This window comes from Flavobacterium sedimenticola (genome assembly GCF_030053345.1).
Taxonomy (GTDB): Bacteria; Bacteroidota; Bacteroidia; order Flavobacteriales; family Flavobacteriaceae; genus Flavobacterium; species Flavobacterium sedimenticola.
On record NZ_JASGBP010000001.1, the window covers coordinates 173,015 to 230,685 of the forward strand.

A 57,671-nucleotide genomic window follows, 5' to 3' on the forward strand; every position below is an offset into this window, starting at 1 on the left:
GAACATCCATTATAGGTAACCGTAACTGTATACGTATCTGCTTCCGTTACCACTACACTTTGTGTAGTTCCGATGGTTGCCCCTGTACTATCCTCCCATAAGTAGGTAGCCTGAGCCGGATCAAACGATCCTTCAACCGGAGAAGCCGTAACAACAAAGCTAACACCCTCACAATTTCCGGAAGTACTTATTTGTATAGGACTCAACACCGTCACTGTCATAGTGGTGCTGTTGGCACATTGACCCGCATCAGGGTTGAACGTGTAAACTCCTGTAGCAGTAACATCAATTGTACTTGGCGACCAAGTTCCCGTAATTCCGTTTGTAGAAGTTGTTGGGAGTGAAGGAACTGTGGTAGCTCCGTTACACAATGGTGCTATTGCATTGAAAGTTGGCGTTATTTTCGGATTAACAGTTATGGTTAATGTGGCAGCTGAAGCACATTGACCGGCTGTTGGTGTAAAGGTATACGTAGTTGTTGCCGTATTATTTAAAGCAGGTGACCACGTTCCGTTGTACCCATTCAACGAAGTTGTTGGGAGTGCTGCTAGAACATCTCCTTCACATATCGCTGCTACCGGATCGAAGGTAGCTTGAATTGGTTGATTGACAGTTATTGTCAGAGTTCCCACATCGGCACATTGTCCGGCATTAGGGGTAAAGGTATAAACAGCAGTTTGCGTATTATCAACTGTCGACGGACTCCATGTTCCGGCATATCCTTCTAATGAAGTTGACGGTAAAGAAACTGCATCACCGTTACAAATAGTAATGGCATTAAATGTCGCCGGAATCTTTTGATTAACTGTTACAGTCAAAGAAGCTACAGCCGCACAGAAGCTAGGGTCCGGGATAAACACATACGTTGCCGTTTGTGTATTATCTACTGTTGATGGAACCCAAGTACCGGTAACTCCTTCAATAGAAGCAGCCGGTAAGGTAACTGCATCTCCGTTACAGATAGTAATCGGATTGAATGTTGTTGTTGTTTGACCGCCTATCGGATCAATTGTAACTGTAAATGGTAATGACAAACAACCGGTAACAACATCACGAACAATGATAGTGTGATCTCCTGATGTTAAACCACTGAAAATTGTACCTGATTGGAATGAACCGTTATCGATGCTGTACTCATAAATAGAACCTGATGGTAAAGCATACGTTCCGACATTGGTATAGTCTTCCGGATCAATAGCGGTCCAATCTGCCGCATTCCATGTTGTACTTGGTACAACCGCTGTATTATTTCTTCGGTACGTATATCCCGGCTGACTGCTTGGTGTAAATGCAACACCATCAATTCTACCCCAAATATCAATATCAACATTAGCAGTGGTAGACAACCTGATGTTATCATCTGTGTTCACACCCGTACAAGATGCGAAAACCAAGTTAGGCACTACACCTCCCAAATTAGTAGCACTACCAACAGCCACTACAAAAGTACTGTTGTTATTCAAGATACCGGACAATGCATTGTCACAAGAAGTGGTTACCGTTGACGAACCGTTATTGAACGTTCTTAACTTATAGTTACTCAAATCTACCGAAGCTCCTGTTCCGTTGAAAATTTCGATGTAAGTCAAGGCTCCTGAGTTAGCATCTGTTACTTCGGAAATGAATAAATTGGATGGTAAACCGGCTCCGGAAGATAATGGTGAGGTAACCTCCACGGTACCCGTAGGAGTAGCGCATGTTGGTTGAGTCACATTTACCGTTGGTGAAGGAGCAGTGTTTATAGTTACCGTGAAAGATTTTTCATTAGAACAACCTAAAGGACTCACGGCGTAAATATAAATTTGTTGGTTGGTTGTAATTAAATCCCCTGCATTCAATTGATTTCCTGTTCCGCCCGGAGCGTCATAATAATTTCCAACGGTTAATGCCGGTAAAGCATAACTGTTACAAACTTGAACTGATGCCGGTTGTGTAATGTTAGGTATCGCTTGAATCTCAACTTGTGCCGTAGGATTAGCTCCCATACAAACACTTGAGCCCGGCAATGAATACATAATAGTATAGTTTCCAGGAGAACTCAAACTCGGGCTAATAGCACCGGTATTGACATCAATGTATAAACCTGCACTCGGACTAACAGAATAAGTTCCTCCTGTTGTTCCTGATTGTGTCACATTATACACTGCTGTATCACTTTGACAGTAGGCCGGAGCACTGTATTGAATAGTTGCCGTAGACGGTGTTACTAAACTTATGGTAAAAGTATACTCTTTAGCCGGACAAGTTACAGTAGCTGCTACTGAATTAAGCACTACATAGTTACCTGGTGCACTCGCTTGTAAATCAATCTCACCGGTTGTGGTGTTAGCAAATACCAACCCTGTTGGTGTTCCCGGTAATAGAGAGAATACACCAGATACCGAACCTTGCGGGATTGTCGGAATAGGGTTTGCAACACTCGGATCAATACAATATGTCGGTGAAGAATACGCGAAGTCAGCATCCGGACAACATAACGTTTGACCTGATCCTGTGGTATTCGCGTTTGTTTGTGTTAATGTAATATAACCCGGTTGATTGGAGAAGTTTGTAATTAAAATGACATAAAACTGACCTGCAACCGCATTAGCAATATTAAAGTTTTCAGTTGGTGCAGCCGAATAACTACATCCTGTTGTCAAACCTGTTAAAGGAGCCTGACCACCCGCGATGGCGGCACAAACTTCAGCCTGAGAGTTAAATGGTCCCCAAGCCGCATAATCCACGTCAAGGTTTGGTGGGCCATTGGGAGTTGTCGACTGAGTCAACAAATAGTTAATTGGCCCTGAAGATACCACTTGAATGGTGAAGAAAGTAGGGTTTGGAGAGGTAAATAAACAACCTATCTGACCTAAACTAGTTACCCCGGTGGTATTTCCGTAATTTAATCCTTGCTGACTACAAATCGATGAACTGTTTGCACAAGTAGATGGCGTAGAAATACACAAGTTAAAATTAACAGTTTGCGGTGTTCCGGCATTAGAATAAACTCGAATGTAATACGTTGAGCCGACTGTTAAACCGTTTAACACTCCTGATAACGAACCTGCTGTACTACAGAATACTTGCGTTAGGGTACCACACTGTCCTGAATAAACAGCAAAATTTAAATTGGTTGTACTACCTACTACACTTTGTATAGAAGCATTCAAATAAGAATTTGTCGCAATGAATTGGAACCAAACATCATCGTCAGGAGTTCCCACACAAGGTGCTGCAATCGGTGGAGCAACAGAAGGAGTTGCACCCGTTAAAGTTCCCGATGCTATTTGTTGACAAACAGCGTCTGAATTAACCGGAACAAATATGGCTCCACTACACTCATCATTGATGATTAAAGTACTGAAGTTGAAACCGGTGGACCATGCACTTGTTCCCGAAGTAGGACAAATACCTCTAACATAGAATGTATATTGTGTACCTGGGGTTAAACCGGTAAACAACGTCGGATTTGTGGTAACAAGAGTACCCGTATCAGTTGGTAGAGGAACAGGAGACCCTTGAGGTACCACAATAATTTCCCATTGTGTTACAGATGTACTTGGCTCTGTCCATCCTAATAATGCTGATGTAGTCGTAACATTGGTTACAGTAAGATTAGTCGGTTTTTGACAGTTTGGCGCTGGACCACAAGTTACATTAGCAATCCATCCCGGATTATTTACCGAACCATCACTTCTGAATCTAAAGGTCAAACAACCATCATTACTGGTAGAGGTAAAAGGTCCCGGTAAGTTAGCACCCGTTAAATTACCCCAGAAAGAACCTGCTAAACCACCCGGAACAAACCCAGCACCGTTGGTACTGGCAATTTGAGGTGAAGCAATAGAGTTTCCGTCAAACACATACAATCCGTCAAAGTTTGATTCCGTGTTAAATGAAGTAAAGGTAACGGTTACCACTTGTCCTGGATTCGGACAAATCGTTACAGTTGAATCCGTTCCGTTGGCGTAGTTACCTGTAGGTCCTCCCGGATCTGTAAAGGTACCGCCACATACAGGAGGTGCTACTTGTGTAGTAGTCGAAGCAACCGGTGACCAGAAACTGATGTCAGTAGGTGTACACACACCTCTTACATAAAAATCATAACATGTATTTGGGGTTAATCCTGTTATCACAAAAGGATTGGTAGGCGCATCAATCCACCCGGTCGAGGCTGCCGTAGGAGCAGGCGATCCACATGGTTGAGCGATAATTTGCCAAGAAGTTGAAGGATTAACTGTATTCCAGTTTAATTGAACTGAGGTTGATAATACGTTAGAAGTGGTTACTGTTGTAGGTGGTGGACATGTTGGAACAGTAGAAAAAGCTACCGGTCCAGACCATAAACTTACACCGTCTACACCACAATTTCCTCTAACATAATATTCATAAGCCGTCCCCGGTGTTAAACCTCCTAACACAAATGGATTAGTAGGTGCCGGTGTCCATCCTGTTGTAGAAGCATTCGGAGCAGGTGATCCGGCAGGTAAAGCAATAACTTCCCAAGAAGTGGCAGTACCCGGACTCACCCAACCCAATTGAACTGTTGTGGTGGTCATATTGGTTGCAGTTAAAGTAACTGGTTGTTGACACGCCGGTGGCGGTGCACATGTAATGTTGGCCAACCAACCCGGATTGTTAACTGAACCGTCACTTCTAAATACAAAAGTCATACATCCATCTGCAGAAGTCGAGGTGAACGGCCCCGGTAAGTTGGCTCCGGTTAAATTCCCCCAATACGATCCGGCTAAACCTCCAGGAACGTTACCGGCACCATTGGCACTTGGTAACAATTGAGCCGGATTAACCGCATTTCCATTATACACATATAATCCATCCCAGTTGGCTTCCGTGTTGAAGAACGTAAAGGTAACGGTTACCTTTTCGCCCGGTATGGTCGGGCAAATGGTTGTTGTAATATTTTCTCCGTTGGCATAGTTTGCACCGGCACCCCCTGAATCCGCAAAATTTCCGCCACACTGTGGTGGTGCTACTTGCGTGGTAACTGTTCTTGGTCCGGTCCATAAACTTAAACCGTTGGATGTAGAGGTACAATTTCCTCTAACATATAAGTCATAACAGGTAGCAGGGTTTAATCCGGTAAACACATACGGATTCACAGTTGTAGGAATCCATCCTGTTGTAGTATCATTTGGCGCAGGTGAACCACATGGTAACGCTAAAACTTCCCAAGAGGTAGCGGCTCCGTTACTGGTCCAACCCAAAGTCACCGAGTTAGATGTCAAAGCCGTAGTTGTTAAACTACTCGGTTGCTGACAAGCTGGTGGTGGGGCACAGGTTACATTAGCAACCCATCCGGCACGTACTCCCGACCCATCACTTCGGAAAACAAACGTAAGACATCCGTCTGCTGTAGTAGAGGTAAAAGGTCCCGGCAAATTGGCTCCTGTTAAATTCCCCCAATACGAACCAGCTAAACCTCCCGGTACATTTCCGGCAGGGTTAGCACTTGGCAACAATGCCGAAGGAGTAACTGTGTTACCATTGTAAACATACAAACCGTCCCAGTTGGCCTCAGTATTAAACGATGTAAAAGTCACCGTTACTAATTCGCCCGGTACGGTTGGACATATAGTTGTGGTAATATTTTCGTTATTGGCATAATTTCCGGCAGTATTCCCCGAATCGACGAAATTACCTCCACAAACCGGAGGCGCTGCAGAAGTAGTAAATGTAGCAGAAGGCCCTACCCAGTCACTCGCGAACCCATTACTACACAAGGCACGCACATAGAAAGTATAAGCCGTGTTAGGATTCAAACCCGTCACAACGTACGGTAGCGGACCGCTGTAAACAGCGCCCACACCTGTAGGTGTTCCGGCTGCAGGTACCACTTCAATTTCCCATGAAGTAGCCCCACTTGGATTGGCCCAGTTAAGGGTGGCACCATTAGATAATACAGCCGAAAAAGTTAAATTGGTAGGCTCTAAACACTTTTGAATAATGTTTACATTATCAATCAACCAACGATCACCGTCTAATGTCGTTCCCGGCTGAGTATACACCTTAACAAAAGCGAGATATCCTTGTTGACCGGCAAGCGCACTGATGTCAACTACCTTTTCTTCATAAATATTAAATACAGCGGTCAAATCTGCCTCAGTCCATTGTTGCACTAAGTTGGTGTAAGCAGCAGGGCTTGTTTGAGAACCCGTTGAGGGCGCCCATTTGATTTGATAAATAGTTCCTTGATTCCCCGTGGTAAACATACGCGTAAAGAAACGCAACTGCCCGTTGGCAGGGATGGTAATCAAAGGTGTGGCCAAATAATCTTCCGAAGTGTTATTCTGCCCAATATTTTCACGATTGACATAAGCAGCATTTGTCCCTTGATAGACAATTGGCGGATTAGCTACGGTAGCGTTAATCCCCCATCTTTGATTGATGCCGACGCCGTTGTCAAAGACTGCCCAGTTTCCTGAACCTAAAGTCCAGTTTGTTGAAGGCAACCCATCCGGACCTGTTGTTGACTCGAACCCTTCCGAAAGCTGCGAATAGCCTGAAAAAGAGAAGAATAACAACAAAATTAGTAGTGTAATTTTTTTCATGAAATGAAAATTTTAGTTGTTTAATTGAGTTTTTTTGGATTTTGAGTTTCAAATTTAGTAAAATTTATGAAAAAAATAACATTTATATTTTTTTTGGCAAAATAATTGAACGTTTGGGTCAAATTATCATTAAATAATTATTACTGCTATTCGCTTTCAAATACGTATTTTTGTATTTCAAATCAAGACAATGTTAGAAAAAGAAACCATCAATTTTGAACGCACCGTCATTGTGGGTATTATCACCCAACATCAAAACGAAGACAAGCTTAACGAATACTTGGACGAACTGGAGTTTTTAACTTTTACAGCCGGTGGTGAAGTAATAAAAAGGTTTTCTCAAAAATTAGACAAGCCCAATCCGAAAACTTTTCTGGGGACCGGAAAAATAGATGAAATCAACCTTTACATTAAGGAGAACAATATTTCCACCGTAATATTTGATGACGAGTTATCGCCTTCTCAACAAAAAAACATTTCTAAAATATTGGATTGTAAAATATTAGACCGAACCAACCTCATTCTTGATATTTTCGCCCAAAGAGCCGAAACCTCTTATGCCAGAACTCAGGTAGAATTAGCCCAGTGCCAATATTTGTTGCCAAGATTATCGGGTATGTGGACCCACTTGGAACGTCAAAAAGGAGGAATCGGACTGCGCGGTCCGGGTGAGACTGAAATTGAAACTGACCGAAGAATTGTTCGGGACCGAATTGCATTACTCAAAGAAAAAATCCGAACCATCGACAGACAAATGTCGGTACAAAGAAGCAACAGAGGTGCCATGGTGAGAGTGGCTTTAGTGGGCTATACCAATGTCGGAAAATCAACCTTGATGAATGTCATCAGTAAAAGTGAAGTTTTCGTAGAAAACAAATTATTTGCAACACTTGATACTACTGTTCGAAAAGTGGTCATTAAAAACCTACCCTTCCTACTGTCGGACACTGTTGGTTTTATTCGAAAACTACCAACCCAGCTGATAGAGTCGTTTAAAAGCACCCTTGATGAAGTCCGCGAAGCCGATTTACTGTTGCATGTGGTTGACATTTCCCATCCCGATTTTGAAGACCACATTGAGTCGGTGAATCAAATTTTACAAGACATCAAGAGTAACAACAAACCAACTATAATGGTATTTAACAAGATTGACGCTTTCAAACACCAAATCATTGAAGCCGACGATTTAATTACCGAAAAAACTACAAAGCACTACACCTTGGAGGAATGGAAAACCACTTGGATGCACAATGTAGGAGAAAAAAATGCCTTATTTATCTCGGCAACTAACAAAGAAAACTTTGAAGAATTCAGGGAAAAAGTATACGAAGCTGTTAGGGAAATACATATTACGCGATTCCCATACAATAAATTCTTGTATCCTGATTATAAAGATGCGGTAGAAGAATAAATACTATTGTAAATAGTAAATGTAACCCACATTCAACCAAACATTCCAATCGTTTGCTCTGTTCTCTAAATATACTGCCGGGTCCGGATTCAATCCGTCTACCCAATTCGAGAAATAATATTGCCAACGAAGATCAATCATCAAGTCGGATAGTTCTGTAAGCTTGTAACGGGTTCCAACACTTCCCACTATTGACCAAACTGTCCCACCTTGATTGGTGGTAGCATTGTAGTATTTAATAGGAGTAGAAATTGGAGTGTTTAGCGGGCCTAAGGTAGAATACGCTTCCGGGTCATAAAAACTGAATTGTCCTCCCAAACTGATAAAGGGTGCCCAAGACCCCAGGGTAGCTGTAAAATCTCGAATACTCAACGGAAAATACTCCAACTGCATTCCGATGTTAGTCACCGCAGTACTCCCGCGCATGGCTCTTAATTGTTCTGCCATCAAAGAAGTTCTCTTTTTATCAACCCATCTCCCAAAGTGTTGCAACTCTGTTTTGTTGTATGACAACTCACTCCTCAACTTAAAGTGGTCATTAAAATAGGTTTCCGGAGTATAACAATTACATTCTGCTTTGTACGAAAAATTGAGGTAGTGAATCAGTCCGATACCATACCCGGTATTTCCGGCATTAGTTTCGAAATTGTGACGCTCACCGTAATCAGACTGAAATGCAACCGGCCCGATTATAGCACCGATTTCATGCGAAAAACCAAACTGAGCAAAAGTACTGCCGGCAAAAGCAAGAAACAGTACGGCAGTTAAGATAAATTTTTTGGGCATTTGCATACTAATAAGTTCAATTCTCGACAAATATATAAAAACATCATTCAGTTATAAAATAAAATAAAAATTTGTTCTAGGATATACGAAAAAAAGCAACAAAAGTTTTAAATCTCAGAATAAATTACAGCTTTCTTCAAATTTTCCTACCATTTTTATAAAAGTTCTGAGAATTTCAAAAAAAAGATACTCGCTTTTTTAATAAAATGTATATTTGTGCGTTTTCTACGAAAACGTTTTCTTAAATATTTAAACACTATAGTTTTATGTCACAGAGTATCAACGAATTTATTGAATTGGTTGCCCAAAGAAACGGTCATGAACCTGAATTTATGCAAGCAGTTAAGGAAGTTGCTGAAACTGTAATTCCCTTTATCGAACAAAATAAAAAATACCAAAACAAAATGCTTTTGGAGCGAATGGTGGAACCCGAAAGAGTCATCATGTTCCGTGTTTGCTGGATTGACGACAACGGTAACACTCAAGTGAACCGCGGGTACAGAATCCAAATGAATTCCGCCATCGGTCCTTACAAAGGCGGAATTCGTTTCCATCCTTCCGTAAACTTGAGCATCTTGAAATTCTTGGCCTTTGAACAAACTTTCAAAAATAGCTTAACCACATTGCCAATGGGTGGTGGTAAAGGTGGATCTGATTTTGATCCTAAAGGAAAATCAGACAACGAAATCATGAAATTCTGTCAAGCTTTCATGACCGAATTAGCCAAACACATCGGGGCAGATACCGATGTTCCTGCCGGAGACATTGGTGTAGGCGGAAGAGAAGTAGGTTATATGTTTGGTCAATACAAAAGACTACGTAACGAATTTACCGGAGTGTTAACCGGTAAAGGAATCACTTTTGGTGGTTCATTAATTCGTCCGGAAGCCACCGGCTATGGGGATGTGTATTTTGCCCAAAGCATGTTAGCTACCAAAGGCCAAAGCTTTGAAGGTAAAACCGTGGTAATCTCTGGATCCGGAAACGTAGCTCAATATGCTTGTGAAAAAGCCACTCAATTGGGCGGAAAAGTGGTTACCCTCTCTGATTCTTCTGGTTACATTTATGATGCTGATGGTATTGATGCCGAAAAATTAGCACATGTCATGGAGATTAAAAACGTAAACTACGGCAGAATTTCAGATTATGTAAAAAAATATCCTAACGCCACTTTTGTAGCCGGAAAACGTCCATGGGAAGTGAAATGTGATATCGCCTTGCCGTGTGCCACCCAAAATGAACTAAACGGTGAAGAGGCCAAAGCATTAGTAGCCAACGGCTGTATTTGTGTAGCCGAGGGTGCCAATATGCCTTCAACACCGGAAGCTATTGAAGTGTTCTTAAACGCTAAAATTTTATTTGCTCCGGGTAAAGCGTCTAATGCCGGTGGTGTAGCCACCTCCGGTTTGGAAATGTCACAAAACTCGTTGCGTTTAAGCTGGACGGCTGAAGAAGTTGACGAAAGATTAAAAGGCATTATGGCCAACATTCATGCTGCTTGTGTGAAATACGGAACCGACGCCAACGGATATACCGATTACGTAAAAGGAGCCAACATTGCCGGTTTTGTTAAAGTAGCCGACGCCATGTTAGCCCAAGGAATCGTATAATTTCATAAACAACCAACCAAAACAACCCTGAAAATGCCCTCATCCGTTGAGGGCATTTTTTATTTTGAAAATACCAAAAGCTTCTTTTTTGCGTTTATACTATATTTGTATCAAATTGCCCATGATGAAAAAGATTCTTTTCGGTGTATTGCTATTGTTTACTCAGCTGATTTTGTCGCAACAAAATCAAAACTGGAAAGGCTATTTTTCCTATAATCAAATCAAAGATTTATCCGAATCATCTACCAAAATTTACGCCGCTGCCGAAAACGCACTATTCACTAAGAACATTGCCTCCTCTAATATTCAAACCATCAATACCATTGACGGCCTCTCGGGAGAAACCATTACAGCACTATACCACAGCGATACTTTCAACAAAACTATGGTCGGCTACCAAAACGGACTGCTGATAATAATCAATGATGCTGATGGAAGTATGTTGAATGTAGTGGATATTATCAACAAAAACCTTCCGGCCAATATCAAAAGAGTGAACCACTTTATGGAACACGACGGCATTGTCTACATCTCCTGCGATTTTGGAATAGTGCAATACAAACTGAATACCTTAGAGTTTGGCGACACTTATTTTATAGGCCCTAACGGACTCGAAATAAAGGTGTATGAGACCACCGTATTGAACAACGAAATTTATGCGGTAACGCTAAATTACGGCATCCGAAAAGCCGACCTCAGCAATGCTAACCTGAACGATTTTGCCCAATGGCAGGTTTTTCATCCCGGTTTCTGGACCACTATGACTACTTTTAACAATCAAATCATGGCCACAAGCGCCGATAGTTATCTTTACAAATTCAACGGAACCAATCCGGTACAAGTCACCGGAATTGTTCAAAACGCCATCGACATCAGAGCGACCGCCAATCATTTAATTGTCACTACTCCAAACCATGTCTATGTCTTCGGAACGGGTTTAAACCAATTGGTTCATATTCAAACAACACAAATCACCGCTGTACCTGTGACTTTCACTTGTGGCGCGGTCATTAATGATCGTATTTATATAGGAACCAACGAAAACGGAATCGTAACCACTGGTATTTCCAATCCGGGCGCATTGGAATTCATCATGCCCGACGGTCCGATTCGGAACTATATGTTTGCCATCGATGCTTCCTCAAGCAATCTTTGGGCGTGCTATGGCGGCTATAGCATTACCTACAATCCGTTTACGTTTATCGGATTTTCCATCTCGCAATTCGGAGTGAGTAAATTCAATAGTACTTCGGGCTGGCTCAATATTCCATATGCCGACGTGTTAGGCGCACAGGCCATTTCTAAAATTACCGTCAATCCGAATAACGAGAACGAAGTCTATATGAGTTCGTATCAAAAAGGATTACTCAAAATCGAAAACGATGTCCCAACCCTATTATACGACCAGAACAACAGCGGGTTGGAATCGATTCCGAATGGTTCCGCCGTCAGAATCAACGGCACTGCTTATGACCGTTCGGGCAACTTGTGGGTCACCAACAGCATCATCAAAAACCAACTCAAGGTACTCCGAACCAGCGGACAATGGCAGTCATACAACATGGAAAATGTACTGGACAATTATAATTTGGCCAACATGAATAAAATACTGATTGATAAATCGGGAACCAAATGGATGGCGACCTACCTCGACGGTGTTATTGCCTTTAACGAATCGGCAAATGTGTTTAAAAAAATAACCGAAGGTGTAGATATGGGCAACCTACCGTCTAAAGACGTCCGAGCCATAGCCATCGACAACCGCAATCAGGTATGGATTGGCACCAACAAAGGACTTCGCGTGTTGCCCAGCACCAGCAGCTATAACGGCGATGATCAAATGGAAGCCAACCCGATTATCATACTCGAAGACGGCTTGGCGCAAGAGCTTTTATACGAACAATTCATCACCGATATCGCCGTAAACGGTTCCAATCAAAAATGGATTGGTACTGCCGACTCCGGCGTTTTTCTGTTTTCTGCTAACGGACAGGAAACCATTTACCATTTCACCAAAGACAATTCTCCGTTGCCCAGCAATGTAATCACCGACATCGATATTAATGCCACTACGGGCGAGGTTTTTTTTGCCACCGATAAAGGATTGGTTTCGTTTCAAGGCACCTCCACCAAACCGGCCGATGATTTGAAAGACGTATACGTATATCCTAACCCGGTGCGCCCCGATTTTGTGGGAACGGTTAAAATTGCCGGATTGGTTTCCAAAGCCAACATCAAAATCACCGATATCGAAGGCAACTTGGTCTATGAAACCACCTCCGAAGGCGGAACCATCGAATGGGATACCACAGCCTTTGGCAAATACAAGGTTTCCTCAGGGGTTTACATGATTTTTATTGCGGCCGAAGATGCCTCCGAAACCGCCGTTAAAAAAGTAATGATTGTTAGATAAAGGTTCTACGTTGTGTATTAAAAATAATGCACAACCTATAACGCACAACCTGTAACCTTATGCTGGTCAAAACCAAAGCCATCGTCATTTCGTCTCTTAAATATCAGGAAAAAAGCCTGATTGTGAAGTGTTTTACACTGAGCGACGGACTCAAAGGCTACTTCGTTCCCAGTGCGTTTTCCAGCAAAAAATCGAGCCAAAAAGCGGCCTATTTTCAACCGCTTACCCTACTCGAAATCGAAGCCCAACACAAAAACAAAGGCACTTTAGAGCATTTCAAAGAAATTAAATTGGCGGCGGCCTATCACACCCTCAATACCGATATTATCAAAAGCACCATCGCCCTTTTTTTGGCCGAAGTGCTCCACCACAGCATCCGCGAAGAGGAAAAAAACGAATCGCTTTTTTGGTTACTCGAAACGGCCCTCCTCTGGTTGGATACCCACGAAGAAACGGCTAATTTTCACCTGATTTTACTGCTGGAAATTACCAAATTCCTCGGGTTTTATCCCGATACGACCGAGAAGGAATACCCTTTTTTCGATACACAGGAAGGTCGTTTCACACCGCTTTCGGGTCGGCATTGCTTAACCGAACACGAAACCGTGTTGTTCCGAAAACTCATCGGACTCAAATTCGACAGTTCCCAAAAAGTATTCACCGGTGCCGAGCGTCAAATCCTGCTCAAAATCCTGCTCGACTACTATAGCCAACACCTCGACGGCTTCAAAAAACCCAAATCGCTCGAGGTTTTAAAGGAAGTTTTCGCCTGATTTTTATGGGCGTTCCCCTGTTTCGTTTAAAAAACGAAATCAGGGTCGCGTCTTTCGCTCCAATCTCCCGATTTCTCGGGAGGATTTTCGCTGCACCCGCTAACGTAAAAAAACACCCGACTTTTCTTGTAACTCGCAACAATTTAGTACTTTCGCAAACTGATTTAAGAAAACGACAAAAATGAGTACTAAGTTTACTGAATACAAAGGACTTGACCTACCCACTGTAGCCTCGGAAGTTCTTGATTTTTGGAAAAAAAATAACGTCTTTGAACAAAGCATCACTTCCCGTGAAGGTGCCACACCCTACGTGTTTTTCGAAGGACCACCTTCGGCAAACGGGTTACCGGGCATTCACCACGTTATGGCGCGGGCCATCAAAGATATTTTTTGTCGTTACAAAACCCAAAAAGGCTTTCAGGTAAAACGCAAAGCCGGCTGGGATACCCATGGCTTACCGGTCGAATTGGGTACCGAAAAAGAATTAGGCATTACCAAAGAAGATATCGGAAAAACCATTTCCATCGAAGAATACAACGAAGCGTGTAAACGCACCGTGATGCGTTACACTGACGTGTGGAACGACCTCACCGAAAAAATGGGCTACTGGGTCGACATGGAAGATCCGTACGTAACCTACAAATCCAAATACATGGAAAGTGTTTGGTGGTTGCTCAAACAAATCTACGACAAAGGACTGTTGTACAAAGGCTACACCATCCAACCCTATTCCCCCAAAGCCGGAACCGGTTTGTCTTCGCACGAAGTGAACCAACCGGGTAGTTACCGCGATGTCACCGATACCACCGTAGTGGCGCAATTCAAAACCAAACAAGACACCTTGCCAAGCTTCCTTCAGGGCTTCGGCGATATTCACATCTTGGCTTGGACGACCACACCATGGACCTTGCCAAGTAATACGGCTTTGACCGTCGGACCAAAGATTGAGTATGTTTTAGTGAAAACGTTCAACCAGTATACATTCGAACCGATTAATGTGATTTTGGCCAAAAACTTGGTCGGAAAACAATTTGGCGGTAAATATGCCATGGTCGAAAGCGAAGCCGATTTTGCTAATTACAAACCGGAGGACAAAAAAATCCCGTACCAAATTTTAGCCGAAACCAAAGGAGCTGATTTAGTCGGCATTCGTTACGAACAATTGATGCCATTGGTGTTGCCGTATCAAAACCCGGAAAATGCCTTCCGTGTGATTTCAGGCGATTTCGTGACCACCGAAGACGGAACCGGAATTGTGCACACCGCGCCTACTTTTGGTGCCGATGATGCCAAAGTGGCCAAAGAAGCCACTCCCGAAGTGCCGCCGATGTTGGTGTTGGACGAAAACGGAAATCCGGTACCGTTGGTTGATTTACAAGGTCGATTTATTCAAGGCTTAGGTGATTACTCGGGCAAATACGTTAAGAATGAATACTACGATGCCGGAACCGCTCCGGAGCGTTCGGTAGATGTGGAAATTGCCATCCAACTCAAAGAAGAAAATAAAGCATTTAAAGTAGAAAAATACGTGCACAGTTATCCGCACAGTTGGAGAACCGATGAACCGTTACTCTATTATCCGTTAGATTCTTGGTTTATCAAGGTCACTGATGTCAAAGAACGTATGTTTGACCTCAACGAAACCATCAACTGGAAACCCAAAGCCACCGGCGAAGGGCGTTTCGGCAATTGGTTGAAAAACGCCAACGACTGGAATTTGTCGCGTTCCCGTTATTGGGGTATTCCGTTACCGATTTGGAGAACCGAAGACAAACAAGAAGAAATCTGTATCGGTTCGGTAGAACAACTGTATCACGAAATTGAAAAAGCCATCGCGGCCGGTGTGGAAACTTCAAATCCGTTCCAAGGTTTTGAAATCGGAAACATGAGCGAAAGCAACTATGATTTGGTGGATTTACATAAAAATGTAGTCGATAACATCACGTTGATTTCGCCATCCGGCAAACCGATGAAGCGCGAAACCGATTTGATTGACGTTTGGTTTGACAGCGGTGCCATGCCTTATGCCCAATGGCATTATCCATTCGAAAACCAAGATAAAATTGACCAAAACAAAGACTTCCCGGCCGATTTCATCGCCGAAGGAGTCGACCAAACCCGTGGTTGGTTTTACACCTTACACGCCATCGGAACTTTAGTTTTTGATACTATTGCCTATAAAAATGTCGTTTCTAACGGTTTGGTTTTGGATAAAAACGGTCAAAAAATGTCCAAACGTTTGGGCAATGCTGTGGATCCTTTTGAAACCTTAAAAGAATACGGTCCCGATGCCACACGTTGGTACATGATATCAAACGCCAACCCATGGGACAACTTAAAATTTGACATCGAAGGTGTAGCGGAAGTACGTCGCAAGTTCTTCGGAACCCTGTACAACACCTATTCGTTCTTTGCCTTATATGCCAATATTGACAACTTTACCTATGCGGAAGCCGAAGTGCCGTTACACGAGCGTCCGGAGATTGACCGCTGGATTTTATCGGAATTGCATACCTTAATCAAAATCGTAGACGAAGCTTATGCCGATTACGAACCAACCAAAGCGGCCAGAGCCATAGCCGATTTCGTTCAGGAAAACCTGAGCAATTGGTACGTGCGTTTGTGCCGCAGAAGATTCTGGAAAGGCGAATACGGTACCGACAAAATTGCAGCCTATCAAACGCTGTATACTTGTTTACTAACCGTGGCCAAATTATCGGCACCGATTGCACCGTTCTTCTCCGATCAGCTGTACCGCGATTTGGTGAATGCCACTGGAAGCGAGGAATTTAGCAGTATTCACTTGGCGCAATTCCCGGTTTCGGTTGAAAACTTTGTTGATAAATCGCTCGAAAGCAAAATGATGAAAGCGCAAACGGTTTCTTCCTTGGTATTATCGCTTCGCAAAAAAGAGATGATAAAAGTGCGTCAACCGCTGCAAAGGGTTATGATTCCTGTACTTGACGCGCATCAGCGTGCTGAAATTGAAGCGGTTTCCGACCTCATTAAAGCGGAAGTAAACGTCAAAGAAATTGAACTCTTAGACGATGCTTCGGGGGTATTGGTAAAGCAAATTAAGCCCAATTTCAAAGCTTTGGGGCCGCGTTTCGGAAAAGACATGGGATTGATTTCCAAAGAGATACAAAATTTTACTCCCGAACAAATCAACGAATTAGACGCCAAAGGCGAGTTAACGCTTGTTATTTCAGGAAAAAGTATAATTTTATCATTAGAAGATGTAGAGATTTCTTCTCAAGATATTCCGGGTTGGTTGGTGGCCAACGCAAATGGCATAACTGTTGCGTTAGACATTACCTTAACCGAAGAATTGAAAAATGAAGGAATCGCGAGAGAATTGGTTAATCGTATCCAAAACATTAGAAAGGACAGCGGATTTGAAGTAACCGATAAGATTAAAGTGCAATTGCAATCCAACGAGATTTTAATAAAAGCCATACAACAAAACGAAAACTATATCAAATCAGAAACATTAACCGAAACCTTAGCCTTTGAGGACGCTTTAGCCAACGGCTCGGAAATTGAATTTGATGATATAAAAACCAAAATACTAATTTCTAAATAAGTAATGTAAGATTATGGTAGAAGAAAAATTAAGATACTCAGATGCTGATTTAGCAGAGTTCAAGGAAATTATTTTAGCTAAAATTGAAAAAGCCAAAGCCGATTTAGAATTGATAAAAAGCGCTTACATGAACGATTTAAACAACGGCACCGATGATACCTCGCCTACGTTTAAAGCCTTTGAAGAAGGCAGCGAAACCATGTCTAAAGAAGCCAACTCTCAATTGGCCATCCGTCAGGAAAAATTTATCCGTGACTTAAAAAATGCGTTATTCCGTGTGGAAAACAAAACGTACGGCGTATGCAAAGTAACCGGAAAATTAATTTCGAAAGAGCGATTGAAAATCGTGCCTCATGCCACGATGAGTATCGAAGCTAAAAATTTACAACGCTAATGAAGCAAAACATTACGCTATAAAAAAGCCCGTCTTGTATGCCAAGACGGGCTTTTTATTTATAGATTAATCTGACTCAACTGCGTCAGCGTAAAATTAGGTCCGTAACCAAACTGTGTGATGGTATTATTGCCCACCACAATCAAGTGGCTGTCGAGTGGAATAACGTCTTTTACATCAAGAGCATAGGTGTTTTCCAAAACCAAATTCGTGCTGTTAACGGCATTGAACACTTTCAATCCATTGGTACCGCACGCGACATACAAGATGCCGTTTTTAATCCCCAATCCGTAAGGCTGGTCTAACAAATACGTAGACAATAAAATCGGATTTGAAATATCGGTCACATCAATCACATTCACTTGATCCTCTATCGCGCCACATGAAGAACCACCACGAACGGTAATGTAAGCCGTATTGCCAAAAACCACCACCGGATCGCAGGCAGTGGCATGTGAAAATCCGGAAACAAAATACGGATTGAATTCGTCGGTAGCGTCAACAGTATACATTCCGGTAGTTGACCCTACAAAAAGCGTTTCTTTCTGAATAAACAGTGTTTCAAATTCACCGCCGCCAAACCATTGCGTCATGTACACTTCTTTATCGAAAAAAGTATCCTCAGGATTGGTAATGTTGAATACGTTGAGCTTGTAGGCATCGATGGTATACAGGGCATTGTTGTTTATTTGAAAACGCGCATACGAACCGCCCGTGCCAATGGCCGCGCTGTTGGCGCTGTCAAAACCCGCTAAAGCATTTTCGGCTAAGAAAATTTCTTGTCCTTCGGGTCTTTGTTGCCATTCAACCGTAAAACCGGTGATGATTTCGCCTTCCCCCGGAACTACAGTATAATCGTAAAACTCGGCGTCTTCCGGATAAGCCGGCGTGAAAACGATGGCATTTTCCACGGTTTTCACTAACGTGATATTTTGCATATCCGAAATATCAAATACCAACAAATCGACGTAATTATCGGCAAAAAGGTAATCTCCTTTTACCGAAATATCGTGCACCCCTTCCAAATTAATAAAGGCAATATTGGCGGGAGTAGCCGGATTGGCATTGTTAAAAATGTGGATTCCGGATTCCTTGGCAATGTAAAAAAGGTAATCCGCAACGACGTAAATTTTACCGTCGGAATGGGTTTGTCGCGCTGTGCCTACCGACACACTGCTTCTGATTTCCTGTAATGATTTTACAACAGGAACCGCAAATTTTGCTGTTTCCTCTGAGGCATCGTCGGAGTTACACGACAATAGCGTCATCGCAAAGACAGCGGCAATGAGCATCGTAATTTTTTTCATATTGTTATTTGGTTGGGTTTACTATCTTGTTGATACTGAAAAACCATTTTGGTTGCTTCAAGCGATTTAAACATTTGATATCAAGTATAAAATTAATCATTTATCCGATATCATTTGTAAAATGTATCCAATGAGACGAGTACGATTAAAATAAATCTGTTTTATATAATAATATTGCTATTTTTGCGCGAACAAAACCCGAAGAATGTCACTACGCAATTCCATTTTAATTATCGCTATTATCTTATTGGTCGACCAATTTGTAAAAATCTATATCAAAACCAATTTTGTGTATGGTGAAGCCGGTCAAATAGACGTGACCAATTGGTTTAAAATACTGCTGATTGAAAACGAAGGAATGGCGTGGGGAACTAAAATTCCCGGGGAATACGGTAAACTTATTTTGACCATTTTCCGCATTTTAGCAGTTTTCGGAATCGGGTATTGGTTGTATGACGCCAGCCGAAAACACAGCTCTCGCTATCTAATGGTAGCCATTGCACTCATCTTTGCCGGGGCAGCGGGTAACATTATCGATTCGGTGTTTTACGGCGTGATTTTCGACGACAGCTACGGACACTTATCCACTATGTTTTCAGACCAACCTTACGGCAGTTGGTTTCACGGTAAAGTGGTAGACATGTTGTATTTCCCGATTTGTGAAGGGCATTTCCCCGATTGGCTTCCTATTTGGGGCGGACAACCCTTTAAGTTTTTTAATGCCATCTTCAACATAGCCGATATGGCCATCTCAACCGGCGTGGGCATTTTAATTGTTTTTAACAAAAAAGCCTTCGCTAAGAAAACAGCGGTTGAAAGTTATAAACCTTCTCAGGAGTAACGCAGTAATCTAAAGTTACATCTGCCTCGAAAACATCGTCTATGAGGTCTTCCGGTTCAAAAAAAGACAACCCTATTTTGAGGGTTTCCTGGCTACATTGGGCTAAAAAAATATCGTAGAATCCTTTTCCGTAACCCACTCGGTTTCCTTTTGTATCATAGGCCAAAAGCGGCACAAAAACCACCTCAATTTTAGAGGTTGGGACTTCAATTCCGTCCACGGGTTCGTAAATATTGTATTCGTTTTTTTGGAACTTGGTATTATCCGTAAGCAGATAGTGCGTCATCTGGCGCGTTTCAAAATGGCTCTTGGCCACGACAATATCTTTGTCTTTACCGGCTAAAATTTGCAGGATGAATTCGGTGTCCACTTCCTTTTGCTCTTCAATTGAAAGAAACAAATGAAAATACGTTTTGCTCCATACCGTAGCGTCCAATTCCAACAACCGATTAGCTATGGCCAAACTTTTAGCCTCAATTTCGTCTGCAGTAAGTTCTTGCCGCAGGGCTTTGTATTTTTTACGCAATTCTTTTTTAAACATAGTGGGTAGCCATCAAATCTTCTATAAAAGTAGTTAAATGTTCTACTTCTACATGATCCATCAACACAATTTTGTACCATTGGTTGTTTTCATCGTGCTGTTGTGGCACCAAATCGTATTTCTCGGCTAAGTGTTTCGGAATATGTGCTGCTTTTACCGTAACAATGTTCATAAACGGCTCCCGGAAGTAAGGAATGTTCAAAGCGTCCAATTGGTTACACAAGAACTGCGTTCGCATTTGCAACACACTTACTTTTTCAAACCAACCGTTAGGTCCGTAGGTAAACAAGATCATCCAAACCGCCACGGCATTGGCGCCGCTTCGGCTGCCGCAAAGGGTTAAATCCATACCTTCCACATACTCGGCTTCTTTGGTCAGCACGTTTTCGATGTAGCCTTTTCGACAAATAAAAACACCGGTTCCATAAGGTGCCTGGAGCATTTTATGCGCATCTATGGTGATGGAACTGATTTTCGGATTGGTGAAATTAATGACCGATTGTTGGTTACTGAACGGATATACAAATCCCCCGTAAGCGCCGTCGACATGGAGTTTGAAAAGCAAATCATACTTTTCAAAAACCGCAATATAATCCTCCGGATTATCCACTGAACCAAACATAGTGGTTCCCATATTGGATACGGCAATAAAGTATTTCTTCCCGTTTCCTTTAGCGGTCAAAATAATTTGCTCTAATCGATCAGTATCTATGGCACGCGTGTTAAAATCTACCGGGATTTTGAGCCAATCGAGCTGCAATAAATTCGACGCTTTCGGAATCGAATAATGTGTATCTTCTGATGCTACTATCGCTATTTCTTCCGCTTTGGCGTCATAATTATTACTGTAATAATTGCGAAACATCCAAATAGCCTGAATGTTGGCTTCGGTGCCGCCCGGCGAAATATAACCGTCAAACGCATCAGGCTCGGCCTTAAAAATATCGACAGCAATCACACTCAGCACTTCGCGTTCTATTTCCTGGGTGCCGTTAAAGGCTTTTTCGGAAGTCCCGAATGTATGGCAACCTATATTGTTGGGATTGGCTACATAGGTTTGCAAAATGGGTGCATCTTTCAAAAAAGGCGCGTCATCATTGAACACCCTGCTGTCTAATTTCGACGCCGGATAACCCAGTGAAGTATCTTTTGAAAAATTGACATTGTCGTGCAAAGCCTTTTGAATTCGCTCCTTTCTCTCATCGTTGGTGAGTTTCTTCCAGAATTTCATACCTAAAAATTTTGTCAAAAGTAAAGCTTTGCCATTCCAAAAAACATGATAAATGTTAGGCTTTATTCATCTTGCAATTCTGCCTTTTTCCGTTAACTTTGTTGGTATGGAAACACCTTCTATTGAACTGCAATTGCAAACCTTACCTGACAGTCCGGGTGTTTATCAGTATTATGATGCGGCCGGTAAAATTTTATATGTCGGCAAAGCCAAAAACCTTAAAAAAAGGGTTTCCTCCTATTTCAACAAAACGCACGACAATGCCAAAACCAATGTCTTAGTCCGTCAAATTGTAGAAATCAAACACATCGTGGTGGCCTCCGAAGCCGACGCGCTGTTGTTGGAAAACAACCTCATCAAAAAACTGCAACCGCGCTATAATGTGTTGCTTAAAGACGACAAAACCTATCCGTGGATTTGTATCAAAAAAGAACCTTTCTCCCGAATATTTCCCACGCGTCGCATGGTGAAAGACGGTTCGGAATATTTTGGCCCATATACCAATTTCAAAACCGTCAATACGATTTTGGATTTAATCAAAGAATTGTATCCGTTACGGACTTGTAATTATGATTTATCCAATACCAACATTCAATCCGGGAAATACAAGGTTTGTTTGGAATACCACATCGGCAACTGTAAAGGGCCATGTGAAGGTTACGAATCTTTGGAAAATTATCAAACGCAGGTAGATGCTATACGCGAAATTCTGAAAGGCAATTTCAAAAACAGTTTGCGTGATTTTAAAAAACTGATGCAGGAGTTGGCTGCCGAAATGAAGTTTGAAGCCGCTCAGAAAGTCAAAGAGAAAATTGAAGTTTTAGAAAATTACCAAGCCCGTTCCACCATTTTAAATCCGAAAATTTCCAATGTGGATGTGTTCTCTATTGTTTCAGATGAATCGATGGCCTATGTCAATTTTTTGCAAATTGCACACGGCGCTATTATCCGTTCGCACACCATGGAGATCAAAAAAAAACTCAACGAAAGCGACGAAGAATTATTAGAATTGGCCGTAGTGGAATTGCGCGAGCGTTTTCATTTGTCAACCAAAGAAATTATCTTGCCGTTCGAACTCGATTTTGGCGATACCATTAAAGTCACCGTACCGCAACTCGGTGATAAAAAACAAATCCTCGAATTATCGCAACGCAATGCCAAATACCAACGTTTGGAACAATTGAAGCAAATGCAAATTGTAAATCCCGAACGCCACACCAACCGTATTATGGCGCAAATGCAAAAAGACCTGCGACTGTCGGCAGAACCCCGACACATTGAATGTTTTGACAACTCCAACATTCAAGGGACCAATCCGGTGTCGGCCTGTGTGGTGTTTAAAGACGGCAAACCCAGCAAAAAAGATTACCGCCATTTTAACATTAAAACCGTCGAAGGCCCGAACGATTTTGCTTCGATGGAAGAAGTGGTGTATCGCCGCTACAAACGTATGTTGGATGAAAATCAGTCTTTGCCGCAACTCATTATTATTGATGGTGGAAAAGGCCAATTATCTTCGGCGCTCAAAAGCATTGATGCTTTGGGTTTGCGAGGCAAAGTGGCCATCATCGGGATTGCCAAAAGGCTGGAAGAATTATTTTATCCCGGCGATTCGGTACCGTTGTATTTGGATAAAAAATCGGAAACCCTAAAAGTTATACAACACCTGCGCAACGAAGCACATCGCTTCGGGATTACACACCATCGTGACAAACGCAGCAAATCGGCTTTGCAAACGTCTATGGAAACCATCCCGGGCATAGGCGAAAAAACCATGTTGGCCTTACTCAAGCATTTTAAAAGTGTAAAAAGAATACAATTAGCCACTGAAAAAGAAATTTCTGATGTTGTTGGAGTATCAAAAGCCAAAAAAATTTCCGAATTTTACAACATTGGTAAATCCTAGTTTTAATCTATGAAAAAAATACTGTTGGTTCTTGTTGGCGTTTTGGTGCTGCAATCGGGTATTGCTCAGGATACCATCAGTAAAAAAAGACCCAAAATCGGTTTGGTGCTCAGTGGCGGCGGTGCCAAAGGATTTGCGCACATCGGGGTATTAAAAGTATTAGAAGAAGCCGGCGTTAAAATTGACTACATCGGCGGTACCAGTATGGGTGCTGTAGTTGGCGGCTTATATGCCTCGGGTTACAGCGCTACTCAAATCGACTCCATTTTTTACAATACCGATTTCGACGAATTGCTACAAGATTACATTCCGCGTTCTTCCAAAAGTTTTTATGAAAAACGAAACGACGAAATGTATGCAATTTCGCTTCCTTTTCACAAATTCAAAATCGGAATTCCCATCGCACTTTCCAAAGGCATGTACAACTACAACCTGCTGTCTAAACTCACCCACAGGGTAAGGCACGTGAGAAACTTTAATGAGCTTCCCATTCCTTTTATTTGTGTGGCTACCGACATCGAAACCGGCGACTGTGTTTTACTCAAAGAAGGTTATTTAGCGCAGGCCATGTTAGCCAGTTCTGCCTTTCCTTCTCTTTTTTCACCGGTTGAAATTGACGGTCGTGTTTTAATTGACGGTGGTGTTGTGAATAATTATCCTGCCGAGGAAGTGCGTAAAATGGGTGCCGATATTATCATTGGAGTTGATGTTCAGGATGATTTAAAAGACAGAGACGCCCTCAAAGATGCCACCCGGATATTAGTCCAGATTACCAATTTGGACATGATTAAACGTATGGAGGAAATGAAAAAAATCACCGATATCTACATCAAACCCGACATCAGTAAGTACGGCGTCATTTCTTTTGATGAAGGAAGAGAAATCATAAAAAAAGGGGAAGAAGCGGCCTTACAACAATTAGACGTAATCCGAAAATTAGCCAGTCCCAATGGTACTTACAAACTCCAAAATCATTCGACTGTTACAGATTCTTTATTGATTAAAAGCATCAGCATGAACCGTATGGAAAATTATACCCGAGCATATATTTTGGGTAAACTACGTTTCAAAAGCGGCAAAAAAATCAGTTATGATGATTTGAAAACAGGCATCAACAATATCAATGCTACGCAAAACTTCAGTCGTATTAGTTACACTATCGAACCCTATCAAAATGCCGATGAATTGAAACTGAATTTAACCGAAAACGAAAATAAAACCTTTCTCAAATTCGGCTTGCATTATGATGGTTTATACAAAAGTGCGCTTTTAACCAACATCACTCAAAAAAAATCATTGTTTAAAAACGATGTGGTTTCATTAGACATCGGTCTGGGGGACAACATCCGATACAATTTGGATTATTATATCGACAATGGTTTTTATTGGAGTTTTGGTATCAAATCGAGATACAACCAATTTAATCGCAATGTTGCCACAGATTTCCGGAACGGTGAAATTTTAAATCAACTAGGGCTAAACAGCATTAATGTTGACTTTGCCGATTTGACCAATCAAGCCTATTTACAGACCGTTTTTATCCAAAAATTTTTAATCGGTGCCGGTGTGGAATGGAAATACCTAAAGATTCGTTCCGAAAATTTAGGCGACATCAACCCGACTTTTGAAAAGAGTTCGTATGCCAGTATTTTTGGATACATGAAATACGATTCTTTCGACAATAAACTTTTCCCAAAAAAAGGATGGTTTTTCTCGGGTGATATCCAGTCGTATTTATACTCCTCGGACTACACCAATGAATTCCAGCGCTTTTCCATTGCCAAAGGCGAATTCGGCATTGTAAAAACATTCTACAAGAAAGTTACCTTCAAAATACAATCTGAGGCCGGTTTTTCTATTGGTAATGAAAGTGTCGATTTCTTCAACTTCGTTTTGGGTGGTTACGGTTTTAATGCTATCAATAATTTCAAACCTTTTTATGGTTACGACTTCTTAAGTATAGCCGCTAACAGCTACATCAAGTCTTGTTTTACGGTGGATTACGAATTTTATAAAAAAAATCATTTGAATTTTGCTGCCAATTTTGCTAACGCCGAAGAAGGATTGTTTCGAACCGGTAATTGGCTTTCGAAACCAACCTACAATGGCTATGCTTTGGGTTATTCCCTCGAATCAATTATCGGCCCAATCGAAGTAAAATACTCTTGGTCCCCTGAGCTTACCAAAGGATTTACCTACATCAGTGTAGGCTTCTGGTTTTAGCCTGTAAACGATTGAAAATATTTTGCTGCATTTGTAACTTAAAAAACTATATTTGAAAACTTTTAACTAAACAAACTATTTATGTCGATTTGGAAAAGAAAACCCTTAACCCAACTTTTATCAGAAGCTGATGAATCTGAAAAAGGATTGAAGAAAACCTTAACTGCTTCCGGCTTAACCGCCTTAGGTATCGGTGCAATTATTGGCGCAGGATTATTCTCTATCACCGGAATGGCCGCCGCACAAAACGCAGGACCTGCTATCACTATTTCTTTTGTTGTGGCTGCTTTAGGTTGTGTTTTTGCCGGATTGTGTTATGCAGAATTCTCCTCTATGATTCCTGTTGCCGGTAGTGCATACACCTATTCCTTTGCAACGATGGGCGAATTTATCGCTTGGATTATCGGCTGGGATTTGGTACTCGAATATGCCGTAGGAGCAGCCACGGTCTCCATCAGTTGGTCCCGGTATCTCACCAAATTTCTGGACGGGTATGGCATACATCTCAGCGACCAATTCACCCATTCTCCGTTTGAAGGCGGTTTAATCAATATTCCCGCGGTTTTAATCGTTATGGTTATGTCCTTAATTCTGATGCGCGGCACCAAAGAATCTGCCTTTGTAAACGGATTAATCGTAATGTTGAAGGTAACGGTAGTATTGGTCTTTATCGTTTTGGGATGGCAATACATCAAACCCGAAAACTTCACCCCTTATATCCCCGAAAACAAAGGAGCTTTCGGCGAATTTGGATTTAGCGGAATTATCAGAGCTGCCGCCATCGTTTTCTTTGCCTACATTGGTTTTGATGCCGTATCCACCGCAGCTCAAGAAGCGAAAAACCCTAAAAGAGACATGCCGATAGGTATTTTATTATCCCTCGGAATTTGTACGGTTCTCTATATTTTGTTTGCCCACGTAATGACCGGGGTGGTGAACTACACTGCTTTTGCCGGTGCCGACGGTATTGCGCCGGTAGCCATTGCTATTGATAACATGGGAGCTGCTGATGCGTCGGGTATGATTACTCCTGCTTATCCTTGGTTGAATAAAGCGATTATTTTGGCTATTTTGGCGGGTTATGCCTCCGTAATTTTAGTTATGTTAATGGGACAAAGCCGTGTTTTCTTCTCGATGAGTAAAGACGGTTTGATGCCTAAAGTTTTTTCGGAAGTACACCCAAAATACAGAACTCCGGCCAAAAACAATATGTTGTTCATGTTAATCGTGAGCTTATTCGCTGCCTTTGTTCCGGCAAGAGTAGTAGGCGAAATGACTAGTATCGGTACGCTATTTGCCTTTATTTTGGTATGCTTGGGCGTATTGGTCATGAGAAACAAAATGCCTGAGGCGCCAAGAGCTTTTAGAACCCCTTTAGTGCCATTAGTACCGCTTTTAGGCGTTGGCGTTTGTTTGTTTATGATGGTGTTCCTACCACTCGACACCTGGATTCGTCTTATCGTATGGATGATGATCGGATTTGACATTTATTTGTATTATGGGATGAAAAACAGTGTTTTGAACAAAGGATCCTTTGATAACAAAAGTTACAAAGTGGTTTCCCTATCGGGATTAGGAATGGTGGTGGCCTTGGTTATTGTGGCTTTCGTGCACCATGCCAATCCGGAAGTAGACGATACTTTCTTGTTCTACTTCTCTATCGCGTTCTCTGTATTGCATGCCATCATTTATACGCTGAGTTTAAAAAAATCTGAATAACACACTACTGCATATGTACCAAAAAGGATTAAGGCCGCTTTCCAACTGCTTTAATCCTTTTTGGTTTTTTAAAAATTTGATAATTATCAGTTGCCGAATTTATATAATTACGATATTTGTATAGCAAAAAATCAAAACATGATACTATTATTGGCCATCATAGCCGCATTCGGAATGGGAATTATAGTAGGGAAAAATCTAAAAGACAGATAACAATGATGCCTTTGGCTTGGACCGATTTACCGATTCTTTTAAAATTCCTCATCAAGAGAAATCCTGAGTGAGTTAAGGTAATGTATCAATTATGCAATGTAACAATACCTCCATTGCTACATTTTAACATTGTTTAATTAAACCATTACAATCATGCCATTATATCATAAATTAGGGAATATCCCTCCCAAAAGACACATCATCTTTCGCAAACCCAACGGCGATTTGTATTATGAGCAGTTGTTCGGCACTATCGGTTTCGACGGCATGTCGACCAACTCCTACCACGAACACCGTCCTACACAAGTCAAAGAAATTCGTAAACAATACAGTGTAGCCCCAAAAATTGCGAAAAGTAACAACATTCAATCGTATCGCCTGCGCGGATTTCAGGTCAATCCGGAAAATGATTTCCTCGAAAGCCGCAAAATTGTGTTAACCAACTCCGATTGTCATATCGTATTGGCAGCCCCTAAAAAATCAACCGCTGATTATTTCTATAAAAACACCGATTCCGACGAAATGATTTTCATCCACAAAGGATCGGGAAAATTAAGAACCATGTTGGGTAACATCGATTTCAAATACGGGGATTACTTGATTGTGCCACGTGGTATTATTTACAAAATCGATTTTGATACCGAAGACAACCGTTTGTTCATCGTCGAATCACATCGCCCTATTTACACACCAAAACGCTATCGCAACTGGTTCGGCCAATTGTTAGAGCATTCACCGTTCTGCGAACGCGATATCCGTCGCCCGCACGAATTGGAAACCTACGACGAAAAAGGAGAATTCCTCATCAAAGTCAAAAAGAAAGATGAGATTTTCGATATGATTTACGCCACACATCCGTTCGATGTGGTCGGTTACGACGGGTATAACTATCCGTATGCGTTTTCCATCCACGACTTCGAACCGCTGACCGGAAGAATCCACCAACCGCCACCGGTACACCAAACTTTCGAAACCGATGCTTTCGTGGTGTGCTCGTTTGTGCCGCGTTTATACGATTACCATCCCGAAGCGATTCCGGCTCCGTACAACCACAGCAACATCGATTCCGATGAAGTGTTGTACTATGTTGACGGTGACTTTATGAGTCGCAACGATATCGAAGCTGGTCATATTTCCTTGCATCCGGCCGGTATTCCGCATGGTCCGCATCCCGGAGCCGTAGAACGAAGCATTGGCAAAAAAGACACCCAGGAATTGGCGGTAATGGTCGATACGTTCAAACCGCTGATGGTGACCGAAGAAGCCATGAAAATTGCCGATGACACCTATTATCAATCCTGGTTAGAATAAAGGTCATCCTAAACGCAGCCGAAATAAGGAGCTAATCCCGCTTTCCGCTGTATCTGCCAATGGCATTGGCAGGATGCCGCTGCAATCGGGGCTATAAAAACGAATCTAGAACACAACTTTTTTAAAAAATACTATTTATGTCACAAGAAATAAAATCCGTTGAATACGGACTGGAAAAAATATTTGAAGGCGCGCAAGATTTCCTGCCGTTATTAGGAACCGATTACGTAGAGTTTTACGTAGGCAACGCCAAACAAGCCGCTCACTTTTATAAAACTGCTTTCGGGTTTCAATCCTTGGCTTATGCCGGCTTAGAAACCGGTGTAAAAGATCGCGCTTCGTATGTACTAAAGCAAGATAAAATCCGTTTAGTGTTGACAACCGCCTTGAAAAGTGATTCGCCGATAGGCGAACACGTCAAAAAACACGGCGACGGCGTTAAAGTTATTGCCCTTTGGGTAGAAGATGCTCGTGCTGCCTTTGCAGAAACCACCAAACGCGGTGCCAAAGTGTATATGGAACCGACCGTTGAAAAAGACGAACACGGCGAAGTAGTCCGTGCCGGAATTTACACCTATGGGGAAACCGTTCACATGTTTGTAGAACGCAAAAATTACAACGGTATCTTTATGCCGGGTTACCAAGAATGGAAATCCGACTACAACCCAACTCCGGTTGGCTTAAAATATGTAGACCATATGGTGGGCAACGTGGGTTGGAACGAAATGAACGTTTGGGTAAAGTGGTACGAAGAAGTGATGGGTTTTGTCAATTTCTTATCGTTCGACGACAAGCAAATTACTACCGAATACTCGGCTCTGATGAGTAAAGTAATGAGCAACGGTAATGGTCGTATCAAATTCCCTATCAACGAACCGGCCGAAGGCAAGAAAAAATCTCAAATTGAAGAATACCTCGATTTCTACGAGGGTGCCGGAGTACAACACATTGCAGTTGCCACCGATGACATCATCAAAACCGTTGCCGAAATGCGTGCCCGTGGTATCGAATTTTTAACCACGCCACCGCAAGCCTATTACGATGCCATTCCGGAACGATTAAAAGATCATATGACTAAATTTAAAGAAGACATCAACGAACTTCAAAAATTAGGCATCATGATCGACGCCGACGATGAAGGGTATTTATTGCAAATCTTTACCCGCCCGGTAGAAGACCGACCAACATTATTCTTCGAAATCATTCAGAGAATGGGAGCTCGCGGATTCGGTGCCGGGAATTTTAAAGCGTTATTTGAATCTATTGAAAGAGAGCAAATGTTGCGAGGAACGCTGTAAAATTTCACTTTTGTTAAAAATAATTTAAAAACAAACCTTTAAAAAGGCTATATTTTATTAATTTAATGTTAAAGTTGGTTTTTTGCTTGCAATAATGCAACCGGTTGACCTATCTTTGCACCATCAAAAATCGAGGAGTGGTTTCCTCAGTTTTTTTGGATAAATTTTCATAATTTATAGTTTTTTGGTTGGTTAATAGCATAAAAACTCAGTCATTAATTTGACTGGGTTTTTTTGTTTTAATACTTTTGGAACAAAAATTGTACTTGCAGTATAAATTAATGGCAACATGAAAAAATTTGTATTTCTGTTTTTACTTTTTATAACTGTAAGTTTCGATACTCAAAAACCGGAGGCTTATGACGTGGGCGAATGGTTCAAGTTTAGAATTCATTACGGATTTGTCAATGCCGGTTACGCCACGCTCGAAATAAAAGAAGCGGTCAGAGAAAACAAAAAAGTATATCACGCTATAGGCAAAGGATATACTGTAGGCATGTCTCGCTTTTTTTTCAAAGTAGATGACAATTACGAGAGTTATTTTGACAAAATCACCAACAAACCGTATCAGTTTGTCCGAAAAATTGAAGAAGGTGGTTATACCAAAAATCAGGAAGGTTTTTTCAACCAGGGAACCAATAAAGTCTTGGTTAAAAATTACAAAAGCAATACCGAAAAAACCTATAATGTCACCGAGAATGTGCAAGATGTACTCTCAACTTTTTATTTTTTGAGAAATCATCCCAACATCGACAAATTGAAAGTCGGAGAGTCTATAGTGGTGGATATGTTTTTTGACGATGAAATTTTTAAGTTTAAGTTAAAATTCATAGGCAAAGAAGAATTAAAAACTAAATTTGGAACAGCGCCAACCATGATTTTCAGACCTTTAGTGCAATCCGGCAGGGTTTTCAAAGAAGAAGAAAGCTTAACCGTTTGGATTTCAGACGACGAAAATAAAATCCCTTTACGAATTAAAGCCAGTTTAGCCGTTGGCTCCATTAAAGCCGATTTAGACGGTTTCAAAGGATTAAAAAATCCTTTTATGGTTAAATTAAAAAAATAATGAACAACAAAACAACAAACTACAACACCCTTTTAACCGAGTTAGAAAATAAATTTGAAGCCATAAACCAAAAAACCGAAACCCATTTGGAAGGTTTACTTTGGGCCAAACCCATGACCTACTGGGACTATATTCAAACGGATGCCTTATTAAACCTGCAAACCCAAAGAACTGTTTTGCCTGACGAAATGGTGTTCATCATGTACCATCAGGTCAATGAATTATTATTCAAAATGATTCTCTGGGAAATCAAACAGTTGTGTCATACCGAAAAACCGGAAACTCCTTTTTTTACAGAAAAACTCCGAAGAATCAGTCGCTACTTTGACATGTTGACCACATCATTTGACATTATGGGTGATGGTATGGAAGTGGAACAATACATGAAATTCCGAAATACACTAACTCCAGCCAGCGGTTTCCAAAGCGCGCAATACCGTTTAATCGAATTTTCATCGACCGACCTAATCAACTTGATTGATTATCGTTTCCGAGCAACCATAGACCGTAATACTCCATATTCTCATGCGTTTGAACACTTGTACTGGCAAGCCGCCGGAAAAGATTACCATACCGGTGAAAAATCATACCTCATTTTGGAATTCGAGAGAAAATACCGTGAGGAGTTTCTTCGCTACATGGAAGAGTACAACACCATTAACATTTGGCAAAAATTCAAACAGCTTCCATCAGAAGACCAAAAAAATCCGGAATTAGTCAAAGCCATGCGCCATTACGATTACACCGTAAATATTACATGGGTAATGGGTCATCTCAATGCCGCTAAAAAATATATCGAAAGCGGTCAAGGTTCCGGAGAAGCCACCGGCGGAAGCGATTGGAAAAAATACATGCATCCTAAATACCAACGCCGTATCTTTTTCCCGGAGTTATGGAGTGAGGAAGAGTTAAAAAACTGGGGCGAAGGTTTATAGTTTCTGATGATGTCAAAATGCTTCCCCAAAATAATAGTGTTATTATTGTTGACTTCTTTTGTCATTTCCTGTGATAAAAAAGAAGACCTAACAACGATTGCCATTAAACCCCGTCCTAAATTGGTGGATTTCGGCTTTAACCTGCACGATTTCAATATTATCAACGACACCATACAGTCGGGTGATACGTTTGGAAGTATCATCCAAAAGCAAAACCTGAACGGTCATCAGGTATACGATGTTGTCGCCCAAGTAAAAGATACATTTGATGTGCGAAGCATTCGAAAAGGAAAACCGTATACTATTCTGAGAAGTAAGGACAAAACCAATAAAATTCAGTATTTCATTTACCAACCCGATAAAGTCAATTACTATGTGATTGATTTCAGAGATTCAATTACGGCCCATAAAAAAACACGACCGTTGACTTTTAAAACCCGTACCATTGCCGGTGCTTTAAACGGCTCTTTATCGGAAACCCTGTCTAACGAAAAAGTAGATCCGGCTTTGGCTTCTAAAATTGCCAAAATCTATGCTTGGTCCATCGACTTTTTTAAGTTGCAAAAGGGAGACAAATTCGGACTTACCTTTACAGAACGTTATATCAACGACACTATTTATGATGGTGTTGATAGTTTAAAAGCGGCTTTTTTTGAATACAAAGGCAAAAAAATATATGCTTTTCCGTTTTCTCCAAACGACAATGCCAAAAAGCTGGAATATTATGATGAAGAAGGGAAAACACTCAAAAACTTCTTTTTAAAGGCACCGTTGAAATTCATCAACATCACTTCCAGATATTCCAAAAACAGATTCCATCCGGTGCAAAAAAGATGGAAGGCGCACAACGGAACTGATTATGCGGCACCAACCGGAACGCCTATTATGTCTACTGCAGCCGGTGTAGTAGAACAAGCCGGATATACCACAGGAAACGGAAATTTTGTAAAAGTAAAACACGACAGGACCTATTCGACCCAATACCTTCATATGTCGAAAATTTTGGTAAAACGCGGCCAGCGCGTGACACAAGGACAGGTCATCGGCAAAGTGGGCAGTACCGGTTTGGCTACTGGTCCACATGTTTGCTATCGTTTTTGGAAAAATGGAGTACAAGTAGATGCGCTCAAACTAAAGCTTCCTACCTCAACACCCATGGATTCGAAGTACAAGCAAAAATTCATGGAAACTATTACACCACTGAAAAAAGTTTTAGACAGTACCGCCGCAGCCAAGTTTAGAAATTAATTTTGATAAATATTTTCTAACTACAACGTTAGCGTAAAAAACACAATCGTAATTTCCCAATCAAACTTTGTAAATTTGCGTTTAAAACGCAAAAAAATGGCTTTACCCATAACTAATCCTACCGCTACAGCAGCTTGGAATAAGCTTCAACTTCATTATACACAACTCAAAAATGTTTCCATGCAGGAAATGTTTGCCCAAGACCCTGAAAGAGCTTCAAAATTTCATATCCAATGGAATGATTTTTTAGTCGATTATTCTAAAAATATCCTGACACAGGAAACGATGGATTTGTTGGTAGCACTAGCCAAAGAAGTGCAATTGGAAAATGCCATTCAACAGTATTTTGAAGGTGAAGCGATCAACCAAACCGAAAACAGGGCGGTATTACACACAGCACTGCGCGCACCGGAAAACAGTTCGGTTGTTGTGGACGGCAAAAATGTAATGCCCGAAGTGTTTGACGTAAAAAATAAAATCAAAAATTTCTCTAACGACATTATATCAGGTAAAAGAAAAGGCTACACCGGTAAAGCTTTTACTGATGTCGTGAATATCGGTATTGGCGGCTCCGACTTAGGTCCGGCTATGGTGGCAGATGCTCTACAATTTTACAAAAACCATTTGAATGTTCACTTTGTTTCCAACGTTGATGGCGACCATGTCAATGAAGTTATCAAAAAATTAAACCCCGAAACGACTCTTTTTGTCATTGTTTCTAAAACATTTACCACCCAAGAAACACTCTCTAATGCCGAGACTATCAGAAGTTGGTTTTTATCACAAGAATTCGGCACAGCAAAGTCCGAAGATGTCGCCAAACACTTTGTGGCCGTTTCCACTAATATTCAAAAAGTAACCGAATTCGGCATCGATGCCCAGAATATTTTCCCGATGTGGGATTGGGTTGGCGGTCGTTTTTCATTGTGGAGTGCTGTTGGATTATCCATTAGCTTAGCGGTTGGGTTCGATCATTTTGATGCCTTACTCCAAGGCGCGCACCACATGGACAAGCATTTCCGAACCACATCATTCGAACAAAACATCCCGGTGGTATTGGCTTTGTTGAGCATTTGGTACAATAATTTTTTCGGCGCCGAAAGCGAAGCTCTGATTCCGTATACCCAATACCTGCAAAAATTAGCGCCGTATTTACAACAAGGCATTATGGAAAGTAACGGGAAAAGCGTCGGACGCGACGGAAAACCGGTGAATTACCAAACCGGAACCATCATTTGGGGTGAACCGGGAACCAATTCGCAACACGCTTTCTTTCAATTAATTCACCAAGGAACCAAATTAATACCAACCGATTTTATCGGATTTATAAAACCTTTACACGGCAATCAGGATCATCATGACAAACTGATGTCGAACTTTTTTGCCCAAACCGAAGCCTTACTCAACGGTAAAACCGAAGCACAAGTAAAGGCGGAGTTCGACAAACAAAATATTACCGGAGCGAAAGCCGACTTTCTTTTGCAGTTTAAAGTGTTTGCCGGAAACAAACCAACTAACACCATTTTAATAGAAAAATTAACCCCGGAAACTCTAGGTGCCTTGATTGCCCTATACGAGCACAAAATATTTGTGCAAGGTATTATCTGGAATATCTTCAGTTACGACCAATGGGGTGTTGAATTGGGGAAACAGTTGGCCAACTCCATCTTAGACGAAATTCATTCGGGAACTGTGAAAGAGCATGACAATTCTACCGAATTCTTACTGAAGTACTTTTTAAAAAACAAATAGTTAAACAGAACCTAAAACCTCACCTATTCGTGAGGTTTTTTTATGCCTTTTCGTTATATTTGTTTTTCTAAAAACAAAAACTATGTACGACTTCATTCAAAAATTCCACTCAGGCTGGGCTTATTTAGCTTTATTATTATTGGTTTTCGCCGTAATTAATTCGTTTATGGGAATGTCCTCTAAAAAAGAATTTACCGCCAAAGACCGAAAAATTGCTTTGTTTGGATTAATCGGAGCACACATACAATTATTGGTCGGTTTATTTCTTTATTTTGTATCTCCGCTTGGGCACGCCTTGCTGGGTGAAATGAAAGATGCTGCCGCCCGATTAACTTCTTTGGAACATCCGCTGATTAATATTATTGCAATTGTATTAATCACGATAGGTTGGTCTAAACACAAAAAAGCAGACAACGGTACGGCTAAATTTAAGTCGATTGCCATTTTCTACGGATTAGGCTTACTGCTAATTTTAAGCCGGATTCCTTGGAGTTTGTGGTTTGCCAAATAACACCTAAAGTCCTGAAAAGGACTTTTTTTATCCGGGTACGGTTTTTGTAAAAACCCATTCACAAACTAAAAAGCATACGATGAATACCAAAATAATCATACTCTTTTTTTCTTTGATTACCGTTTTTTCAAGGCTGTCTACAGCCGCTGAAAAACCGCAGCAAAAAGAAAAGAACAAAGAGAAAAGTAAAGAAAAAACAGCCGCCGTTACAGAAGATGCAAAAGACAAAACCAAAACGGTAGCCGCAACCAAACCGGACACTTTAAAAACAAAGGAAGTCAAGGCGGCTTTGCCCGGCGACTCTTTGCAAATTGACCCTAATGCCAAGTTTAAATTTTACAAGAAAAATGCGCACGCTTCGTATTATCACAATAAGTTTAACGGCAGAAGAACCGCAAGCGGCAAGCGATTTGACAACACCAAATATACGGCAGCTCACAAAAAATTACCTTTCGGCACGATTGTTAAGGTGACCAATGAAGCCAACGGAAAATCGGTCATTGTGGAAATAACCGATCGCGGGCCATTCTCCAAAGTGCGTGAAATAGATTTAACCCGCAAAGCGTTTATGGAGATTGCTTCCAATAAAAATTCGGGCTCTGTAATCGTCAAATTAGAAATTATCGAAAAACCGGCTACCAATCCTTAAACGGTTTTTTACTCAGGTACGCGTTGTAATACCTTTTGTCTTGGGTTACTTCTTGTCCCAACCACTGCGGTTTCACAAACGTCTCGTCTTCCGATTGGAGTTCAATTTCAGCTATCACTAAACCTTGGTTGTCTCCGCTAAAAACGTCTACCTCAAAAAGGTGTTGTGCTACGTTTATTTCATAGCGAATTTTATCAATGGTACCGCTTTCACAAATGGTTAAGAGTGCTTCGGCTTCGGCCAGGCTGATTTCTCTCTCCCACTCTAACCGCGTAGTGCCGTTGTTGTGGCTTTTGCCTTTGATAGTGATATAGCCTTTATCGCCCTTGATTCTTACTCTTACCGTTCTTTCGGGATCAGAATTAAGATAGGCCTGCACGATTCTTTTTTGGGAAAAAGCTTCCCGGATAAAATCGTCGGAAAGGACTAAAAATTTGCGCTCTATTTCAACCATGGCTCTTACATATTGTAAAAGCAAGGTACTAAATATATCATTTTGAAATTGTATTTTTACGTAAATCTTAACTGCAAAATTATTCGCCGATGAAGTTCATTCGCCATAAAACCAACATCAATACAGTTGAAGATGTATTTGACATTTATTTTCATGAAAGTCATTACAAGCCTAACGATCCCCTGCTTTTTTTGGTCGATTTGGTTCATTTTTTCAGACCGGCAAACCCCAAAACGATAACCGCCTTATCCATCGGCTCACTACTGCAATACCTCGAAAATCATCCCGAAAAACGTGTCATTCTGAAAAGGTATATTACCGATTTAGTAGCGCAAAGAAAATTCAGCAGAATGCTTTCGGATATCGGAATTTTGAGAGATTCCGATTTTATGTACGAAGTTAAGAAGCGTATTTTTGCTAAAATTTTACCGTTTCAGCCTGCCAAAAACACTTTGGAATTTGTGTTGAATCAGGTTTTTTTCAGAAGTACCGACCCGCTTTGGATTGCCCGAATTCCGTTTGAAGAATTGCAACAACTGTTTGAGATGATTGGTTTTGACTCTATTTACCAATCGGTCGATGAAGATTCGGTGCTTTCTGAAGTGATGGATGCCATGGGAATGATTTCGCAACGCATGAGCGGTAGAGCGATGGAAACCGATGTCATCAATATGGTGCCCGAATACGACGATTTGGAAAGTCCGTTTTTAGCTTTTGAAAACGAACTCAATTTGATGCTTCATCACATCAGAAACAGTTCCCATCACTATGTCACTTCAGAAGATTTGCATTACAAACAGCTTATCATATTGCACAAACAATGTGAAGAATATGTGGATAAGGCATTCGGAAACAGCTCTAAATTCGGGATTTCGCTTAAAGTCAATCAAAGCTTGCTCCGTATCCGACAACAGTTGTATCGCATCAAAGTGCTCATCCAAACGCTTGTCGTAAACAAGGATTCGGACCAAAAAAACAACTCCATTCATTTACTGCTCCGATTAATCAAATACAATTGTTATAAAAACAATATTCGCCAACTCATTAACGAAAGCACCCAACTCATTTCGTACGAGATTACCCAACATACGGCCAAAACAGGTGAACACTATATCACAGAGAGCAAAAAGGAATATTTCTCGATGTTCAAAGCGGCAGTAGGCGGCGGGTTTATTGTGGGTATTTTATGTGTTATTAAACTATTGCTTTCTAAGATTGACACCAGTGCTTTCGGACATGCTTTTTATTACAGTTTGAATTATGCTATAGGCTTTATTGCCATTTTTCTCTTGGGTTTTACTTTAGCCACCAAACAACCGGCCATGACCGCTGCTACGCTTACCAAAGCGTTGGAGAGTGGTATGAAAAAACATTCCAAAAATCAAAACAAACACCACTCCTTCGCTCAATTGTTTGCGCGATTGTTTCGATCGCAATTCATTGCATTTGTGGGTAATGTTTTTATGGCTTTTCCGGTAGCTCTATTCGGAATTTGGGCTATCGATACGTTATTCGATTATAATATTGCTTTTGAAAAGTCGTCAAAATTATTGAATGATTTATCACCGGTGACTTCCGCCGCCGTTTTCCATGCCGCTATAGCCGGTGTATTTTTGTTTTTATCCGGAATTATCTCGGGGAATGTTTCCAATAAAAACAAATACAACAAAGTGTATTACCGCATCAAAGAACATCCGGTTTTGAAGCAAAGTTTAGGGATAACCAAAACCAACGCCATTGCCCGATGGTTTGAAAACAACTGGCCGGGTGTGGTTTCTAACGGTTGGTTTGGTGTTTTCTTAGGCAGTATGGCTTCGGTAGGGATTTTTTTGGGCTTAAATTTAGACATTCGACACATTACCTTTGCCAGTGGTAATTTTGCCTTAGGATTGTACGGCGCCGAATTTTTTGTCGATTTACCAACCATCATCTGGGGAATCATCGGCATCGGGGTGATTGGCTTTGTCAACTTTATGGTTAGTTTTTCCTTGTCGTTAGGATTGGCTTTTCGTTCGCGTGCTATTCCGCTTTCGGAATTGCGTTTTTTGTTTAGTTCAACGTGGATGTATTTTAAAAGTAATCCCTTAGCTTTCTTTTTTCCGGTAAACAATAAATAACCCATGGAAGCTGAAGAGAAACCACTACAGCGAAAAATCATTCATATTGATATGGATGCTTTCTATGCTTCGGTAGAGCAAATGGACAATCCCGAACTCAAGGGAAAACCCTTAGCTGTTGGCGGGAGTGAAGTGCGCGGCGTGGTTTCGGCGGCCAGTTATGAAGCGCGAAAATTCGGCGTTCGCTCGGCCATGAGCGGTGTTCAGGCCAAACGCAATTGCCCGGATTTAATCTTTGTTCGACCCCGATTTGACCGCTACAAGGAAATCTCTAAAAAAATTCGAAACATCTTTTACGAATACACTGATTTGGTCGAACCCTTATCATTAGACGAAGCCTATTTGGATGTTACCCAAAATAAAAAAGGGAATCCGAGTGCGACCTTAATCGCACAGGAAATCCGAAAACGAATATTTGAAGAAGTCGGGTTAACGGCTTCCGCCGGTATTTCGGTGAATAAATTTGTGGCCAAAGTGGCGAGTGATTATAACAAACCCAACGGACAAAAAACCGTCAATCCCGAGGAAGTAGAACCCTTTTTGGAAAATCTAGACATCAAGAAATTTTATGGTATCGGGAAAGTTACCGCCGAGAGAATGTACCATTTGGGCATTTTTACGGGAAAAGATTTGAAAGCGAAATCGAAAGAATTCCTTGAAGAACATTTCAGCAAAAGCGGCTTGCATTTTTACCATATCGTGCGCGGCATTCACAATAGTCCCGTAAAACCTAATCGAACTGCCAAATCAGTTGCGGCCGAACACACCTTTAACGAAAACCTGACTTCGGAAATTTTTATGGTGGCGAAATTAGAACGCATTGCGGCCGAATTGGAAAACCGATTAAAACGCTATAATATCTCGGGAAAAACAGTAACTCTTAAAATCAAATACAGTGATTTTACAACCCAAACAAGAAGTAAAACCTTGCCTTACTTTATTTCCGACAAAGGATTGCTTCTCGAAACAGCTAAAGAGCTTTTGTTTCAGGAACGGATGAAAGAATCCGTTCGGTTGTTGGGGATTTCGTTGAATAATCTCAATACGGAAGTCAAAAAAACCGTGGTGGTTCAGTTAAAATTTGAATTTTAATCCCATAAAAAAACCGACCTTATGGGTCGGTTTTCATGTATTATAGCTGTAGCAATTAATCTCTGCTCGATAGTTTTGATAACAATCTCAAGAATTCGATATACAACCAAACTAAAGTAATCATTAAGCCCATAGCGCCATACCATTCCATGTATTTTGGCAAACGTTGCGCTGCGCCTTTTTCAATTTGATCAAAATCTAAAAATAAGTTCAAGGCGGCAATCACAATTACAAAAGCACTGATGCCGATGCTGATCATCGAATTTCCGTAATGAATAGGCTCAAAACTGGTAAATAAAGACAACAACCAAGAAATTAAATAATAGGTAGCAATGGCTAAAGTAGCCGCTACCACTACCGATCGGAATCGGTCGTTTACTTTTACAACACCGTATTTATACAAGCCAAAACACACCATAAAAGTAACAAACGTACAACTCACAGCCTGAATGACAATTCCGGGATACATGACTTCAAAAATAGCCGAAAGGCCACCGATAAATAAGCCTTCAAAAATGGCATATCCCGGTGCTAAAAATGTAGAATATTGCGGTCTAAACACACTGATAAGCACCAAAACAAACCCAACGATTCCACCACCTAAAGTAAGTGCGATTGGGTTTTGACCGTTAAGTGTCATCATCCAAGTGATGGCTGCACTGGCAATCAACAAAATCAACATCAAGAAACTTTTATTGATGGTTCCGGACACCGTCATGGTTTGATTGTAATCGATAATCACCGCATCATGCGTTGCTTCGTTGTTGTCTTTGAATGATTTTGTTTTGAAAAACGGGTTGTTTGAATTCATATCGTTTTTGTATTTAAAATTAATGGCCTAAATGTACTAAATTTAATCTATTTCCGAAACGCGTAATGTATTTACCATTCCTTTATCGGCCACCGGCATCGCAGCTAAGTTAATCATCATATCGCCTTTTTTCACGTAACCCTTTTCTTTAGCCATTTGATTGATGTCGTCCACGGTATCATCGGTGCTGACAAACTTATCATAGTAAAACGCATTCACGCCCCAAAGTAAGTTTAATTGCGTCAAAATGCGTTTGTTTGACGTGTAAACCAAAACATGCGCTTGCGGGCGCCAAGCCGAAATTTGAAAGGCTGTATAACCACTGTTGGTTAAGGTAGAAATGGCTTTGGCTTTAATTTCATTGGCCATGATAGCCGCATGATAACAAATCGATTTGGTGATGAATCGCTTGGTTCTTACGTGAGGTGGATTTTGCGGTACGACAATTAACGGTGAATCTTCGACAGCTTCGATAATTTGGGTCATTTTTTCAATCACTTCCACCGGATAGTTCCCTACCGAAGTTTCTCCTGAGAGCATCACGGCATCGGCACCGTCCATAACCGAATTGGCTACGTCGTTTACCTCAGCACGTGTCGGCGTTAAACTGGTAATCATGGTTTCCATCATTTGGGTGGCTACAATTACCGGAATACGTGCTGTTTTGGCTCGATGGATTAATTTCTTCTGAATCAATGGCACTTCATGCGCCGGAATTTCGACACCAAGGTCGCCACGGGCTACCATCAATCCGTCACAAAAAGCCACAATTTTATCGATGTTTTCCACCGCTTCCGGTTTTTCAATCTTGGCTACAATCGGAATTTTATGATCGGAATTTTGCGCAATTAAATCTTGCAACTCTTCCAAGTCTTTTGGTGTTCTTACAAAAGAAAGCGCAATCCAATCCACTTTTTCCTCTATAGCAAATAAGGCATCTTTGATGTCTTTTTTGGTCAAAGCCGGCAACGACACTTTGGTTTGCGGTAAATTGACTCCTTTTTTAGATTTCAACGGTCCGCCCTGGATTACTTTACATACTACTTCGGTAGTACCATTCGTTTCTAAAGCTTCAAAAATTAGTTTTCCGTCATCCAACAAGATTCTTTCCCCGGGGTTAACATCCTGCGGGAAAGACAAGTAATTCATATACACACGCTCTTTGGTTCCGGGAACATCTTCGGCCGTTTGAAACGTGATGATGTCGCCGGGATTTACCACCACATCTTCTTTCATCACTCCTACGCGAAGTTTTGGGCCTTGCAAATCGGCTAAAATGGCGGTGGTATAACCATACTCGTCATTTAAACCGCGAATGATATCAATTCTTTCTTTTACATCGGCATAATCGGCATGGGAAAAATTGATTCGAAATACGTTTACGCCCGCATCAATCATATCTTTAATCACTTCTTTTGTGCTGCAAGCCGGACCCAAAGTGGCTACAATTTTCGTTTTTTTCCTTGTTGGCATTATCTTTAAAAAATTAAATTATTTTTTGATTTTATTTTTTCTACATCAACGGCATATACCGTACTGACTCTATTGATTTTCTTGATACTATTGGTAATTTTACCGGTGTCTACAGCTACTTCTCCATTTTCTATTTTGAGAAAGTAATCCACCTTTTTAAATTCGGGAATTAGATAAATTTTAGAGGAAAAATCATAGCTGTCGGCAAACAATCCCTGATTGGTATTGACCGACGGGATATAAGCGTCGTTTTGATTTTGAACCAAACTCCAGGCAATATCTTTAGTATCCTCAAAAACGAAACGGGTAAACTGTGTTTCGCCACCTTTATCACGAATCAGTATGTCACAGGGACTCTTTTTTAAATTAATCGGCAAATTTTGATTGAGGTAATACGCCAAACGGTAATCTTCTAAAGGAGAATGAATGGCTATCAACTGATAATCAATTTCGTCAAATTCATCTAAAGTCAACTTGTGAACTTGCATAAGTATTGCAATTTAAGTTGTAAATATAACATATCTAACACAGATTATCACCAACTACAGTTTGTGTTAACGTTATTTTATGAACGAAAACGTTATAGTTTTTTGAGAATCTGAATTATTTTTTGTTAATTTTTTCCTGAAATGCAAAATAGGCGCGTTGGGAGGCTTTCTCTTCGGCTTTCTTTTTGGAAGTAGCTCTGGCCTTGGCCACAATTTTATTATCGATACTTAGTTTAACGCCAAAATATTTTTGCCCGTCGTTACCGTTATCATCAAAAACATCATAATGAAAAGACTTTTTCTCTTTCTGACACCATTCAATCAGGAGACTTTTATAACTAATGACTTTTCCCTCCAATTTCGCAATATCCACATAAGGAATGATAACCCTCTTTTGAATAAATTTTTGGCAAAAATCGTAGCCTTTATCCAAAAAAATGGCACCCACTAAGGCTTCAAAAATGTTGCCGTGAATGTTCTCCCCAAAGTGTTGGGTAGGCACTTTACTATCCACAAATCGGATTAAATTTAAATCTCTTCCCAACTCATTGAGGTGTTCCCGACTCACGATTTTTGATCGCATTTTAGTCAAATAACCCTCGTCACCGGCCGGAGCTTCTTTATACAAATGGGCAGCAATTACAGCGCTCAACATGGCATCGCCCAAAAATTCAAGTCGTTCGTAATTAAGCGGATTCCCTTTTACATCGGTACGATTGGTTGATCTATGGGTAAATGCTTTTTCATAGTAGGCAATCGTATTGGGCTTGAAGCCGATTACTTCTTCAATTTCAGTAAAAAAAATCCCGTCCTGTGACGAACGGGAATTTTTAAATATTTTTTTTAGAATTTTCATCTAACTAATTACGCTTCAATTTTTTTGAACAAAACACAAGCGTTGTGACCGCCAAAACCAAAAGTATTGCTCATCGCCACTTTTACTTCTCTTTTTTGGGCTTTGTTCAAGGTTAAATTCAGGCTTGGATCTATGTTTTCATCCACAACCGTATGATTAATTGTCGGAGGAACAATCCCGTGCTTCATAGCCAATATGGAGGCTATGGCTTCTATGGCTCCGGCCGCACCTAATAAATGTCCGGTCATAGACTTAGTGGAATTGATGTTGATATTTTTAGCATGGTCACCAAAAACAGCACTAATAGCTTTCAACTCGGCCACATCACCTAATGGTGTCGATGTACCGTGAGTATTGATATGATCTACTTGTTCGGGTGTCATTCCGGCATCATTCAAACAATTTTGCATTACGGCTATCACTCCGATTCCTTCCGGATGTGGAGCCGTTAAATGATATGCATCAGAAGACATTCCACCACCACCGATTTCGCAATATATCTTTGCGCCTCGGGCTTTGGCGTGTTCGTATTCTTCTAACACTAAAGCGCCTGCTCCTTCTCCTAAAACAAATCCGTCACGGGTAGCATCAAATGGTCTGGATGCTGTTTCCGGGCTGTCGTTTCTGGTGGATAAGGCTTGCATCGAGTTAAATCCGCCCATACCGGCAATGGTTACTGCCGCTTCCGAACCACCGGATATAATAACATCACACATCCCTAAACGGATATAATTAAAGGCATCAATTAAGGCATTTGCCGAAGAAGCACAGGCAGAAACCGTGGTATAATTAGGTCCCATAAACCCGTTTCGCATCGAAATATGGGCCGGCGCGATATCGGCAATCATTTTCGGAATGAAGAACGGATTGAATCGCGGTGTTCCGTCTCCGGCCGCATAACTCATTACTTCTTCTTGGAAAGTTTCCAACCCACCGATACCGGCGCCCCAAATAACACCAACTCTTTGTTTGTTTACATTATCGTTGGTAATTCCGGCGTCTTTAATGGCTTCCTCGCTGGCAGCAATGGCATATTGAGCAAATTTGTCCATTCTGCGAGCTTCTTTACGGTCAATATAATTCTCAACATTGAAGTTTTTGATTTCGCAGGCAAACTTGGTTTTGTGTTTTTCAGTATCATAATAAGTTATAGGTGCTGCGCCGCTTCTTCCGTTAACCAAACCATCCCAATATTCTTCAATTGAATTACCTATCGGGGTTAACGCGCCTAAACCTGTTACTACAACTCGCTTTAATGCCATAATGTATGATTTACAATTGTATTTAAACAAATAATACCCATGTTTTCTTCAAATTAAATCATTAAAGAGACAAGGGTATTTTCAATATTTTTAAGATTGAATAACAATCAAAGTGTATTCATTTGATAAAAATAATAAAAACCCGTGAAAAAACAGGTTCTTCACGGGTAATTTATTTATTATTTTTTAGCTTCTTCGATATAAGAAATAGCTTGACCTACAGTAGCAATGTTTTCTGCTTGGTCGTCCGGAATTTGAATATCAAATTCTTTTTCGAACTCCATGATTAACTCAACAGTGTCTAATGAATCAGCGCCTAAATCATTGGTGAAGCTTGCTTCCGTTACCACTTCGTTTTCGTCAACGCCTAATTTGTCTACAATAATCGCTTTAACTCTTGATGCAATGTCTGACATAATTTCTAATTTTTAATTTTAAATTGTTGGCAAAAATAAAAAACTTTATTTTATAACAACGTTTTTGTTACTAAATATGATTACGAAAGTAAAAAAATAATTTCAAAATCTTGCATTTACATGCCTCAAAATAGCGCAAATATTCTTTTTCTTTGTACTCTGAAAAATTAGCAGGACAAATGAAAAAAATTGTGCTTTTTGCCTCCGGAAACGGTTCCAATGTTGAAAACATCATTCAGTACTTCAAAGACCGTGAAACGGTTTCGATAGTAGGGGTTTTTTCAAACAATACACACGCCGGAGTTATAGCAAAAGCGCAACAACACAAAGTTCCTGTTTTTACTTTTGACAAAAAAGAGCTCAACGAGGGATTCGTTTTGAAGAAAATCAATGCTTTGCACCCCGATTTGATTGTATTGGCCGGCTTTTTGCTCAAATTTCCGGAGCACATTATTGCTGAATATCCGAACAAAATCATCAATATTCATCCGGCTTTATTGCCCAAATACGGTGGTAAAGGCATGTATGGCATGCATGTACACCAAGCGGTTTTAGAAAATCACGAAAAAGAAACCGGAATCACCATTCATTACGTGAACGAGCATTATGACGAAGGAGAATTTGTTTTTCAAACTTCGGTGACCATCGAAGATTGCCAAACTCCGGAAGAAATAGCGGCCAAAGTACACGAGTTAGAACATAACCATTTCCCGAAGACTATAGAAAAAATTTTAACCCGTAACACGTAACCCGAAACCTTGAGTCACCAAGTCCACATCTATACCGACGGCGCTGCCAAAGGAAACCCCGGAAACGGAGGTTATGGCGTCGTGATGGAGATGGTAGGCACACCATATCGCAAAGAATTCTACGAAGGCTTTCGCCATACCACCAATAACAGAATGGAATTACTGGCTGTGATTGTAGGCTTGGAAAAACTCAAACAACCTAACATGAAAGTTCTGGTGGTTTCCGATTCCAAATATGTGGTGGATGCCGTAGAAAAAAAATGGGTTTTCGGTTGGGAAAAAATCGGCTTCAAAGGCAAAAAAAATCCGGATTTGTGGCTACGATTCCTCAAAGTATATCGCCGGCATCAGGTAGATTTCAAATGGATTAAAGGCCACAACAACCATCCGCAAAACGAACGCTGTGATGAATTAGCGGTGTATGCTTCGGGTTTACCAACACTTTCTGTTGATGCTTTTTATGAAAGAGAAGAGCAAAAACTACTCTGATAAAACTTTGCAACTTCACCGAGAAACTTCTGGGTTGCAACTCTGAAACTTTAGCCGTATCTTTGCGCCTTTAATTTGAAACCCTAAGAATGAACAAATTACTTATAGTCGGAACAGTGGCTTTTGATGCTATCGAAACGCCGTTTGGCAAAACCGACAAAATCCTTGGCGGTGCCGGAACTTTTATTGGTTTATCGGCTTCGTATTTTAACTTGCAATCGGCTATTGTTTCGGTAGTAGGCGACGATTTCCCGCAAGAATATATCGATTTATTAACCGCTCGAAACATTGATGTTTCGGGTTTAGAAATCGTGAAAGGCGGTAAAACGTTCTTTTGGAGCGGCCGTTATCACAACGACATGAATTCGAGAGACACGTTGGCTACCGAGTTGAATGTATTAGCCGATTTTAATCCGATTGTTCCGAATCATTTTAAAGATGCCGATGTGGTGATGCTTGGAAACCTACACCCTATTGTACAAACCGGCGTATTAAATCAATTGACACAAAAACCGAAATTGGTAGTTTTAGACACGATGAATTTCTGGATGGATTGTGCCTTACCGGAATTGTTAGACGTCATCAAACGTGTAGATGTGATTACCATCAACGACGAAGAAGCACGTCAGTTGTCGGGAGAATATTCTTTGGTAAAAGCCGCGGCTAAAATTCATACTATGGGGCCAAAATATGTGGTGATTAAAAAAGGGGAACACGGTGCCTTAATTTTTCACAACGAACACATTTTCTTTGCGCCGGCTTTACCATTAGCGGATGTTTACGATCCTACCGGAGCCGGAGATACCTTTGCCGGTGGCTTTGCAGGCTTTATCACACAACAAGGTGATATTTCGTTCGACACCATGAAAACGGCTATCATCCAAGGCTCTAACCTGGCTTCTTTCTGTGTAGAGAAATTCGGAACCGAAAGAATGCTCGAGCTCACCAAAGAAGAAGTGAACGAACGATTGAAACAATTCAAATCTTTAACACAATTTGAAATAGAATTACAATAACTTTATGCCTCGAAATTTCGGGGCATTTTTGTTTTAAATACCCGATAACACACAACTTACAACAACACAACAACACTTATGAGCGACGCCATTAAACACGAATGTGGAATTGCCCTTTTACGATTAAAAAAACCGTTGGCTTTTTACAAAGAGAAATACGGTTCTGCTTTTTACGGCATTCAAAAAATGTATTTACTGATGGAAAAACAACACAACCGCGGCCAAGACGGCGCCGGATTTGCTTCCATCAAATTTGATGTCGACCCCGGGGAACGCTACATCAGTCGCGTGCGTTCCAACAAAGCGCAGCCGATACAGGATATTTTTGCGCAAATCAATGACCGTATCAACGAAGCGCTCGAACACCATCCGGAATACAACGACAACGTAGCACTGCAAAAAGAAAATATCCCGTATGTAGGAGAATTGTTTTTGGGTCACGTTCGCTACGGAACGTTCGGCAAAAACAGCATCGAAAGTGTGCATCCGTTTTTACGTCAAAACAATTGGATGCATCGCAACCTGATTGTAGCCGGTAATTTCAACATGACCAATGTCACTGAACTCTTTAACAGTTTGGTAGAATTGGGCCAACATCCCAAAGAAATGGCCGACACGGTAACCGTAATGGAAAAAATTGGTCACTTTTTAGATGATGAAGTAACCGATTTGTATCAGGAATGTAAAAATAACGGCTTATCGAAACAAGAAGCCTCTCCGGTAATTGCCGAAAAATTAGACATTGCCAAAATCTTAAAACGCGCCTCCAAAGGTTGGGACGGTGGTTATGCTATGGCCGGATTATTGGGCCACGGGGACAGTTTTGTGTTTCGCGACCCGGCCGGAATTCGTCCTGCGTATTTTTACGAAGATGAGGAAATTGTCGTGGTAGCCTCGGAACGACCGGTTATACAAACGGTTTTTAATGTGGCTTTCGAAAAAGTACAGGAACTCCAACCCGGTCATGCTTTAATCATCAAAAAAAACGGACTGGTTTCGCAACAGGAAATTATAGTACCAACCGAAAAAAAGGCGTGTTCGTTTGAACGCATTTATTTTTCCCGCGGCAGTGATGCCGAGATATATCAAGAGAGAAAACAATTAGGCAAATTGATTTTACCGGCAGTACTCGAGGCCATCGACAACGATACCGACAATACCGTGTTTTCGTATATTCCCAACACGGCCGAAACTTCGTTTTACGGCATGATTGAATCGGCTAATGATTTTTTGAATCATCGCAAAAACCAATACATTTTAGACCATCGTAAAACATTGACCCGTGAAAAACTCGAGGAAATTCTTTCGGTTAAAATTCGCACCGAAAAAATTGCCATTAAAGATGCCAAACTGCGCACCTTTATCACCGAGGACAGCAGCCGGGATGATTTGGTAGCTCACGTGTACGATGTTACCTATGGTGTGATTAAACCCACCGACAATTTGGTGATTATAGACGACAGTATCGTTCGCGGAACGACTTTAAAAAACAGCATCCTGAAAATGATGGACCGCTTGAACCCGAAAAAGATAGTCGTGGTATCATCTGCACCTCAAATTCGTTATCCCGACTGTTACGGTATCGATATGGCGAAACTGGAAGGCTTAATTGCTTTTCGTGCTGCCATTGCCTTACTGAAAGAACGCAATCTATACCATATTGTGGATGAAGTCTACAAAAAGTGCAAAGCACAAGAAAAACTAAAAGACCGCGAAGTGGTGAACTATGTCAATGAAATCTATGCGCCGTTTGCCGACACCGAGATTTCCGACAAAATTGCTGAACTGTTGCATCCGGGCGATATCAATGCCGAAGTTAAAATCATTTTCCAAACCGTTGATAATTTACACGTTGCCTGTCCGAAAAATCTGGGCGATTGGTACTTTACCGGTCACTATCCGACACCGGGAGGTAATCGCGTGGTTAACAGAGCGTTCATGAATTTTTATGAAGGAAAAGATGCACGTGCGTACTAAAATTTTAACATTTTTGGTTGTTAAACGATTTTTGTTGCCGTTCGTCTAAATTTTTTGTTTTCAATTTGTTAAACCACATACATTTGACCTTACCATAGCATTAGTAGGTTAAGTTTATGGTAGATTTGGGGCAAAAAGGGTGAAGTTTTACTTCACCTTTTTTATTTTCTTTCCCTCTGAAAATCAGCAAAAAATTTCAACGATTAAACTTGCCGTTCAGCGATTTTATTTTTTAGCCAGTACTAACTCACCTACATTTGACTTTACCATAGCATTAGTAGGTTAAGTTTATGGTAGATTTGGGGCAAAAAGGGTGAAGAGAAATTTTCACCTTTTTTATTTTCAGCCATCTTGAAAACCCATCAAAAAAACAGAATTCACTCTCATTTGCCTATCATTCCAATATATTTTAAGTTAAAAAGTACATTTTTCTGCAAGATGTTATTAGATTTGCTTTACCATAGTATTTAGTGTAGGTTAAGTTTATGGTAGATTTGGGGCAAACAGGTGGAAGCAATTCCGCCTGTTTATTTTTTATACCCCTATAAAAAAAACCGATCTCATTTGATAAACGAGACCGGCCTGAAACATCAAAAAAATTATTTTGACTTATTTTTCCGTAGCGTACAAACGAGCTACTTCTGTCCAGTTAATCACATTAAAAAATGCTTCAATATAATCCGGACGACGATTTTGATAGTGCAAATAATACGCGTGTTCCCAAACATCCATTCCTAAAATAGGAAAGCCTCCGCAACCGGTATCCGGCATCAACGGATTATCTTGGTTGGGTGTAGAACACACTTCTAACTTTCCGCCTTTGTGTACGCACAACCAAGCCCATCCCGAACCAAATCGGGTTGCACCCGCTTTAGCAAACTGCGCTTTAAATTCTTCAAACGAACCAAAAGCGGCATCAATCGCTTCGGCCAATTCGCCGGTTGGTTTTCCGCCACCGTTAGGCGACATAATTCGCCAAAACAAATTGTGATTGTAGTGACCGCCACCGTTGTTGCGAACAGCCATGTTAGTCATATCCAAATTAATCAAAATGTTTTCTATGGTTTTACCTTCCATATCCGTTCCGGCAATCGCCGCATTTACATTCGTCACATAAGCGTTATGGTGCTTCGTATGGTGAATTTCCATAGTTCTGGCGTCAATATGAGGTTCCAAAGCATCGTATGCATAAGGTAATGATGGTAATTCAAAAGCCATAATATTTTTGTTTTATGTTAGTATTAAAATGAATTCAAATTTATACATTTAACTTCGGAAATGAAAATTCTATTTTCCAATTAACAAATAATTAAAATCGATATTCCTTTTGGAAGCTGTTTCCCGCTGTTCGCTGTATCTTTTGTTTTGCCCCTCGACGGTGCTCGGAACAAAACAAAAGGATGCCGCTTCCATCGGGGCTAGAAAACCGAAATCACATGCCATTCGACTTACAACCCACACACCTGCACAATGAACGCATTCAACTCACTCCGTTGCAGGAAGACGATTTTGAAGCGCTGTATGCCGTGGCATCCGATCCGTTGGTTTGGGAACAGCACCCCAACCCATTGCGGTTCCAACGCGAAGTGTTTCAAAATTTCTTTGAAGGAGCTATGAGTTCTCAAGGGGCGTTTCTCATTCGCGATACAAAAACAGGCGAAGCCGTGGGCAGTAGTCGGTTTTACGATTATAACAAAAACCAAAAATCAGTACTGATTGGCTATACCTTTCTCGGACGGCCATTTTGGGGCAACGGCTATAACAGAGCGCTCAAAAAATTGATGCTCGATTATGCTTTTCAATATGTCAACAAAGTGTATTTTCACATCGGCGCCGGGAACATTCGCTCTCAAAAAGCCATAGCCAAAATCGGTGCGGTAAAAGTGGATGAATTTGAAGTAGACTATTACGGCGAAGAACCGAAGTTGAACTTTGTCTACGAAATAACTCGCGAAGCATTTCAATCCGAATGACATAAAAAAACACAAACATGCAAAAACCCGCTTTTTCCATCTACGATGCTTCGGCCGGCTCGGGCAAAACGTACACGTTGGTCAAAGAGTATTTAAAAATCATACTCTTATCCAAAAAAACCGATGCCTACCGCAATATACTGGCCATCACGTTTACCAACAAAGCGGTACACGAAATGAAAAGTCGTGTGGTAGAAAGTCTCTCACAATTTGCCAAAGAAAATCCTTCGGACAAGGCGCTTCTATTGATGCAAGACATTCAGAAGGAAACCGGATTATCATTGGCTACCATCACCGAAAAAGCCAAAAGCATCATCAAAAATCTCATTCACAATTATGCGGCTTTTGATATCTCCACTATAGACAAGTTCACGCACAAAGTCATTCGTGCTTTTGCCCACGATTTGAATTTGCCAATCACTTTTGAAGTATCATTAGACACCGAAAACCTATTGACTGAAGCTGTTGACGCTATCATTGCCGAAGCCGGAAACGATGAAACGTTAACCCATTTGTTGGTCGATTTTACCATGGAAAAAACCGATGACGACAAATCGTGGGATATTTCTCGGGAGATTATGGAAACCGGAAAATTAATCCTCAACGAAAACAACCGTCAGGAGATTACCCATTTTCAAAATAAAACCATAGCGGAATTCGTAGCTATTAAAAACAAACTGACGGAACTTTGTGCCGCATTGGAAGTCAAAACCGTCGATTTAGCCACAGAAGCTTTGTTGTTGCTTGAAAAAAAAGGAGTTGACCTAAAATCATTTTCCCGAGAAACCTTCCCGAATCATTTAAAAAGTATCGCAGAGAAAAATTTCAATCCCAAAAACAAAACATTCCGTCAATTTGAAGATATTGCTATAAATAAATCAGCCGCTGACCGAGCCATAATCGAAAGCATCATACCCGATTTACTCGAAATGCTGTCGTCGATTTATGCCACATTTGAGAAAAAGAATTTCTACGAAGCTTTTCTGAAAAACATTACGCCGCTTTCGCTGTTAAATACGGTGAGTAATGAATTGGCCAAAATTCAGAAGGAACAAAATATCCTTTCGATAGCGGAATTCAACAAACTCATTTACGAACAAATCCAGAACCAGCCCGCACCTTTTATTTACGAGCGTTTGGGCGAAAAATACCGCCATTTTTTCATCGATGAGTTTCAGGATACTTCCGAAATGCAATGGCACAATTTAATTCCGCTGATAGACAACGCCTTGTCGAGCGAAGATTTGAACGGCGAACGCGGCTCACTGATGATAGTGGGCGACCCAAAACAATCCATCTACCGTTGGCGCGGCGGAAAAGCGGAACAATTTATCGAGCTTAGTAAAAACAAGAATCCTTTTGTAAATCCGGACAAAGCCTTGTTTTCTCTGGGTACGAATTACCGCAGCTATTCACAAATCATCGATTTCAACAACCGTTTTTTCAGGTTTTTGGCGGGCGAATTTACCCACGAAGATTACAAAAACTTATACCTCAACCACAGCCATCAGGAATTCAATGCCAAAACCGGCGGTTATGTGCACATTTCCTTTGTCCCGAAAGTCGACAAAGACAATTGGGACGATGAAGAAAGTTTGGAAAAAAACGAAATGTATTTGGCCGCCACATTGGCGACTCTTGAAAAAGTCATTCAAAAAGGATTTCGCTACAAAGACATCGCCATCTTAACCCGAAAAAAAACACACGGAACCGAAATTGCCAACTACCTCACCGAAAACGGGATTCCGATTTTGTCTTCGGAAAGTTTGTTACTCGGCGCTTCTTCCGAAGTGCAGGGCGTGATTTATATTTTGCGCTATTTGAAAAACAACAGCGATTTGATGGCCAAAGCCAACTTTTTGTACTATCTAGCTTCCTTGCAAGAACAACTGTCAATCCACGATTTCATTGCGCAAGGCATGGAACCACAAAGCGAATCGGCTTTTCAACAATGGCTGCAACGTTTCCATCTCGATTTTTCGTTTGAAAACATCCGAAAAAAATCGCTGTACGAGGCCACGGAAATCATTATCAGCAAAGTCATTCCGGCTAACAAACGCAACGCATACCTTCAATTTTTCCTCGATTTGATTTTGGAGCACGATTTGAAAAAGCAAGCCGGTATTTCGGATTTTCTCGCTTATTGGGATACGAATTCGGAAAAACTCAGCATTCCGTCGCCCGAAGGCAATGACGCCGTTCGGATTATGACCATTCACAAATCGAAAGGGCTTGAATTTCCTGTGGTTATTTTTCCGTTTGCCGAAGAAGATTACACTAAAGGGCCGAGAGAAAAAATGTGGCTCAATGCCGATGCCGAAACCATTGGCTTGCCAAAAGTCTTGGTCGATAAAAGCAGTAACGTGAACCACTATGGTGAAGAGGCAAGTAGCCTTTATCAGCAAAAAAAGCAAGAAGAATTGTTGGATAATATCAATGTGCTGTATGTGGCGTTGACGCGTGCCGAAGAACAGTTGTACATTATTTCGCGCATGCAAAGTAGAAGTAAAACCTCGGGCGAATATCCTAATAATATGGCGACCTTCTTTATCAAATTCTTAGGCGAACCCTTCGATGAAAACCAACTCGACTACGCTTTTGGTCAAGCCGAAAAACTATCCGAAACGGAAACATCGGCCTCAACAACCGAAGTTATTCCGCAATTGTCGGCTACGTTAGATCCGAAAAACATCAAAATTGCCCAAAAAGAAAGTTTGATGTGGAATACCCAACAGCAAAAAGCTATTGAATTCGGTAATATTTTACATGAAATATTGTCTTTTGTAACTACCAAAGACGACATCGAACTGGCGCTGACGAAAGCTATCGAAAACGGATTAATCACCGCTTCGCATAGGGAAACCGTTTCCCGAACCTTGGAACAAATTGTGACTCATCCGGAACTCTCGGTCTATTTTGCCAAAAATCAAAAGATTTTGAACGAAAAAACAATTATTCAAAAAGAAGGGCATTTGGTGAAACCCGACCGAATGGTCATCAGCCCCAATAAAGAAATTTACTTGCTGGATTACAAAACCGGAGCACACCAAGCCAAATACACCACACAATTAGAAAATTACCAAAACGCCATTGAAAAAACAGGCTTTAAAGTGACTAAAAAAGCCTTAGTTTACATTGGGGAACGTTTAGAAGTAGTAAATTTGTAACCTTTGATATTAAGAGGAAGAAGCCCGATGGGCTCCAGTTACAAGAGCTTTAGCTCGAAAACAATATACAAACACAAACTACAATAAAATCATGTACGGAAAAATTCAACAACACTTACAAAATGAATTAAATACCATAGAACAAAACGGTATTTTCAAAAAAGAAAGAATCATTACTTCCCCTCAAGGAGCCGAAATTACCGTAAACGGGGAGACCGTTTTGAATTTTTGTGCCAACAATTATTTAGGCTTGTCTTCCCACCCGGAAGTCATTCAGGCGGCCAAAGATACTTTAGATTCCCACGGTTTCGGAATGTCATCGGTACGTTTTATATGCGGAACTCAAGATATTCACAAAACTTTGGAAAAAAAGATAGCCGAATTTTACGGTACCGAAGACACCATTTTATATGCAGCGGCTTTTGATGCGAATGGTGGTGTTTTCGAACCTTTATTGAGCGAAGAAGATTGCATCATATCCGACAGTTTGAACCATGCTTCCATTATTGACGGTGTGCGTTTGTGCAAAGCCGCTCGTTATCGTTATGAAAATTCCAACATGGAAGATTTGGAAAACCAATTAAAAAAAGCCGTCGAAGCCGGACACCGTTTCAAACTGATTGTTACCGATGGAGTGTTTTCCATGGACGGATTGGTAGCGCCTTTGGATAAAATTTGTGACTTAGCCGACAAATATGACGCTTTAGTAATGGTGGACGAATGTCACGCGGCCGGTTTTATCGGCGCTACGGGTAAAGGAACCCTTGAAGCTAAAGGTGTTATGGGCCGAGTGGACATCATCACCGGAACGCTCGGAAAGGCCTTAGGCGGTGCGATGGGTGGCTATACAACAGCCAAAAAAGAAATCATCGAAATTTTACGTCAGCGTTCTCGCCCTTATTTATTCTCTAATTCATTGGCGCCGGCCATTGTAGGTGCTTCCATCAAAGTTTTTGAACTTTTGGAAAAAGATACTTCGCTCCGTGACAAGCTGGAGTGGAACACCAACTACTTTAAAGAAGGCATGAAAAAAGCCGGCTTTGACATTATTGACGGCGACTCCGCTATTGTGCCGGTAATGCTTTATGATGCCAAGCTTTCACAGGTCATGGCCGATGAATTGTTGAAAAAGGGAATATATGTCATCGGTTTCTTTTTTCCGGTTGTTCCGAGAGACAAAGCACGCATACGGGTTCAACTATCTGCGGCTCATTCAAAAGACCACCTGGACAAAGCTATAAAAGCCTTTGAAGAAGTAGGAAAGATGTTGAATGTCATCTAATTGCTGATCCGGTTCAAAAATTTATTGAAATCATTACATAATTTCCATATTTTAACCATAAGATTTTGATATTATATTAATACGTATTACTTTTGCTCTATTATAATTATTATAATCTAATCAAATTAAGTATGAAACATCTTAACAAATTATTCGTTGCTATGCTAATGTTAGCTGGTTTAAGCTCTCAGGCTCAAGACAGCAACAACCCTTGGGCTTTGACTTTCGGGGTTAACGCGGTAGATACCAGAGTAAGTGCTGCATCTAAATTAGAAGATCAGTTATCTCAGTATTTTAATGCTAATGACAATTGGAATATCCTTCCTTCAGTATCTTTTGTGAACTTATCTAAACATGTTGGTGGTAATTTCTCATTCGGTGTAACAGGATCTATCAACAAACTTACCAGATATGTTTTACCAAGAGTTGGTGAAGGACCATATACGGTAGTGAATCCTGGTGACATTAACTACTATGCTGTAGATGGTGTTATCAACTATAGCTTGATGAGTTTGATTAAATCTAAAAAAATCGATCCGTCTATCCACGTTGGTGGAGGTTACACTTGGTTAGGTGAAGAAAGCAGCGCCGGAACTTTAAACGGAGGTTTAGGATTAACATATTGGTTCAGCGAAACCGTTGGTTTATCGGTTCGTTCAACTTACAAACAATCTTTCGAAGATATTCGTGAGGACATGCCTTCTCACATGCAACACTTTGCCGGTCTTACTTTCAAATTTGGAGGTTCTGACAAAGATGGTGACGGAATTTATGATAAAGACGATGCTTGTCCTGAAGTAGCCGGTTTAAAACAATTCAACGGTTGTCCTGACACTGATGCTGATGGTATCGAAGACAGCAAAGACGCTTGTCCTGAAGTAGCCGGTCCTGCCGAATTTAACGGTTGTCCTGATACTGACGGTGACGGAATTGCTGATAATGTTGACGCTTGTCCTGAAGTAGCCGGTTTAAAAGCATTCAACGGTTGTCCTGATACTGACGGTGACGGAGTTCAAGACAAAGATGACAAATGTAAAGATGTTAAAGGTCCAAAAGAAAACGCAGGTTGTCCTTGGCCGGATAGAGACGGTGATAAAGTTTTCGACAAAGATGACAGATGTCCGGACGTTGCAGGTACTGTAGCAAACAACGGTTGTCCTGAAGTAACTGAAGAAGCTATTAAGAGATTAAATGACTATGCTAAAACAATCTTGTTTGACTCAGGAAAAGCGACTTTCAAACAACAAACTTACCCGGTACTACAAGCTATCGTAGCTATTTTAAAAGAGTATCCAAACTCTAACTTCTCTATCGAAGGTCACACTGACAGCGATGGTAAAGATGCCACAAACCAGAAATTATCTGAAGACAGAGCTGCTGCCGTTAAAAATTTCTTAATCGAAAACGGTATTGCTTCTTCAAGATTAACTTCTGCCGGTTTCGGTGAGTCAAAACCAATTGACACTAACAAAACTAAAGCTGGTAAAGCAAACAACAGAAGAGTTGAAGTGAAATTAGTAAAATAATTTCTGCACAAAATATCTCAGAAAAACGCTCCGAAATTCGGGGCGTTTTTTTATTTTTATACAATGTCAAAACCAACTTTTCTTCAAAAGCTAGCACACGAAATCCTGCATAACACCGAAAATGTCGGCGCAACAACACTGTTAAACACAGTAGTCATTTTGCCCAACAAAAGAGCGAAAGTGTTTTTTTTGGAAGAACTCAGAAAAGCAACAACCCATAACGTTTTTGCTCCCGAAATTGTGAGTATTGA

42 protein-coding genes (2 of these 42 running past the window's edge) are annotated in these 57,671 nt (G+C 41.0%); 29 read left to right on the plus strand and 13 right to left on the minus strand.

The genetic code is table 11. The features are described 5' to 3' along the window. Positions 1-6,551 carry the 5' portion of a fibronectin type III domain-containing protein gene (locus tag QHT84_RS00720; protein WP_283237617.1) on the minus strand. 292 nt of this gene lie to the left of the window's left edge, so only the first 6,551 of its 6,843 coding nucleotides appear in the window; the start codon lies at positions 6,549-6,551; the stop codon falls past the left edge of the window. 190 nt (positions 6,552-6,741) lie between these two features. Between QHT84_RS00720 and hflX the strand changes: the two genes are divergently transcribed. After that, positions 6,742-7,962 carry a GTPase HflX gene (gene hflX / locus QHT84_RS00725; protein ID WP_283237618.1) on the plus strand — a complete coding sequence of 407 codons (1,221 nt, stop codon included), beginning with the start codon at positions 6,742-6,744 and terminating at the stop codon, positions 7,960-7,962. Between the two features lie 3 nt (positions 7,963-7,965). Here the strand turns inward: hflX and QHT84_RS00730 are convergent, their stop codons facing one another. Next, entirely contained in the window at positions 7,966-8,748 is a 783-nt protein-coding gene (locus QHT84_RS00730; protein ID WP_283237619.1) for a THC0290_0291 family protein, read from the minus strand. Positions 8,749-9,014: 266 nt separating this feature from the next. Here QHT84_RS00730 and gdhA point away from each other — a divergent pair, with 266 nt between their 5' ends. From gdhA to QHT84_RS00755, 5 genes are all read left to right on the plus strand, one after another. Next, complete coding sequence (gdhA, locus tag QHT84_RS00735) at positions 9,015-10,358, plus strand: NADP-specific glutamate dehydrogenase (RefSeq protein WP_283237620.1); 1,344 nt, start codon at positions 9,015-9,017, stop codon at positions 10,356-10,358. 124 nt (positions 10,359-10,482) lie between these two features. Continuing rightward, the gene (porZ, locus tag QHT84_RS00740) at positions 10,483-12,771 is read left to right on the plus strand and encodes a type IX secretion system anionic LPS delivery protein PorZ (RefSeq protein WP_321169561.1); all 2,289 of its coding nucleotides are present in this window, start codon (positions 10,483-10,485) and stop codon (positions 12,769-12,771) included. Between the two features lie 59 nt (positions 12,772-12,830). Beyond that, entirely contained in the window at positions 12,831-13,544 is a 714-nt protein-coding gene (gene recO / locus QHT84_RS00745) for a DNA repair protein RecO (protein WP_283237622.1), read from the plus strand. 181 nt (positions 13,545-13,725) lie between these two features. Beyond that, a complete protein-coding gene (gene ileS, locus QHT84_RS00750) occupies positions 13,726-17,127 on the plus strand; it encodes an isoleucine--tRNA ligase (RefSeq protein ID WP_283237623.1) in 3,402 nt (1,133 codons plus the stop codon). A gap of 13 nt (positions 17,128-17,140) precedes the next feature. Then, positions 17,141-17,521 carry a TraR/DksA family transcriptional regulator gene (locus tag QHT84_RS00755; RefSeq protein WP_283237624.1) on the plus strand — a complete coding sequence of 127 codons (381 nt, stop codon included), beginning with the start codon at positions 17,141-17,143 and terminating at the stop codon, positions 17,519-17,521. 59 nt (positions 17,522-17,580) lie between these two features. Here the strand turns inward: QHT84_RS00755 and QHT84_RS00760 are convergent, their stop codons facing one another. After that, positions 17,581-18,828 carry an LVIVD repeat-containing protein gene (locus QHT84_RS00760; protein ID WP_283237625.1) on the minus strand — a complete coding sequence of 416 codons (1,248 nt, stop codon included), beginning with the start codon at positions 18,826-18,828 and terminating at the stop codon, positions 17,581-17,583. Positions 18,829-19,033: 205 nt separating this feature from the next. Between QHT84_RS00760 and QHT84_RS00765 the strand changes: the two genes are divergently transcribed. Next, entirely contained in the window at positions 19,034-19,669 is a 636-nt protein-coding gene (locus QHT84_RS00765; protein WP_283237626.1) for a lipoprotein signal peptidase, read from the plus strand. On the opposite strand, the gene QHT84_RS00770 is transcribed toward QHT84_RS00765, so the two are convergent. After that, positions 19,626-20,210 (minus strand): 5-formyltetrahydrofolate cyclo-ligase, encoded by a 585-nt coding sequence (locus QHT84_RS00770; protein WP_283237627.1) that lies wholly within the window; start codon positions 20,208-20,210, stop codon positions 19,626-19,628. The genes QHT84_RS00765 and QHT84_RS00770 overlap by 44 nt on opposite strands. Continuing rightward, the gene (locus QHT84_RS00775; protein WP_283237628.1) at positions 20,203-21,441 is read right to left on the minus strand and encodes a pyridoxal-dependent decarboxylase; all 1,239 of its coding nucleotides are present in this window, start codon (positions 21,439-21,441) and stop codon (positions 20,203-20,205) included. Before QHT84_RS00775 ends, QHT84_RS00770 begins: the two co-directional genes overlap by 8 nt. Before the next feature lie 106 nt (positions 21,442-21,547). Between QHT84_RS00775 and uvrC the strand changes: the two genes are divergently transcribed. The 11 genes from uvrC to QHT84_RS14145 all read left to right on the plus strand — a co-directional run bounded on the left by uvrC (position 21,548) and on the right by QHT84_RS14145 (position 36,272). Continuing rightward, a complete protein-coding gene (uvrC, locus tag QHT84_RS00780; protein WP_283237629.1) occupies positions 21,548-23,347 on the plus strand; it encodes an excinuclease ABC subunit UvrC in 1,800 nt (599 codons plus the stop codon). Positions 23,348-23,356: 9 nt separating this feature from the next. Continuing rightward, on the plus strand, positions 23,357-25,570 hold the full coding sequence (locus QHT84_RS00785; protein WP_283237630.1) for a patatin-like phospholipase family protein: 2,214 nt from the start codon (positions 23,357-23,359) through the stop codon (positions 25,568-25,570). An 81-nt stretch (positions 25,571-25,651) separates the two neighbouring features. After that, positions 25,652-27,289 carry an amino acid permease gene (locus tag QHT84_RS00790; protein WP_283237631.1) on the plus strand — a complete coding sequence of 546 codons (1,638 nt, stop codon included), beginning with the start codon at positions 25,652-25,654 and terminating at the stop codon, positions 27,287-27,289. A gap of 366 nt (positions 27,290-27,655) precedes the next feature. Further along, the gene (locus tag QHT84_RS00795) at positions 27,656-28,813 is read left to right on the plus strand and encodes a homogentisate 1,2-dioxygenase (RefSeq protein WP_283237632.1); all 1,158 of its coding nucleotides are present in this window, start codon (positions 27,656-27,658) and stop codon (positions 28,811-28,813) included. Between the two features lie 137 nt (positions 28,814-28,950). After that, complete coding sequence (gene hppD / locus QHT84_RS00800; RefSeq protein WP_283237633.1) at positions 28,951-30,111, plus strand: 4-hydroxyphenylpyruvate dioxygenase; 1,161 nt, start codon at positions 28,951-28,953, stop codon at positions 30,109-30,111. Positions 30,112-30,400: 289 nt separating this feature from the next. After that, on the plus strand, positions 30,401-31,177 hold the full coding sequence (locus tag QHT84_RS00805; RefSeq protein ID WP_283237634.1) for a DUF3108 domain-containing protein: 777 nt from the start codon (positions 30,401-30,403) through the stop codon (positions 31,175-31,177). Beyond that, entirely contained in the window at positions 31,177-32,112 is a 936-nt protein-coding gene (locus tag QHT84_RS00810; protein ID WP_283237635.1) for a tryptophan 2,3-dioxygenase family protein, read from the plus strand. Before QHT84_RS00805 ends, QHT84_RS00810 begins: the two co-directional genes overlap by 1 nt. Positions 32,113-32,118: 6 nt before the next feature. Continuing rightward, positions 32,119-33,360 carry a M23 family metallopeptidase gene (locus QHT84_RS00815; RefSeq protein WP_283237636.1) on the plus strand — a complete coding sequence of 414 codons (1,242 nt, stop codon included), beginning with the start codon at positions 32,119-32,121 and terminating at the stop codon, positions 33,358-33,360. 96 nt (positions 33,361-33,456) lie between these two features. Further along, positions 33,457-35,112 (plus strand): glucose-6-phosphate isomerase, encoded by a 1,656-nt coding sequence (gene pgi, locus QHT84_RS00820; RefSeq protein ID WP_283237637.1) that lies wholly within the window; start codon positions 33,457-33,459, stop codon positions 35,110-35,112. 82 nt (positions 35,113-35,194) lie between these two features. Beyond that, on the plus strand, positions 35,195-35,623 hold the full coding sequence (locus QHT84_RS00825; protein ID WP_283237638.1) for a hypothetical protein: 429 nt from the start codon (positions 35,195-35,197) through the stop codon (positions 35,621-35,623). Positions 35,624-35,702: 79 nt separating this feature from the next. Then, the gene (locus tag QHT84_RS14145; protein ID WP_321169562.1) at positions 35,703-36,272 is read left to right on the plus strand and encodes a septal ring lytic transglycosylase RlpA family protein; all 570 of its coding nucleotides are present in this window, start codon (positions 35,703-35,705) and stop codon (positions 36,270-36,272) included. On the opposite strand, the gene QHT84_RS00835 is transcribed toward QHT84_RS14145, so the two are convergent. After that, on the minus strand, positions 36,259-36,726 hold the full coding sequence (locus tag QHT84_RS00835) for a CYTH domain-containing protein (protein WP_283237639.1): 468 nt from the start codon (positions 36,724-36,726) through the stop codon (positions 36,259-36,261). The genes QHT84_RS14145 and QHT84_RS00835 overlap by 14 nt on opposite strands. Positions 36,727-36,815: 89 nt before the next feature. On the opposite strand from QHT84_RS00835, the gene QHT84_RS00840 reads away from it, so the two are divergent. Together QHT84_RS00840 and dinB are read left to right on the plus strand one after the other, a co-directional pair. Beyond that, a complete protein-coding gene (locus QHT84_RS00840) occupies positions 36,816-38,843 on the plus strand; it encodes a recombinase (RefSeq protein WP_283237640.1) in 2,028 nt (675 codons plus the stop codon). Positions 38,844-38,846: 3 nt separating this feature from the next. Then, positions 38,847-39,935: a DNA polymerase IV gene (gene dinB / locus QHT84_RS00845; protein WP_283237641.1), complete on the plus strand. Its 1,089-nt coding sequence runs from the start codon at positions 38,847-38,849 to the stop codon at positions 39,933-39,935. Positions 39,936-39,990: 55 nt separating this feature from the next. Here dinB and QHT84_RS00850 read toward each other — a convergent pair whose 3' ends face one another. The 6 genes from QHT84_RS00850 to QHT84_RS00875 all read right to left on the minus strand — a co-directional run bounded on the left by QHT84_RS00850 (position 39,991) and on the right by QHT84_RS00875 (position 45,241). Continuing rightward, positions 39,991-40,746: a Bax inhibitor-1/YccA family protein gene (locus QHT84_RS00850; protein ID WP_283237642.1), complete on the minus strand. Its 756-nt coding sequence runs from the start codon at positions 40,744-40,746 to the stop codon at positions 39,991-39,993. A 42-nt stretch (positions 40,747-40,788) separates the two neighbouring features. Further along, entirely contained in the window at positions 40,789-42,219 is a 1,431-nt protein-coding gene (gene pyk / locus QHT84_RS00855; protein WP_283237643.1) for a pyruvate kinase, read from the minus strand. A 5-nt stretch (positions 42,220-42,224) separates the two neighbouring features. Next, the gene (locus QHT84_RS00860; protein WP_283237644.1) at positions 42,225-42,707 is read right to left on the minus strand and encodes an IPExxxVDY family protein; all 483 of its coding nucleotides are present in this window, start codon (positions 42,705-42,707) and stop codon (positions 42,225-42,227) included. A 115-nt stretch (positions 42,708-42,822) separates the two neighbouring features. Beyond that, the gene (gene rnc / locus QHT84_RS00865; protein WP_283237645.1) at positions 42,823-43,563 is read right to left on the minus strand and encodes a ribonuclease III; all 741 of its coding nucleotides are present in this window, start codon (positions 43,561-43,563) and stop codon (positions 42,823-42,825) included. Between the two features lie 8 nt (positions 43,564-43,571). Next, a complete protein-coding gene (gene fabF, locus QHT84_RS00870) occupies positions 43,572-44,825 on the minus strand; it encodes a beta-ketoacyl-ACP synthase II (RefSeq protein ID WP_283237646.1) in 1,254 nt (417 codons plus the stop codon). Between the two features lie 179 nt (positions 44,826-45,004). Further along, positions 45,005-45,241, minus strand: a complete 237-nt coding sequence (locus QHT84_RS00875) for an acyl carrier protein (protein WP_007137004.1) — start codon at positions 45,239-45,241, stop codon at positions 45,005-45,007. A 179-nt stretch (positions 45,242-45,420) separates the two neighbouring features. On the opposite strand from QHT84_RS00875, the gene purN reads away from it, so the two are divergent. From purN to QHT84_RS00895, 4 genes are all read left to right on the plus strand, one after another. Beyond that, on the plus strand, positions 45,421-45,990 hold the full coding sequence (gene purN / locus QHT84_RS00880; protein WP_283237647.1) for a phosphoribosylglycinamide formyltransferase: 570 nt from the start codon (positions 45,421-45,423) through the stop codon (positions 45,988-45,990). A 9-nt stretch (positions 45,991-45,999) separates the two neighbouring features. Continuing rightward, on the plus strand, positions 46,000-46,479 hold the full coding sequence (gene rnhA, locus QHT84_RS00885) for a ribonuclease HI (protein ID WP_283237648.1): 480 nt from the start codon (positions 46,000-46,002) through the stop codon (positions 46,477-46,479). 89 nt (positions 46,480-46,568) lie between these two features. Next, positions 46,569-47,495 (plus strand): PfkB family carbohydrate kinase, encoded by a 927-nt coding sequence (locus tag QHT84_RS00890; protein WP_283237649.1) that lies wholly within the window; start codon positions 46,569-46,571, stop codon positions 47,493-47,495. Between the two features lie 78 nt (positions 47,496-47,573). Further along, entirely contained in the window at positions 47,574-49,472 is a 1,899-nt protein-coding gene (locus tag QHT84_RS00895; protein ID WP_283237650.1) for an amidophosphoribosyltransferase, read from the plus strand. 609 nt (positions 49,473-50,081) lie between these two features. Here the strand turns inward: QHT84_RS00895 and QHT84_RS00900 are convergent. Then, positions 50,082-50,690, minus strand: a complete 609-nt coding sequence (locus QHT84_RS00900) for a superoxide dismutase (RefSeq protein WP_283237651.1) — start codon at positions 50,688-50,690, stop codon at positions 50,082-50,084. A 218-nt stretch (positions 50,691-50,908) separates the two neighbouring features. On the opposite strand from QHT84_RS00900, the gene QHT84_RS00905 reads away from it, so the two are divergent. The 5 genes from QHT84_RS00905 to QHT84_RS00925 all read left to right on the plus strand — a co-directional run. Beyond that, a complete protein-coding gene (locus tag QHT84_RS00905; RefSeq protein WP_283237652.1) occupies positions 50,909-51,445 on the plus strand; it encodes a GNAT family N-acetyltransferase in 537 nt (178 codons plus the stop codon). A 17-nt stretch (positions 51,446-51,462) separates the two neighbouring features. Continuing rightward, positions 51,463-54,612 (plus strand): UvrD-helicase domain-containing protein, encoded by a 3,150-nt coding sequence (locus QHT84_RS00910; RefSeq protein ID WP_283237653.1) that lies wholly within the window; start codon positions 51,463-51,465, stop codon positions 54,610-54,612. 91 nt (positions 54,613-54,703) lie between these two features. Next, entirely contained in the window at positions 54,704-55,894 is a 1,191-nt protein-coding gene (gene kbl / locus QHT84_RS00915; protein WP_283237654.1) for a glycine C-acetyltransferase, read from the plus strand. Positions 55,895-56,025: 131 nt separating this feature from the next. After that, positions 56,026-57,420 carry an OmpA family protein gene (locus QHT84_RS00920; protein WP_283237655.1) on the plus strand — a complete coding sequence of 465 codons (1,395 nt, stop codon included), beginning with the start codon at positions 56,026-56,028 and terminating at the stop codon, positions 57,418-57,420. Positions 57,421-57,483: 63 nt separating this feature from the next. Further along, a protein-coding gene (locus QHT84_RS00925; protein ID WP_283237656.1) for a PD-(D/E)XK nuclease family protein crosses the window boundary here: on the plus strand, positions 57,484-57,671 show its 5' portion. It continues 2,584 nt past the right edge of the window; the window shows 188 of its 2,772 coding nt (coding positions 1-188); the start codon lies at positions 57,484-57,486; its stop codon lies beyond the right edge, outside the window.

What these genes read in the sequence shown, in the direction of transcription:
- hflX (WP_283237618.1), top strand. Translation starts at nt 6,742, where the DNA reads ATGTTAGAAAAAGAAACCATCAATTTTGAACGCACCGTCATTGTGGGT.
- QHT84_RS00730 (WP_283237619.1), bottom strand. Translation starts at nt 8,748, where the DNA reads ATGCCCAAAAAATTTATCTTAACTGCCGTACTGTTTCTTGCTTTTGCC.
- gdhA (WP_283237620.1), top strand. Translation starts at nt 9,015, where the DNA reads ATGTCACAGAGTATCAACGAATTTATTGAATTGGTTGCCCAAAGAAAC.
- porZ (WP_321169561.1), top strand. Translation starts at nt 10,483, where the DNA reads ATGAAAAAGATTCTTTTCGGTGTATTGCTATTGTTTACTCAGCTGATT.
- recO (WP_283237622.1), top strand. Translation starts at nt 12,831, where the DNA reads ATGCTGGTCAAAACCAAAGCCATCGTCATTTCGTCTCTTAAATATCAG.
- ileS (WP_283237623.1), top strand. Translation starts at nt 13,726, where the DNA reads ATGAGTACTAAGTTTACTGAATACAAAGGACTTGACCTACCCACTGTA.
- QHT84_RS00755 (WP_283237624.1), top strand. Translation starts at nt 17,141, where the DNA reads ATGGTAGAAGAAAAATTAAGATACTCAGATGCTGATTTAGCAGAGTTC.
- QHT84_RS00760 (WP_283237625.1), bottom strand. Translation starts at nt 18,828, where the DNA reads ATGAAAAAAATTACGATGCTCATTGCCGCTGTCTTTGCGATGACGCTA.
- QHT84_RS00765 (WP_283237626.1), top strand. Translation starts at nt 19,034, where the DNA reads ATGTCACTACGCAATTCCATTTTAATTATCGCTATTATCTTATTGGTC.
- QHT84_RS00770 (WP_283237627.1), bottom strand. Translation starts at nt 20,210, where the DNA reads ATGTTTAAAAAAGAATTGCGTAAAAAATACAAAGCCCTGCGGCAAGAA.
- QHT84_RS00775 (WP_283237628.1), bottom strand. Translation starts at nt 21,441, where the DNA reads ATGAAATTCTGGAAGAAACTCACCAACGATGAGAGAAAGGAGCGAATT.
- uvrC (WP_283237629.1), top strand. Translation starts at nt 21,548, where the DNA reads ATGGAAACACCTTCTATTGAACTGCAATTGCAAACCTTACCTGACAGT.
- QHT84_RS00785 (WP_283237630.1), top strand. Translation starts at nt 23,357, where the DNA reads ATGAAAAAAATACTGTTGGTTCTTGTTGGCGTTTTGGTGCTGCAATCG.
- QHT84_RS00790 (WP_283237631.1), top strand. Translation starts at nt 25,652, where the DNA reads ATGTCGATTTGGAAAAGAAAACCCTTAACCCAACTTTTATCAGAAGCT.
- QHT84_RS00795 (WP_283237632.1), top strand. Translation starts at nt 27,656, where the DNA reads ATGCCATTATATCATAAATTAGGGAATATCCCTCCCAAAAGACACATC.
- hppD (WP_283237633.1), top strand. Translation starts at nt 28,951, where the DNA reads ATGTCACAAGAAATAAAATCCGTTGAATACGGACTGGAAAAAATATTT.
- QHT84_RS00805 (WP_283237634.1), top strand. Translation starts at nt 30,401, where the DNA reads ATGAAAAAATTTGTATTTCTGTTTTTACTTTTTATAACTGTAAGTTTC.
- QHT84_RS00810 (WP_283237635.1), top strand. Translation starts at nt 31,177, where the DNA reads ATGAACAACAAAACAACAAACTACAACACCCTTTTAACCGAGTTAGAA.
- QHT84_RS00815 (WP_283237636.1), top strand. Translation starts at nt 32,119, where the DNA reads ATGATGTCAAAATGCTTCCCCAAAATAATAGTGTTATTATTGTTGACT.
- pgi (WP_283237637.1), top strand. Translation starts at nt 33,457, where the DNA reads ATGGCTTTACCCATAACTAATCCTACCGCTACAGCAGCTTGGAATAAG.
- QHT84_RS00825 (WP_283237638.1), top strand. Translation starts at nt 35,195, where the DNA reads ATGTACGACTTCATTCAAAAATTCCACTCAGGCTGGGCTTATTTAGCT.
- QHT84_RS14145 (WP_321169562.1), top strand. Translation starts at nt 35,703, where the DNA reads ATGAATACCAAAATAATCATACTCTTTTTTTCTTTGATTACCGTTTTT.
- QHT84_RS00835 (WP_283237639.1), bottom strand. Translation starts at nt 36,726, where the DNA reads ATGGTTGAAATAGAGCGCAAATTTTTAGTCCTTTCCGACGATTTTATC.
- QHT84_RS00840 (WP_283237640.1), top strand. Translation starts at nt 36,816, where the DNA reads ATGAAGTTCATTCGCCATAAAACCAACATCAATACAGTTGAAGATGTA.
- dinB (WP_283237641.1), top strand. Translation starts at nt 38,847, where the DNA reads ATGGAAGCTGAAGAGAAACCACTACAGCGAAAAATCATTCATATTGAT.
- QHT84_RS00850 (WP_283237642.1), bottom strand. Translation starts at nt 40,746, where the DNA reads ATGAATTCAAACAACCCGTTTTTCAAAACAAAATCATTCAAAGACAAC.
- pyk (WP_283237643.1), bottom strand. Translation starts at nt 42,219, where the DNA reads ATGCCAACAAGGAAAAAAACGAAAATTGTAGCCACTTTGGGTCCGGCT.
- QHT84_RS00860 (WP_283237644.1), bottom strand. Translation starts at nt 42,707, where the DNA reads ATGCAAGTTCACAAGTTGACTTTAGATGAATTTGACGAAATTGATTAT.
- rnc (WP_283237645.1), bottom strand. Translation starts at nt 43,563, where the DNA reads ATGAAAATTCTAAAAAAAATATTTAAAAATTCCCGTTCGTCACAGGAC.
- fabF (WP_283237646.1), bottom strand. Translation starts at nt 44,825, where the DNA reads ATGGCATTAAAGCGAGTTGTAGTAACAGGTTTAGGCGCGTTAACCCCG.
- QHT84_RS00875 (WP_007137004.1), bottom strand. Translation starts at nt 45,241, where the DNA reads ATGTCAGACATTGCATCAAGAGTTAAAGCGATTATTGTAGACAAATTA.
- purN (WP_283237647.1), top strand. Translation starts at nt 45,421, where the DNA reads ATGAAAAAAATTGTGCTTTTTGCCTCCGGAAACGGTTCCAATGTTGAA.
- QHT84_RS00890 (WP_283237649.1), top strand. Translation starts at nt 46,569, where the DNA reads ATGAACAAATTACTTATAGTCGGAACAGTGGCTTTTGATGCTATCGAA.
- QHT84_RS00895 (WP_283237650.1), top strand. Translation starts at nt 47,574, where the DNA reads ATGAGCGACGCCATTAAACACGAATGTGGAATTGCCCTTTTACGATTA.
- QHT84_RS00900 (WP_283237651.1), bottom strand. Translation starts at nt 50,690, where the DNA reads ATGGCTTTTGAATTACCATCATTACCTTATGCATACGATGCTTTGGAA.
- QHT84_RS00905 (WP_283237652.1), top strand. Translation starts at nt 50,909, where the DNA reads ATGCCATTCGACTTACAACCCACACACCTGCACAATGAACGCATTCAA.
- QHT84_RS00910 (WP_283237653.1), top strand. Translation starts at nt 51,463, where the DNA reads ATGCAAAAACCCGCTTTTTCCATCTACGATGCTTCGGCCGGCTCGGGC.
- kbl (WP_283237654.1), top strand. Translation starts at nt 54,704, where the DNA reads ATGTACGGAAAAATTCAACAACACTTACAAAATGAATTAAATACCATA.
- QHT84_RS00920 (WP_283237655.1), top strand. Translation starts at nt 56,026, where the DNA reads ATGAAACATCTTAACAAATTATTCGTTGCTATGCTAATGTTAGCTGGT.